Below are 45132 nucleotides of genomic sequence, written 5' to 3'. Positions count from 1 at the left end.
CGGGGCTTTAACTTACGCTTAACCTCCCCCCGCATGCGCGGACGCGCCCCGCTAAGTCTTTCGGTTATGGGTTGGGGGGGGCGCCCCCCCACACCCCGAGGTATTTTGATCAAGAAAAAGGGTGCCTTTGGGTGCCCTTTTTTATTTGGGTTTGTCGACGTGTTGGTCGATGAGGATTTTATTGCCGTCAGGATCCGTGACCGTGATGCTGGCAGGGCCTGTGCCGAGTGGATCAGTTGGCACTTCGATAAAAAGGCCTGCGGCTTTTAGGCGATCTTGGAGGTCACGTACGTCTTCGAAGGTTTCTTGGGGTTGGGCGTTTTGGTCCCAGCCGGGATTAAAGGTGAGGAGATTGCCCTCGAACATGCCTTGGAACAGGCCAATGACGGCATCGCCGTTTTTCAGGATGGCAAAGCCGTGTTCGGACATGTCGTGGTGGGATTGAAATCCAAGGGTTTTGTAGAACGCGATGGATTGAGCGAGGTCTTTGACCGAGAGGCTGACGGAAAAGGCTCCGATGGGCATGGGGTGTCCTTTCGAAATACAGGCCCAGCATGGCGTATTTCAGGGGCAGCTGGCAATAACGGGTTCAACGGGGGGTATCGTTGAATGGATCTGCGACGACCTGAAGTTTATCTTCATACAAAATGAAGCCAACGTGATCGGTCGTCAGGACGTCTATGCCGTAGCCCCAAATTTTGAGAAATTCGATTAATTCCCATGACTTAGAGATGTGTTCATGTGCATCGTGCTTGTACCAACTAAGGCCACGCGTCGTTTGCTTTTGCCGATGCGCTTGTTTTGACCGGGAGAATTTCTTGGGGATTGTCAGATTTTCACGAAACCACGATAATTGTGCTTCTAGATAGTCTGCGGACAATTCATCGAGGCGATCCGAATAACGCAGTTCGTAGGCTGCATCAAAAAATCCAGCTCTGGCATCCATACCCGAAATTGGGTTTGCACATACAAATCGAATAAACAAATGGGGTCCTTTGGCTAGTCTGATACCTCAATAATGGTCAGGCTGCGGGTTGAGGCGCCGTCTGCAAATGTGACGGCCTCTTGGTAGGCTGGGCTGCTATAGCAAGCCTGTGCGGTGGCGAGATCGGGGAACTTTACGATCGTGTGGCGTTGCCATTCTGTGCCCTCGAGCGTGGCGAATTCGGCACCTCGGGCGATGAAAGTGCCGCCCCCGTTTTCAATCACGGGAACGGCGCGTTTTGCGTATTCGGCGTAGGCCTCTGGATCAGAGACGTCGACGTGGCTGATCCAGAGCGCTGGCATTTACGCCTCTAGCACTTTTTCAGCGGCTGCGATTGCGGCATCCGCGTTTTCGGTGGACTTGGCGCCACCTTGGGCCATGTCAGGACGACCACCGCCGCCTTTGCCGCCGAGTTCTACGACCGCTGCGCGAACCAGATCGGGGGCTTTGACTTTGTCGATGAGGTCTTTGGTGACGCCAGCTGCGACGGCGGCTTTGCCGTCTGCATCAGCGATCAACAGCACCGCGCCGCTTTCGATGCGGGATTTATGCTCATCAATCAGCGCTGGAAGATCGCGGCCAGAGACGCCAGAGAGAACTTGAGCTACGAACTTTACACCGTTGATTTCTTTGGCTTCTGCGCCGCCACCTTGGCCTGCACCGCCAGACATCGCGAGTTCGCGGCGTAGTTGCGCGACCTCGTTTTGTAGGGCTTTGCGTTCGTCCATCAGGCCTTTGACACGGTCAACCACATCGGTTGGCTGCGCTTTGAGCAAGGCCAGAACATCGCCAAGGCGTGCTGCTTCGGCGGCTGTGTGCGCCTCGGCTGCGGCCCCTGTTAGGGCCTCGATCCGGCGCACGCCAGAGGAGGATGCGCTATCGCCCAGTAGGACGAAAGAGCCGATGTCACCAGTTTGTTTGACATGCGTACCGCCGCAGAGTTCAAGCGAGTAAGTGTCGCCATCCAAGCCCTTGCCGGTGTCGGCGCGGCCCATGGAAACGACGCGTACTTCGTCACCGTATTTTTCGCCAAACAAGGCCTGCGCGCCAATGGCGCGGGCGTCGTCTGGGGTCATAATGCGGGTTTCGACCGGGGTGTTTTGACGGATGTATTCGTTTACCTCGCTTGACACCTGCGCCAGTTCTTCGGCGGTGAGGCCTTTGGCATGGCTGAAGTCAAAGCGAAGACGATCCTCTGCATTCAAGGAACCACGCTGTGCGACGTGATCGCCAAGCGCGTTGCGCAGGGCTTCGTGCAGCAGGTGGGTTGCAGAGTGATTGGCGCGGATCGCAGAGCGGCGCGCGTTTGACACAGTTAGTTGTGCGCCCTGCCCTTTGGTGATTTCACCCTCGGTGATTTCAGCGATGTGAATGAACACGCCTTGGGCTTTTTTGGTGTCGGTGATCTTGGCTGTGCCAGTGTCGGTTTTGATCTCGCCAGTATCGCCAACCTGACCGCCGGATTCCGCATAGAACGGGGTTTGGTTCAGGATGATCTGAACCTTGCCGGTGGCTTTGTCAGTTTGTTCGCCCTCTGCGACGAGGGCCACGATCTGGCCTTCGGCAGTTTCGGTGTCATAGCCGAGGAAGTCGGTTGTGCCGTGTTCGTCAACGATGTCGAACCAGATGGTGCTGTCGGCGGCTTCGCCGGAACCGGACCATGCGGCGCGGGCTTTGGCTTTTTGTTCGGCCATAGCGGAGTCAAATCCGTCTGTGTCCACCTCTAGGCCCTTTTCACGCAGCGCGTCTTGGGTCAGGTCGAGTGGGAAGCCGTATGTGTCATAGAGTTTGAAGGCCGCGGCACCTGGAAGTGGTGCGCCTTCGGCGAGGCCGGTGACTTCGTCGTCCAGCAGTTTTAGGCCGCGATCAAGGGTTTGCTTGAAACGGGTTTCTTCGAGTTTCAGCGTTTCTTCGATCAAGGATTGTGCTTGGCCGAGTTCTGGATATGCGGCGCCCATTTGGCCAACGAGTGCTGGAACCAATTGGTGCATGACCGGGTCTTTCGCGCCCAAGAGGTGCGCGTGACGCATGGCGCGGCGCATGATGCGGCGCAGAACGTAGCCGCGGCCGTCGTTGGATGGCATGACGCCGTCAGCAATTAGGAAGGATGTCGAGCGCAGGTGATCGGCGATGACGCGGTGGTGCACGTTTTTATCGCCATATGGATCAACGGATGTGGCATGTGCGGAGGCTTCGATGAGCGATTTCATCAAGTCGGTGTCGTAGTTGTCGTGGCTGCCCTGCAGCAACGCGCCGATGCGCTCTAGGCCCATGCCGGTGTCGATGGACTGCATGTCCAGATCGATCATGGAGCCGTCTTCGAACTTTTCGTTTTGCATGAAAACGAGGTTCCAGATTTCGATGAAACGATCGCCGTCTTCTTCTGGGGAACCTGGAGGGCCGCCCCAGATGTGTTCGCCGTGGTCATAGAAGATTTCGGTGCATGGACCACATGGGCCGGTTGGGCCCATTTGCCAGAAGTTATCTGATGTCGCGATGCGGATGATCCGCTCTTCTGGAACGCCGATTTTCTTCCAGATGTCATAGGCTTCGTCATCGGTGTGATAGACGGTGACGTAGAGCTTTTCTTTTGGAATGCCGAATTCTTTGGTGATCAGCTCCCATGCGAATGGGATTGCTTGGTGTTTGAAGTAATCCCCAAAAGAGAAGTTGCCGAGCATTTCGAAAAATGTGTGGTGGCGGGCTGTGTAGCCGACGTTGTCCAGATCGTTGTGCTTGCCGCCGGCACGGACGCATTTTTGCGAGCTTGTGGCGCGGACGTAGTCGCGGGTTTCAACGCCGGTGAAGGCGTTTTTGAACTGAACCATGCCTGAGTTTGTGAACATCAACGTGGGATCGTTGCGTGGCACAAGAGGGCTAGAGGGCACAATTGTGTGGCCCTGTTTTTCAAAGTAGTTCAGGAAGGTCGACCGGATGTCGTTTAAGCTTGGCATACAACGGGCTTTCTGGCGGAATTTAACGTTTCCTGAACGGTTTAGCCCTGTCCTGCAAAGGTGTCCACTGTTGCTGTTAGGTAGATGTGACAAAGGCCGCGCTTTCCGGCACGGCCTTTGTTCAAAATTTCGCTAAACTTAGCTTTCGACGAGCGCGTCGTTGTCGTCTTCGCCTTTGGGCATTTCGAAATCTAGACCGTGGGCGCCGCGGATTTTATCCTCGATTTCAAGTGCCATGCGGGTGTTTTCGCGCAAGAAGGTTTTGGCGTTTTCACGGCCCTGCCCGATGCGTTCGTCCCCATAGCTGAACCAGCTGCCGGATTTATCGACGATGCCAGCTTTGACACCGAGATCGAGCAATTCACCCATCTTAGAGATGCCTTCGCCATACATGATGTCGAATTCAACTTGTTTGAACGGCGGTGCGACTTTGTTTTTCACGACTTTCACGCGGGTGGCGTTGCCGACCACTTCGTCGCGGTCTTTCAACGCGCCGATGCGGCGGATGTCGAGGCGTACAGAACTGTAGAATTTCAGCGCGTTACCACCGGTTGTGGTTTCTGGTGAGCCGAACATAACGCCGATTTTCATCCGGATTTGGTTGATGAAGATTACCATACAGTTTGAGCGGCTGATCGAACCGGTCAATTTCCGCATGGCTTGGCTCATCAAGCGGGCCTGAACGCCAACGTTGCTGTCGCCCATGTCGCCTTCGAGTTCGGATTTTGGTGTTAGAGCCGCAACTGAGTCAACGACAACCATGTTTACCGCGCCGGAACGCACCAAGGTATCAACGATTTCAAGCGCTTGCTCGCCGGTGTCAGGCTGCGAAATCAGCAGCTCGTCCAGATCAACGCCAAGTTTCTTTGCGTATTGTGGGTCAAGCGCGTGCTCGGCATCCACAAAGGCGCAAACGCCGCCTTTTTTCTGCTCTTCTGCAACGCAGTGCAGGGTCAGCGTGGTTTTACCGGAGCTTTCCGGGCCGTAGATTTCAATGATCCGCCCCTTTGGAAGACCACCGATTCCCAATGCGATATCAAGGCCGAGGGAGCCTGTTGAGGTCGCTTCAATCTCTGTGATCGCGCCGTCACCCAGCTTCATAATAGAGCCCTTACCGAACTGACGCTCGATCTGGGCCAAAGCGCTGTCTAGCGCTTTTTGTTTATCTGCGGACGCTTTGCTGCTTTTGCTGCTCATGTTTAATAAATCTGCCGTTGCCATTAGGTTGCCCTCCTTATTCCACACCCGCACGGATGCGGCAATGAGTGGCTTTGTTCTGGTCTTGTTCTTTTTCTTATGAGATCAAAACAAGAACATTTCAAGAATTTTCTTTCACACCCTACTTTTTCGGACATTGGTTAAACGTTAGTTTAGGTTGGCGAATAATACGAAAAATGTGATTGAGGCGCGTAAATGCTTGTTTTCTGGAAACAAAAACTGGTGATTTTGGCTGTTCCAAAAACCGGAACAACCGCTTTGGCTGAGGTTTTGGGGCCACAGGCCGATATTGTGGTGAATGATCCACCCGAGCTGAAACATGCGCCTTTGTTCCGCTATAACCGTTTTTTTCGGCCTATGTTCGAAAAAGCCTGCAAAGAAGACGGTATGGAAACCATGGCGATCATGCGTGAACCGGTGTCTTGGTTAAGCAGTTGGTATCGGTATCGCCGCCGGGATTTCATTAAGGGTAAGCGCACCTCTACCGAACATGTCAGTTTTGATGAGTTTTTGATGGAATATTGCAAAGAGGACCGCAAACCCTTTGCGAATGTGGGCAGTCAGGCCAAGTTTCTGGAGCCTCGGCCAAATGGCACCAAGGTTAATCACCTGTTTCGCTATGAAGATCAGGAGTCGATTCTTGGATTTTTAGAGGACCGGTTGGATCGCAAGATCGCATTAGAGCGTCGGAATGTGTCGCCCAAGATGGAACTTGCGCCCTCTGCTGAGGTTCTGGCCCATTTGCATGACGTTCGGCGGGACGAGTTCGAGCTATACCAAAGCATCCCGTGATTGCGCGATTTGCTGTTCGACTGCTGTTGAAAGCTCTGCCAGTGAAAATGGTTTGGGTAGGAACATAGAGTTATCCAAAGTGCCGTTGATTTCGGCAAAGCTTTCTTCGGCGTAGCCAGACATAAAGATGACCCGTGTATCAGGCCGGATTTCGCGGGCCTGTTTGACCCAGGTTGGGCCATCCATGCCAGGCATGATCACGTCTGACACGAATAGGTCGATGTTGAGTGACGGATCTTCGAGCATGGTTAACGCGTTTTCGGCGCAGTCGGCCTCTAGCACGGTGAGGCCTTTGAGACGCAGGGCGCGAGAGGCAAAGGCGCGTACTGGTGCTTCGTCCTCTACCAGTAAAACGACGCCCTCTTGGGGTGGCGTGGCTTCTTTGATGGGTTTTGGGGCGTTTTGTGTGGCCTCTGCTTTGCTGTCGCTGGCTGGGAAGTAAAGCCTGAACGTTGTGCCTTGATCGACGACGCTGTCTAAAAAGATGAAACCACCGGATTGTTTGACGATTCCATAGGCTGTGGAGAGGCCAAGACCGGTGCCCTCGCCCGTGCGTTTGGTGGTGTAGAAGGGTTCAAAGACTTTGCTTTTCTTATCGTCCGAAATGCCGGTGCCATGATCAATGACGCACACGCTGACGTAATCGCCACAGGGCACGACGGCGTTATCGCGACTTAGAGGGGCAGAAAGGCAAAGGTTTTCGGATGTGATTTCAATGTCACCGCCATCTGGCATCGCATCGCGGGCGTTCACCACAAGGTTCATCATGACCTGTTCGAACTGCTGGCGATCCACATTGATGGGTTTTAGGTTTGGCTCATGCTGGACTTTGAGGCGGATTCTCTCGCCCACCAGCCGATTGAGTAACCGACTGAGATTAGAGAGAGAGTCGCGCAAATCGAGCGTGACAGGCCGGAGTGTTTGCTTGCGTGAATAGGCCAGAAGTTGACCCACCAGCGCTGCGGCGCGGTTGGCGTTTTGATAGATTTGCGTGAGGTCGGCATAATCTGGGTCGTCTTCGTCATGGCGCAGTAGCAACAAATCGCAGTGGCCAGAGATGGCGGTTAATAGGTTGTTGAAATCATGTGCCACACCGCCGGCAAGTTGGCCGATAGCCTGCATCTTTTGGCTTTGGACAAACTGCGCCTCTAGCGTTTTTAGCTCTGTTGCGTCGTTGATGACGGCAAAGAGCGCGGTTTCCTGACCGTCGGATAAACGGCCAAGGGTGACCTGCATATAGGCTTCGCGATCGTCGCGTTTGAGGCGTAGGAATTCGGTTAGGCTTTGGGCGCGGCCTGCGGCGGCTTCGGTGAGCCAGTCGCGCAAGGGGCGGCCCAAACCCTCCATCACGTCAGAGAGGTGATGGGCCTGTGCTAGTGTTTCACCCAATAAATGACGAGCGAGGCTGTTTACCATTAAGATGTCACCATTCACGTTTGTCTTTAGAATGGGCACTGGCAGGTCTTCGAATGAAAGGCCCGTGTTGGGGATTTCATGATCTTGGGCGGGCACGATATAGATTTCACGCCGCCCCCCGCTCAGGGCTTTTTCCATTATAAAGCAGTTGGATATGCCCGTGCTCGTATGCACCACATTCATATCAGAAGCGTTTAGAATGTCCTTTTGAAAGACATCTGATAGCTTGGTTTTACGCTCGCCCAGAAAGGTACGGGCGGCGGCGTTCATGAAGAGGATTGTACCGCTGGACGCGGCTGTGAGCATGGGAATGATGGGGCCGGATTCGGAGTGTGAATCGGTGCCATTGCGCGGGGTGATCGACCAAAGGAAAAGCCCCTGCTCTAGTTGGGCGACGTCTAGAACGAATGAGCCAAGGCGCGTGAGGATGCGTTCGGAAATATGGCCATCAAAACCTGCGGCCTCTTGCAGGCGATTGATCAAATTCTCGCTGTCCAGCATCTGGCCGTTCATCACTTCGGTGATGGTTTCGCCAAGCATCATGGCATCATAGGCTGCGGGGTTCTTGTGCAGGATCGCGCCGGTGCTGCTTGCGATTAGACGCGGGGATTTATCATGTGCGATGGCCAGTGCTACCGTTTCAGTCGCGCGTTGTGTCGCGGATTTTCGAAAGACTTTAAGCGATGCGGTTATGGCCATTGCAACAACAATGCCGCCAGCTGCCCAAATCGGTGTTGCGGGATCTTTGGAAAAAAGCAGAGCGAGTTGGTAGCTGAGAAATACGATGAGTGCAGAGAACAACCCGAGCGCTAAGCGTTTGGGAATGCTGCGTTGATGTTTAGGTACGAATAATTGCGATCCGGGCGCCGTCACAAGGACAATTCCTTTCCGACTAGTAAGCCGAGGCAAAGGTTTCAAAAATATATTAACAATTCCCAAAGAGGATAATTCCCCTTTAGGTTGAAAATCAACAATCTATTTTCGAAAATTAGGCGAGTGGCGCTTGTAGCAATGCGGTGAAGAAACCATCGCAGCCATCCAAAGGTGTCCAGCTTTTGCGATATTGCTGGGTCCAACCGCTATTTTGCGCGAGGAAGGCATCAATTTGCTCTGCGTTTTCCTGATTTAGAAACGAACAGGTCGCATAAGCGAGATAGCCGCCCGGGCGCACATGGGCTGCGGCTTCTTGTAGGATGTCTTGTTGGAGGGCGACAACTTCGTCCAGATCAGATTGGGTCAGTGCCCATTTAGCGGCGGGATCGCGTCGCCATGTGCCGCTGCCAGAGCATGGGACATCGCAGAAAATAAGGTCAAATGGGGCTGCGTCGCTAATTTCGGCGGTCTTAAGAATTTTTGCTTTGATGCCAGCGCGATAGGTGCGGTCTGTAAGGTCCTTTAGGCGGCTTTCAATGGCGTCATGTGCGAAGAATTCAGCATGGCTTCGGCCCGCCATAGCAAGCAGTTTGCCACCGCCACCGGCGCAATAATCCAGAACGCGCATGTCGTCAGTCAGTGGCAATAATTCAATTGCGGCTTGGCTGGCGGCGTCTTGCAGTTCGACAAGGCCGTCTTTGTAGGAGTCGCTGTTTTTGATCCGGCGCGGGTTTTCTGTGATTTCAATGGCGCTTTCGCTGGCTGGGTGTGGAATGCCTATGATGGCTTCTTCTTTCAGCTCTTCGATGGCGGTTGCGCAGTCGTTCTTGCGCAGGTTTGCACGCACGATGACCGGCGCACGGTTGCGCATGAGCTGTTCGACTTGCGCAAAGTCATCCCCCAAGGCCGCAGTCAAATGCGGAACAAGCCAGTCGGCCTGATCGACAACATCAGTTGCGTCGCCTGCTGTTTGTTCATCATCCGTTAGCGGGTCTGCAGCATAGGGTGGACCGGTGAATAAATCTGCGGGATCAACGCCTTGTTTGCGTAAAAGGCCGATCATCAGGGAACGACCGCCCTGCCCGTTACCTAGAGCGGCACAGGTGTTTTTCTGGCGTAATACGTCAAAGACATGATCGCGGATGGCGGCGCGATCTTTGGAACCCGCAAATCGAGAGCTGCGGGCCCAATTGGTTAGGGTGCGTTCTGCTGGCGCGCCTTCAATGATTTTATCGAGCAGCTCAATAGCTGTCTGAACGCGCGCCGCAGGTGTCATTTAGCCAACCCTATAGTTTGGAGATTCACGTGTGATTTGCACATCGTGAACGTGGCTTTCTTTCAAGCCGGCACCGGTGATTTTAACGAAGTTGCAGTTCTTGCGCATGTCTTCGACAGTTGCATTACCTGTGTAGCCCATCGCTGCGCGCAGACCGCCCACCAGTTGGTGGATCACGTTGCCGGCTGAACCTTTGTAGGCCACCTGACCTTCGATGCCTTCTGGGACCAGTTTGTCGCTGGCGGCGTCTTTTTGGAAATAGCGATCGGCTGACCCGCGTGCCATGGCACCCAAAGAGCCCATGCCGCGATAGGATTTATAGGAACGGCCGTTGTACAGGATCACCTCGCCCGGAGATTCATCGGTGCCCGCGATCATGCTGCCAACCATAGCGCAAGATGCGCCCGCGGCGATGGCCTTGGCGAAGTCGCCAGAGAACTTGATACCGCCATCCGCGATGACAGGAACGTCGCCGGCTGCCTTTGCGCAATCCATGATTGCGGTCAGCTGTGGCACGCCAACACCGGCCACCATACGAGTGGTGCAAATGGAGCCCGGGCCGATGCCGACTTTTACGGCGTCAGCACCCGCTTCGATCAATGCTTTGGTTGCGGCGCCTGTTGCGACGTTGCCTGCAATGATCTGCACGCCAGAGTTCAACGCCTTTACACGTTTCACAGCGTCGATCACGCCTGCAGAGTGGCCGTGAGCCGTGTCGATCACGACAATGTCTACACCCGCATCAATCAGGGCCTCTGTGCGGGCAAAGCCGCTGTCGCCCACGGATGTCGCTGCGGCAACGCGGAGGCGTCCGAGGTCATCTTTGCAGGCTGTTGGATTAAGAACCGCCTGTTCGGTGTCTTTCAACGTCAGCAAGCCGGTCAGTTTGCCATCGCCATCCACGATCAGCAGCTTTTCGATACGGCGAACACGCATCAGGCTTTTGGCCTCTTCCAGATCCGCAGGCTCTTGCAGCATGGCGAGGTTATCGGTTGTCATCATGACAGACACTGGTGTGTCGTCAGATTCAGCAAAACGCATGTCGCGGTTTGTGACGATGCCCTGAACGCGGCCTTCGTCGTCCACAACCGGGAAACCGGTGACACGGTAGCGTTCCTGTAGATCTTTGGCGTCTGCCAAGGTTTGGTCCGCTTTCAGCGTGATCGGGTTGTAAACGATGCCGCTTTCAAAGCGTTTGACGCGGCGCACTTGATCGGCCTGCTCTGCGGCGGTCAAGTTTTTGTGGATCACGCCAATGCCGCCAGCCTGTGCAATGGCGATTGCCATGCGGGCCTCGGTTACGGTGTCCATCGCCGAGCTGAGCAAGGGGATATTCATCGATATGGATTTGGTCACGCGGGTACGTGTATCCGCTGTGCTTGGCAGCACATCTGAAGCGCCGGGAACCAGTAAAACATCGTCGAAGGTAAGAGCCTCACGAATCTCCATCACACATCTCCTTGGTGGGGTCGTTTGGCGCTTCGCTATTGCATGTTTGTCTAAGATGGGAAACCCCCAAAGTCGGAATTCTTGCCGGGAATTGAATGCAAAATGCCGCGGGATGCCTTTCCAATTTCAACAAAGCCCCTATTGTCGCGCGATAACGACAGAATGACAGGTGCTTCACATGAGCCGCGATCCTTTGGTTATCTTTACGCCCTCTGGCAAACGAGGGAATTTCCCGGTTGGCACGCCGATCTTAACGGCGGCCAGACAATTGGGCGTAGATTTGGATTCCGTCTGTGGCGGACGCGGCATTTGTTCGAAATGTCAGATCACCCCTTCTGCCGGTGAATTCCCAAAGCACGGGGTGACCGTGTCGGAGAATGCGTTGAGCGAATGGAATTCGGTTGAGCAGCGATATCAGGACAAACGTGGCCTGAAGGCAGGCCGCCGGTTGGGCTGTCAGGCGACGGTGCAAAGCGATGTCGTGATTGACGTTCCACCAGAGAGCCAAGTGCATCGTCAAGTTGTGCGTAAGCGTGCGGAAGCGCGGGACATTGTGATGAACCCCTCTGTGCGGATGTATTATGTCGAGGTCGAAGAGCCTGACATGCACAAGCCATCCGGTGATTTGGAACGGTTGAAGGCCGCGTTGGCGGATCAATGGGACTTGTCAGACGTTAAGGCCGATTTTTCTATTTTGCCGGGTATGCAGCCCATTTTGCGTAAAGGGGATTGGAAGGTCACCGTTGCCGTGCACGATGGCAATGACGGTCTGGCGCCTCGGATCATGCATCTGTGGCCGGGTTTCTATGATGGGACCGTCTATGGTCTTGCCGTTGATTTGGGGTCGACCACCATTGCCGCGCATCTGTGTGATTTGAAAACTGGCGAGGTTGTCGCCTCTAGCGGGATCATGAACCCGCAAATCCGGTTTGGCGAAGACCTGATGAGCCGCGTAAGTTACGGCATGATGAACAAAGGTGGCGCGGCCGAGATGACGGCGGCTGTGCGTGAAGGCATGAATGCCTTGTTTGATCAGATCACGACGGATGCGTCGATTGACAAGACCTTGGTCATGGATGCGGTGTTTGTCTGTAATCCAGTGATGCATCACCTGTTTCTTGGAGTTGATCCGTTTGAATTGGGACAGGCCCCTTTTGCCTTGGCAACAAGTGATGCTTTGTCGTTGAATGCCAAAGACTTGCAGCTTGAACTTCACCCATCGGCTCGGGTTTATCTGTTGCCCTGCATTGCCGGACATGTGGGTGCGGATGCGGCGGCTGTGGCGCTGTCTGAGGCTCCGAATAAATCCGAAGACTTAGTCTTGGTTGTTGATGTGGGCACCAATGCCGAAATCCTTTTAGGTAATACATCCAAGGTCTTGGCCTGCTCTTCTCCTACTGGTCCAGCCTTTGAAGGGGCGCAGATTAGCTCGGGGCAACGTGCAGCCCCTGGAGCGATTGAACGGGTCGAGATTGACCCGGTGACCAAGGAGCCCCGGTTCCGCGTTATTGGGTCTGACATTTGGTCCGATGAGCCGGGATTTGATCAGGCGATTGCGACCACTGGCATTGGCGGTATCTGCGGTAGCGGGATCATTGAAGTGATTGCCGAGATGCGGATGGCGGGCATTCTGGATGCCTCTGGCTTGATTGGCTCGGCGGAGCAAACGGGCACCGCGCGTTGCATTCAGGACGGACGGACCCATGCCTATATGCTGTGGGATGGATCAGCGGATGATGGTCCGGTGATTACAGTGACCAACCCAGATATTCGCGCGATTCAGATGGCGAAGGCCGCGCTGTATTCCGGAGCGCGGTTGTTGATGGATAAATTTGGCGCGGCGACTGTGGATCGTGTGGTGCTGGCCGGTGCCTTTGGGGCGCATATCTCTGCCAAACACGCGATGGTTTTGGGAATGATCCCTGATTGCGAGCTGGATAAGGTCACAAGTGCGGGTAACGCAGCCGGAACTGGGGCGCGGATTGCGTTGCTGAATACAGAGGCGCGGCGCGAGATTGAGCAGACCGTGCGTGAGATCGAAAAGATCGAAACCGCCGTTGAGCCACGCTTTCAAGAGCATTTTGTGAATGCTTCAGCAATGCCGAATTCGGCAGAACCTTTTCCGATTTTGGAAAGCATTGTCACCCTACCCAATGTGAGCTTTAACACAGGTGGTGAAGGTGGTGGTGGCTCTGGTCGCCGCAGACGGCGCCGGGGTTGATAGCCCACCAATATAGGACATTGCGCCGTTTATGATTGTGATGGGCTTGCGCATCCAGTTTAGGCGAGGTAATCGAAATTTGTGCGGGTATGGTGAAAAGGTATCACGGCAGCTTCCCAAGCTTTAGTTACGGGTTCGATTCCCGTTACCCGCTCCAGTTTTCTGTTTTTGATGGAAAGACCCCGCCCTATGGCGAGGTCTAAAGCAGTAAAATGCTTACTTACACTTACGTGCCAAAATCTTGCGATCTAGTTCGTTGATGCGACCCTTTGCAATTGCGATGGTCGCTTCTTTGTCGTTACCGCTCATGCTGGAAACTGGGAGGCCAAGCAGGAATACACCGAGCACATCACCGTTTGCTGCCTTTTTCTGATCAGCAGAAGCCGCTTCGAGGTTTTGCGATACTTTCAAGTGTTCTGCTTTGAGTTGACTGCAAGAGAAGCCTCTATATGGGTCGCCAGCTACATCAACTGCGGAAATTCGATCTGGTTGTTGTGCGCAACCTGCGGCAACTAAGGCCGCTAAAACAAGAAATTTTTTCACTGTCATGTCCAATTATTTTTTGCGTACAATACTAATCAGATAACAATTTAGTTATGTCAATGATACATCCACGACGGGAAAAGCCGGGCTGAAAGCCCGGCCTACGGTATCTGTGGCTTTAACCTAGTGCGTAGCCTGCGCCGCGGACGGTGCGGAGGGGGTCTTGGCCTCCTTTGGCGCAGAGGGCTTTGCGGAGGCGGCCTACGTGAACGTCGACCGTGCGGCTGTCGACGTAGATGTCCCTGCCCCAGACCCGATCTAGCAGTTGTTCACGGCTCCAGACGCGGCCTGGTTTTTCCATGAATGTGGATAGCAAGCGGAACTCGGTTGGGCCGAGTTTCAATGGCTCGCTTCCGCGTGTCACGCGGTGGGTTTCTGCGTCTAGCATGATGTCTTCGTATTCAAGCTGTTGGCCAACGGATGCTGGGCGCACGCGGCGCAGTTGGGCGCGTACGCGGGCCATCAATTCAAGAACCGAATAAGGTTTGACGACATAATCGTCGGCACCAGTTTCCAAGCCGCGCACACGGTCTACTTCTTCGGAACGGGCCGACAGCATGAGAACCGGGATTGCGCGGGTTTGGGATTTGGATTTTAGACGACGGCAAATTTCGATACCGGAAATGCCGGGCAGCATCCAATCAAGGACGATGATGTCAGGCACTTCTTCGTCCACTAGCAACATGGCCTCGTCGCCGTCAGCGGCTGTGACCACGTCGAACCCTTCGGCTTGAAGGTTGTAGGACAACACTTCGCGCTGTGCGGGTTCATCTTCGACAAGTAGAACTTTGGGGTGATCAGTCGACATTGTTTTCGTCTCTTACTGCGGAGCAGACATTTCAGGATCGCGTGAGGTCGTGTCGCCTTTTGGGCGGGCATCGTCTGGCATGGAGCCGGTTACGAGGTAGATCACCTGTTCTGCGATGGCGGTCACGTGGTCGCCCATGCGTTCTGTGTTTTTGGCAATGAAATGCAGGTGCATACAGGGTGTGATGTGACGCGGATCTTCCATCATGAAGGTCAAAAATTCGCGGAACAGGGCGTTGTACATTTGATCAATGTCGCGGTCGCGTTCAAGGATTTCATAGGCCAGTTCGACATCGCGTTGGATGTATGCATCTAACGCGTCCTTGAGCATCAGCTGCACTTCGCGGGCCATACGGCCGAGCGCTGCGCGGGAGCCTTCGACTGGTGTCATCTGAACCAAAACGGTGTTCCGCTTGGCCATGTTTTTCGCGTAGTCGCCGATGCGTTCCAAGTTGCCCGCGATTTTCATCACGGACAGGATGACGCGTAGGTCAACGGCGGTGGGTGCGCGCAAGGCGATGATACGAGAGGCTTCTTCGTTGATCACCTCTTCGAGGGCGTCGATGGCTTTGTCGGCCTGACGCACTTTTTCAGAGAGTTCTTCGTCACGTTCACGCAGGGCTTTTGACGCCTCTAGAATGGCTTCTTCGACGAGACCACCCATTTTCATGATGTGTGCCTGCACGCTTTCTAGGTCGCGGTCAAAGCCTGTAACAATATGAGAATCAACCATAATAAATGTCCTTACCCGATCCGGCCTGTGATGTAGCTTTCTGTGCGCTCATCGGTTGGGTTGGTGAAAATCTTGGAGGTGTCATCGTATTCTACGAGGTTCCCAAGGTGGAAGAATGCGGTTTTCTGGCTGACGCGTGCGGCCTGCTGCATCGAGTGGGTCACGATGACAACGGAGTAGTTGGTGCGCAGCTCATCGATCAGCTCTTCGACCTGTGCGGTCGCAATGGGGTCAAGGGCTGAGCACGGCTCGTCCATCAGCAGCACCTCTGGTTCTGTGGCAACGGCGCGTGCGATGCACAGGCGCTGTTGCTGACCACCGGATAGGCCTGTGCCTGGTTCGTGCAGGCGGTCTTTGACCTCGTTCCAAATCGCGCCACGACGCAGGGATTTTTCGACGATCACGTCGAGATCCGCTTTGGAGTTCGCAAGGCCGTGGATGCGTGGGCCGTAGGCGATGTTGTCATAGATCGACTTTGGGAATGGGTTTGGCTTTTGGAACACCATGCCCACTTTGGCGCGCAGTTGAACTGGGTCCACTTTGGAGTCGTAGATGTCTTCGCCATCTAGCAGGATTTGGCCTGTCACGCGGCAGATGTCGATTGTGTCGTTCATACGGTTCAATGTCCGCAGGAACGTCGACTTACCGCAGCCAGATGGGCCGATGAAGGCGGTGACTGTTTTGTCTTGGATCTGGACGGAGACGTCTTTGATCGCGTGGGTGTCGCCGTAGTGGACCTGAACGTTGTCCGCAGCGATCTTAATGTCTTTCTGGCTCACGTCGTTCTCCAGAGTTGCGTCATACATGGGTTTCAACCTTTTACCAGATTACCAGCGGCGTTCGAAGCGGCGGCGCAGGATGACTGCGATTGTGTTCATTGTGATGAGGAAAACGAGCAGGATAATAATGCCGCCCCAAGCGCGTTCATAGAATGCAGGGTCGGCGCGTTTGGCCCATTCGTAGATTTGTGCAGGCATGGCCGAGTTTGGCGACAAGAGGCCTTCGGTGATGCCGGATGGTGCGTTTGATGCAATGAAGCCGATCATGCCGATCAAGAGTAGCGGAGCTGTTTCACCAAGTGCCTGTGCAAGACCGATGATGGTGCCGGTCAGGATGCCGGGTGCTGCGAGGGGCAGCACGTGGTGGAAGACCGATTGCATCTTGGAGGCACCCAGACCCAGTGCCGCGTCGCGGATGGATGGTGGCACGGCCTTGAGCGAGGCGCGGGTTGAGATAATGATCGTTGGCAATGTCATCAGCGTTAACACAAGGCCACCGACCAAAGGTGCGGATTGTGGCAGGTGCATGTAGTTGATGAACACGGCGAGGCCCAAGATACCAAAGACGATGGACGGCACCGCTGCGAGGTTTGAGATATTGACCTCGATCACGTCAGTGATCCAGTTCTTTGGCGCGAATTCTTCAAGGTAGATAGATGCCGCCACACCGATTGGCAGCGCTAGGGCGAGAACCACCATCATCATAAAGAACGAACCGGCCATTGCGACACCGATGCCCGCAGCTTCGGGGCGTTGGTCAGAGGCATCTGCACCGATAATGAAGTCGATGTTAAAGCGCTTTTCGATCACGCCTGCTTCAAGCAGCGCATCTACGAAATCAAGTTGCTCAACTGAGATATTCTTATCGTTGGCAATGCTTTCACGGGTGACGCGGCCTTTTAGGTAGCCATCAACACGGCTGTTCGCGAGGAATGTGAATTCCACGGTTTTACCGATTTGTTCGACATCAGCGATCACAAAGTTACGTAGGTCTGCGGCCGCGGATTTTGACAGGATGCCTGCCATTTTCTTGGACTTTAGCGATGTTTCCAGACCGATCTCTTCGATCTTTTTGGTAAAGGCCTCTTTCATCAAAGGCGCATAGCCAAAGGTTGAAACCTTTTTGATGTCGTCCAAGTTGCGATTGCCTTTTTTGTCGAGTTTGCTTTCCAGCAGTTCAACATCAAGTGTCACAAAGGTTTGCGTGAATGCGCCGCGGCCGTTGCCGATGATTGTGACCAAAAGAACGGCCAAGATCATAAGACCGGCGGCGATGGCTGCAATGCCGTAAGCTTTGAAGCGGGTCTCTGCAGCGTTGCGCTTTTTGGTACGCGCGTCGATCTCGTGGATTGAGGTCTTGGGCGCGGATTTTGGGATGGATGCGTCGGTCATTCGTACTGCTCCCGGTATTTGCGTACGATGTAGAGGGCGAGAATATTCAAGCCCAGCGTAAGGACGAAGAGAGATAGACCCAGAGCGAAGGCCACGAGCGTTTCAGGGGACGAGAAGTCTCCGTCACCGGTAAGCTGGCTGACAATACGGGTCGTGATGGTTGTTAACGCATCGAGCGGATTGACAGAAAGCCGAGCGATGGCCCCTGCCCCCATGACCACAATCATGGTCTCGCCGATGGCGCGGGATGCGGCCAACAAGATTGCGCCGACGATGCCCGGCAACGCGGCTGGCAAGACGACTTGTTTGATGGTTTCGGATTTGGTTGCGCCCAAACCGTAAGAGCCGTCGCGCATGGATTGTGGAACAGAGTTGATGATGTCGTCAGAAAGCGAGCTGACGAATGGGATCAACATGACACCCATGACGATGCCGGCTGTGGCAACGGCGCGTGCATCAGACATCCAATCAACACCAAGTGCCCCGCCGTCCCCGAATATCTTTAGCAAGAACGGGCCGAAGGTGATGAGGGCAAAGAGACCGTAAACGATTGTTGGGATGCCAGCGAGAATTTCGAGAAGTGGTTTCGCGAAAGAGCGCACCGAACGTGATGCGTATTCGGCGAGGTAAATCGCCGCGAATAGACCAACTGGAACGGCAACGATCAAAGCCACGAGAGAGATATAGAGCGTGCCCCATAGCAGTGGCAGGATCGACAGCTCTGAGTCACCGCGGAAGTTTGGTGCCCAGGTTGAGCCGAAGAAGAAGTCCGTCCAGCTGTGAAGGCCAAAGAAGTTCTTTGTTTCAAACACCATCGACAGCACGATGCCAATTGTCGTTAGGATCGCAATAGAGGCTGACGCCATAAGCAGGACAAGAATGCCCTTTTCTACCACATTGCGGGCTCGATAATCTTTGTCAGTTTTGCCATAGGATAGTGCGAAACCCGTCACGACCAGAAGCAACACAATGCTTGTCATGATCAAGTTGCCTGTCGCTGTTTTTGCGCGATATGCGTTGGCGGCGGTCAAGACGGCTGGTTGAATTTCAGCCCCCAGTGCAACACCCACTTCGCCAAGGCGACTGCGCAGGTCTGTAAGATCAATGCGATCATTCGCAACCTGCTCTGCGGAGATAACGCCCTGTTTGATGGCAACACCAAGTCCATCTGCCACACGGCGCACATCAGACATCACCAGATCAAGAGATGCGCCTTCGGCGATGGTCTCTTGTGGGATCAGGGACTCAACCGCGTTTCCGATCAGTGTTGGTTGAAACAAGGACCAAAGGGCCACAACCAAGAGCGATGGGACAAGTACGGAAAAGGCGACATTCGTTCCGTAATAGGACGGCAAGGAATGTAGATTGCGGCTGTCTCCGCCAGCGGAAGACAACGCGCGTGCTCTTCCTAGGAAGAAGCCAACCGTTGACACAGCTAGGATTATCAACACGAGCCAAAGGACAGGCATGGGGGCTCCATAAGTTTTGGAATTATTCGGGTCGTCCAAAAACAAAAAATGAGGGACGGCGCAAGCCGCCATCCCTCTGAAATAAGCCGAAGCTTACATGTTTGCGCCCAAGACGATTTCGTCGGAAACCGCTTCTTGAGTTTTCACCAGCTCTGGATCTGCAACCAGACCGTATTCTGCCAATGGGCCGTCAGAACCTGCGATTTCGTCAGCGACGAAGAACTCAGCATATTCTTTCAGACCTGGGATGACGCCGATGTGTGCTTTTTTCACGTAGAAGAACAGCGGACGGGACACAGGGTATTCGCCAGTTGCGATGGACTCTGTTGTTGGAACGATGCCGGACATTGTTGCAACTTGCAGCTTGTCGGTGTTGTTCTCGAAGAATGCCAGACCGAAGACGCCGATGCCGTCTTTGTTGGATTCGATGGATGCCAGAGTTTCTGTGTAGTCACCGTCGATGTCGACTGACACGCCGTCTGTGCGCAGAGCGATACATGCTTTTTCAGCCGCTTTGTGCTTGGCTTTGTCTGTGTCGCCTTCGGCGCCTGCGAGAAGCACGTCAAATGCGCCAGTTTCTTCGCAGCCGGCCAAGATCACTTTGTCTTCGAAGACTTCGCGTGTGCCGTGCTTTGTGCCAGGGATATAGGCTGCCAAAGGCTGTGCTGGGAATGCTGCGTTTACGTCAGCCCAAGTTTTGTTTGGGTTGGCTACCAATTTGCCGTCCACCAGCACTTTGTCAGACAAAGCGTTGAACCAATCAACTGGTGTGAATTCAAAACCGTTGCCGTTGATGTCGGATGCAAAAACGATGCCATCATAACCGATGCGAACTTCGATGATGTCAGTCACGCCGTTTTCGGCACAAGCTTTGATCTCTTTGTCTTTGATCGCGCGGGATGCGTTTGCGATGTCGATTGTGTTTTCACCAACGCCTTCGCAGAAGCGCTTTAGGCCAGCAGAAGAACCGCCTGATTCAACAACTGGTGTTGGGAAATCGAAGTTTTCGCCGAAAGCTTCAGCAACGATCGAAGCGTAAGGCAGAACAGTGGAAGAACCGGCAACTTGCACTTGGTCGCGTGCAGCAGCAGAGGTGGCAGCAACGGCAGCGATCGCCAGTGCGGAAGCAGTCAGTTTTACAGACATTAGAATAACTCCTGAGTGTTCGTGCCGCAGTTTGTTGCGGCCTCGTTGCCGGAACTACGGTGTTCGCACTAAGCTTTTGTGACACGAACGTAACAGTTTCATGACACAAGGCATCAGAAGGCAATTTTCTTAGGTTTTAGGTAAAATAACCGAAAATCTGCTACCAACTCCAAGATCGCTTTGGATTTTCATTCGGCCACGATGGCGGGCCACGATGTGTTTTACAATGGCAAGCCCTAAACCAGTGCCCCCCATCTCACGCGATCTGTGTGAGTCGATGCGGTAAAACCGTTCTGTTAGACGTGGGATATGTTCGGGCGCTATACCCGGCCCGGTATCCTGAATTGCGACGACGACTGTCGGTTTACGAAGCTTGGGGTCACGTTCTACGTTTTGCATTGAAACCGTCACCATGCCGTCCCGGTCGCCATACTTCAGGGCGTTTTCCACGAGGTTTGTAAAGACTTGCAACAATTGATCGCGGTCGGCGGGTACGGTCATTGGCTGGTCTGGCAATTGAAAGTCCAGCGTGGCGCCGCGATCTTTGATCACCTCGCCTAGGTTCCGACGCACGGTTGATAGTATGTCCCGCAGATCAATCGTTTCCTTTGGACGCATGCGCGCGTCTTCTTCAACCCGGCTTAGTGACAATAGGTCACCAACAAGGCGGTTCATGCGATTGGCCTCGGATGCCATGATACCCAGAAAGCGTTCTCGTGCGCTGGCGTCATTCTTTGCTGGGCCGCGTAGGGTTTCGATGAAACCAAGCAATGCGGTTAAAGGGGTTTTTAGCTCGTGGCTGACGTTTGCAACAAATTCACGCCGGATTTCGCCGGCCTGTTCCAGTTGGGTGATGTCTTGAAAGCAGGCCATCACGCCAATGGTGTCGCCCATTTTTACAAAAGAACAACTTACCTGAAATTTAGTTTCATGGCCGCCATCTGCGTGACTGTAAAATGCACGCTGCGTTTCCTTGGTTTTTAGACATTTTTCGATAGCTGCGTTTAGACCGGGCTGTCGAAAGACCAGAATAAAGGTGCGACGTTCGGCTGCGATGGGTTGCAAGGCAATGGCCTGTGGATTTGCACCTTGGATGCGGAGATTGGCATCAATGAAAACCGCGGGCAACGGAATTGCATTTAAAATCGAGGAAATCATTTGCGTGCCTTTTGTGCATTGTCACGTTAGGCGCAGACTTGTTTAAGATGTCGAAAAAGTAAAGCGCACCTTTGGGGTGCGCAGTGAACTTCATAAAACTGAAACAAGCCCTGCCCTAAATCTGCGCATGTTCTTTTGATAATTGATGGCGCTTTTTCGAAGGCCTTCGATTGCGGCTTCGTCTAATTGACGAACCACTTTACCGGGCGCGCCCATGACCAAAGAGCCATCTGGGATTTCTTTGCCCTCTGTGATCAGCGCATTGGCACCGATGAGGCAATTCTTACCAATTTTGGCACCATTCAAAACGGTGGCACCCATACCGATCAGAGAATTCTCGCCAATTGTGCAGCCGTGTAGCATGGCTTTGTGACCAATTGTGCAACCGGCCCCGATGACCAACGGATAGCCCATGTCTGTGTGCAGAACACAGTTTTCCTGCACGTTAGAGCCTGTTCCAATGCGAATTTCTTCGTTGTCGCCGCGCAAGGTGCAACCAAACCAGACCGAAGCGCCCTCTTCCACCACAATCTTTCCAATCAGATTTGCATCTGGTGCAATCCAACTGTCTTGGGCGATGTCTGGGGCAATTCCATCTAGGGCGTATAGCGTCATTGTCCGTCCTCGAACTCTTGCTGCAGACTGCGCACGTGGTCTACCAAATGCGGCTGTTGAATACGGCGCAGGCGCGTGGCGGTTACGATGTCTTTGAGGTCTTGTTCAGTTTGGTCGAGGTCATCGTTGATCAAGACATGATCGTAACTGCCCCAATGGCTGATCTCGTCCCAACTTTTCTGCATGCGTTTGCCGATGGTATCGGCGCTGTCTTGGTTGCGAGTTTCTAACCGGCGACGCAATTCTTTGATGCTGGGCGGTAGGATAAAGATGGAGAGCGTGTGTTGGCCAAGGGCCGAGTTGCGGATTTGCTGGGCACCCTGCCAATCAATGTCAAACAACACGTCGCGACCGCCATCAATGGCCTTTTGAACGGGGCCACGTGGTGAGCCGTAGAAGTTCCCGAAAACGTGGGCGTGCTCTAGCATGCCTTCGCTTGCGACATCGCGGCGAAAGTCTTCTTGGGTCATGAAATGGTAATCTTCGCCGTCCACCTCGCCCGGGCGCGGGTTGCGTGTGGTGGCGGATACAGAGAATTCAATCGACGGATCCCAATTGCGCAAGCGTTTGGAAAGCGTCGATTTTCCGGCACCGGATGGAGACGAAAGGATGATTAGAAGACCACGACGGTTTTGCATGATTTATTCCACGTTCTGAACTTGTTCGCGCATTTGATCAATCACGGCTTTAAGGTCTAGGCCGACGCGGGTCAAATCCACACTTTGCGCTTTGGAGCATAGCGTGTTGGCCTCGCGGTTGAATTCTTGCATCAAGAAATCAAGTTTGCGCCCCACTGGGCTGCCTTTAGCTAGGAGGTCGCGCGCGGCTGCGACATGGGCCTTTAGGCGATCTAGCTCTTCGGTGACGTCGGTTTTTACAGCGATCATCGCTAGCTCTTGTGCGACGCGGGCTGGATCGGCCCCTTCGGAGTTTTCCAATACGCGCGCAAGGTTATCGCGCAGGTTTTGCGCCATTTCCGCTTTGCGTTGTTCCGCAATTTCTGCGGATTGTGCCGTTAGTGTTTCAATTTCAGTCAGTTGATTTTGCATCACTGACATTAATGCTGCGCCTTCGGTTTGGCGCATTTCGGTAAAGGCTTTCAGCAAATCCGGCACTTCGGACATCAGTTTTTTACGCAAGGCGTCCATGTCGCCCTCGCTGCTGGCTGTGTCTAGTACGCCGCGCAACGCTAGGATTTCAGCAGGATTGGCAGGTGACAGTGATAGACCACGATCCATGGCTTGGGATTCGACTTCGCTTAGGGCGTTTAGCACGGTGTCGAGCGTGACCGTGTTTAGCGCCAAAGATGCGGTTTCTTCGGTTCGCGAAATGCGCAGGCCAAGAGATACTGAACCGCGCCCTAGCGCTTTGGACAATGCGGCGCGAAGTTGTGGTTCTAGTCCTTCAATCCAGTCTGGCACCCGCAGGCGTAAATCCAGTCCCTTGGAGTTCACACTGCGCAGCTCCCAGGCCCAGCTATAGCCCTCGGCTTCTCCTTTGGCCGATGCAAAGCCTGTCATAGATTGCAACATGAACCGCTCTCCTCATTTTTAATATCTTATCACCTAAAGCGAACCAACCGTTTAGGGCAATGGTGCAATTAGGGAAACCGTAGAACATTAACCAACCCTTTCAGAATTTCACAAAGTTTCGTTCAAATCGGGCATATTAAGGGAGTGGTAACTTTTTGGCAGCGCTGGCAATCGCACCGACGAAATGCAGATCGCGACTTTGGGTGACTGAGAGAATTTGGGTGAAAGACATGATACGATTAAGCCGTGGCCGAAAGGGAATGAGCGCATCGCGATTTGCGGCGATCAAAGAGGTTGAGGCCTATTGGCACGGATTGCGCGGCGATAACGACATACCAGAGCGGAGCAAGATTGATCCGCGTGGTATTCAGAACGCTTTGCCATATTCCTTTATTTTAGAATGCGTTGCACCACGCGTTGCCCGGTTGCGTATTGCAGGATCAAAGGTTTCTGATGTGCTTGGCTTGGACGTGCGCGGGATGCCTGCGACCTGCTTGATTGCCCCACGCCGCAGGGCTTTGTTTGGGGACATATTAGAAGATGTCTTTGAAATGCCTGCCAAAGCGACGATCAATATGACTTGGGACAAAGCGCGATCTTCGACGGTTCAGGCGCAGATGATTTTGTTGCCGCTGCAAGATCACGAGGGAAAAACCACCCGCGTTTTGGGATGTTTGCAATACGATGTGCTGCCGAGGTCCGGGGCGCAAACGTTAATGCCATTGGGGTCTGTTGTGAAACCAATCGTACACTTCGGACAATTCAGCAGCCCAAACGTACAATCACAGGGTTTGACCGTTGTGGCAGGAAATCCGGCGGTTTCTTCGATCAAGCAGGGTCGGGAAACAGAGACCGCGGCACCCCGATTAACTTTGGTACAGAACGACTGATCAAACGGCCCACGAAAAAGGGCGCCCCAAATTGGAGCGCCCTTGGTTTACTAAATAGTCAGCTCTTAAACGGCCTGAGCTTCTGGTGCCGAGTTGCGCAAGGCTGACAGTTCCTCGGCTACGAGGAAGGCCAGTTCTAGCGATTGGCTCGCGTTTAGGCGAGGATCGCAAGCGGTGTGGTAACGATCGGACAAGTCTTCGTCCTTTACGTCGCGAACACCGCCGGTGCATTCGGTCACATCTTGGCCGGTCATCTCGAAATGAACGCCGCCAGGGATTGTGCCCTCGGCTTTGTGCACTGCAAAGAATTCCTGAACTTCGCGCAGAACACTTTCGAATGGGCGGGTTTTGTAACCGGTTGCCGATTTGATTGTGTTGCCGTGCATCGCGTCACAGGTCCAAAGAACGTTTGCGCCTTCTTCTTTCACGGCTTTGATCAAGCGAGGCAGGTGGTCACCCACCGTGCCCGCACCAAAGCGTGCAATCAGTGTTAGACGGCCGTCTTCGTTTTCTGGGTTCAGCTTTTGCATCAGAACCTTCAGGTCTTCGGCAGTGGTTGTTGGACCACATTTCAAACCGATCGGGTTTTGAACGCCACGCAGGAATTCGACATGCGCGCCGTCTGGTTGACGGGTACGGTCGCCAATCCAAAGCATGTGGCCAGAACCAGCCAACCATTTGCCAGATGTTGAATCAAGACGTGTGAGCGCCTCTTCATATTCCAGCAGAAGGCTTTCGTGACTGGTGTAGAAATCAACGGTGTGCAGCGCGTGTGACAGGTTGCTGTTCACACCTGCCGCTGACATGAAGTCCAACGCATCACTGATGCTATTGGCCATTTCGCGGTATTTCGCGGCTTTTTCACCCTCGGTGAAGCCCAGAGTCCATGCGTGGACCTGATGCACGTCAGCATAGCCCCCGGTGCTAAAGGCTCGTAGAAGGTTCAGCGTTGCTGCGGCCTGTGTGTAGGCTTGCAGCATTTTGCTTGGATCAGGGATCCGTGCGCCAGAATTGAAATCAAGCTCGTTGATGATGTCGCCACGGTAGCTTGGCAGCTCTACGCCATCTACGGTTTCCGTCGGTGCGGACCGTGGTTTCGCGAATTGGCCAGCCATACGGCCAACTTTGACCACGGGCACTTTGGCGCCGAACGTCAGAACCATCGCCATCTGCAACATCACCTTAAAGGTGTCGCGGATACCATCAGCACTGAATTGCGAAAAGGATTCCGCGCAGTCGCCGCCTTGCAGCAAAAAGGCCTCGCCGCGAGACGCAGCTCCGAGTTTTGTTTTCAAGCTGCGCGCTTCGCCAGCAAAGACCAAGGGCGGATAGCTTGCGAGCTTGGCTTCGACAGCCTCAAGCGCGTTTGCATCCGTATAGTCAGGCATCTGAACCCTGGGCTTGTTGCGCCAGTCAGATTTTTGCCATTCTGCCATTGTCTTTACTCCGGTTAACATTGGTACGAGAATGCGTCGTGCACTCTACGGAAGTGAACCATATGCAATTTGACAGAAGTGACCATAGGCAAAATAAGGTTCTTGACGGAATGGTCGCAAATTATTCATGTGGATCATCTGTTTCACCTTAAACGAGTGAGTCGTTCCCTCTTTGACAAATGACATAAACCCATTTGCGATAGCAAAAGATACTAAGCCAAAGCGTTTTGTATTCTTTTTAATGAATGAATTTACGCTGTTATGCTTTGCGGCAGCCATAGAAAGCCTGCGGTTGGCTAACCGAATGGCTGGCAAAGAGCTGTATCAATGGGTGACTGCGGGTGCGGATGGAGAGCCGGTGACATGTTCTGTCGGGACCAGTTTTTCAGTCGATATTGGTTTTGAAGACATCTTTCGAGATGATGTATTGGTCGTTTGTGGTGGCACCAATGTGAAATCTGCGACCACACCTAAACTGTTGAACTGGCTACGACGCGAATCGCGACGTGGGGTTTTGGTGGGTGGATTGTGTACAGCTGCCCACACTTTGGCCAAAGCGGGCCTATTGGATGGGCGCCGGGCGACCATTCACTGGGAAAACCAAGATGGCTTTATTGAAGATTTCGAAGACATTGAGCTGACTCGTTCTGTTTTCGTAATTGATAACAACCGGTTCACGACCGCCGGTGGGACAGCATCGATTGATTTGATGTTGAAATTCATTGGCCAAGATCATGGGGCTGAACTGGCCAATGCGGTGGCGGATCAGTTGATTTATTCATCCATTCGAACGGATCAGGACGCGCAGCGCTTGTCTGTGCCGACGCGCATTGGCGTGCGGCATCCGAAGTTGAGCCAAGTGATCCATATGATGGAAGCCAATATCGAAGAGCCGATTAGCCCGTCGGCCTTGGCAGAAAATGTCGGTATGTCGACACGCCAGCTAGAACGGTTGTTCCGCCGGTATTTGGATCGCTCGCCAAAGCGGTACTATATGGAATTGCGGTTACAAAAGGCGCGTAACCTTTTGATGCAGACGGATATGAGCGTGATCAACGTTGCACTGGCTTGCGGGTTTGCATCGCCCAGCCATTTCTCCAAATGCTATCGTTCGCATTACGAAACCACTCCCTATCGTGAGCGTGGTACGCAAGGGCCATCTGCCTAGGTTAGCGTGACATGCGGTAGATCGCACCGCGGTCATCGGAGATGAACCAAATGCTGCCATCTGCCGCTTGGCGGATGTCGCGGACACGTTTGGTGTTTGGTGATTTTAGCGCTTCTGTTTCTGTTAGGTTTGCGCCTGAAAGCCTTGAAATATAATCAAATTTCAGGCTTCCAACAAAGATATCACCGCGCCAATCCGGGAACATGTCGCCGGTATAGATCATCATGCCGGATGGGGCGATGGAAGGGTCCCAATAGTACGCAGGTTGTTCCATTCCCTGTTTCTGCGTGCCTTCGCCGATTTTTTGCCCTGAGTAATGGCGACCATAAGCGATGACGGGCCAACCGTAGTTTGCGCCTTTGCGGATGCGGTTCACTTCATCACCCCCACGGGCCCCATGTTCGACAGCCCAAAGCACCCCCTTTGCATCAAAGGCCATGCCTTGCGGATTGCGGTGGCCATAGCTCCAGATTTCGGGTTCTGCGTTGGCTTGGTCTAGGAATGGATTGCCTGTGGCTGCTGCGCCGCTGCGGGTGATTTTTACGATGCTACCATTGTGGCGCGATAGGTCTTGGGCAGATGGGCGATCTCCACGTTCGCCGATAGTGACGAAAAGAGAGCCATCCCGCGCCTCTACGATACGGCTGCCGAAGTGGCGGTCGCCTTGGGAACCGGGCGTCATTTCAAATATGATGCGTTGATTGGTGAGTGTCGCTTTCGCCAGGTCAAGTTTTGCGATGGCAACAGCGGTGCCGCTGCCATTTGGCTGTGCCTTGGCGAGGGTCATGATGATTTCGCCAGATTGCTGGAAATTACGCGGGACAAGAACATCCAGCAAACCACCCTGCCCGTTTGCCGCCACTTTGGGCACGCCTTTGATCGCGGTTTTCTTTCCGGACAGTTCAACGTGATACAGACGGCCCCGCCGTTCGGTCACGAGATAACTACCGTCTGGAAGGAACCCTAGCGCCCAAGGTGTTTTGAAACCCGAGGACATGCGCGTGACTTGGATGTTGCCGGATTGGGTCTCTAGCGCGGTCGCTGGGCTGGAAAGGTTCAGCCCTACGAGAAGAACAAGTGCCAAGAATTTGCGCATTAAAGCTCCTTTTGATCGAAATGCGGTCGTTACCGACGCGGTTATTAACCATCTTATACCGGCAAAAAGTCTGACAGCTCATCACAATGCCGATGTGACTATCCTGCATTTGAGAACAATAAATTTAAAATTCGGCACATTGTTGCCCGAATCGCATTTTAGCCTATCCAAACGTCCCACTGATTATCCGCTGTGGGCGCACCAAGAAACGGTGGTTTTGGGCAGGATATTCCCAAGATCGCTAAACCCCGAAACGGGGACAACATAAGGAGCACGAGCATGCCTATTTCTATGCAGAAAGACCCACAGCAGACCTCTGCGTCTACACGTCCCACACCACCGGTTAAACAAACTGCGTCTGCACCTGAACCTAAGAAACAAGTTTTTACTGATTGGGCGATGATCTAAGACCACTTCAGGGTGACACCCTTATTGAGAATGATAGATTGCGTCCATGACGCCTGTATCCTCAATCAAAAACCTTGGCCCGGCCTATGAAGAGGCCTGTGCCCGTGCTGGAATTCATTCCGCCGAAGAACTACGCGCATTGGGTGCTGATGACGCCTATGCCAAACTGTTGAAAACAGGATCAAAACCACACTTTATTGGCTATTACGTTTTGGTCATGGCCTTGCAAGGTCGTCCTTGGAACGATTGCAAAGGTAAAGAAAAAGAAGCGCTACGCGTTCGGTTTGACGCGATCAAAGCCAGTTCACATGACACTGGTTTGTCAAAGCTTGAAACCATTTTAAATGAAATTGGCGTTATCCCCCGCAAGGCCGGATAACAAAAAAAGCCGCCTTGGATTGCTCCAAAGCGGCTCTGATGTCTTTTGGTAGAAAAGGCGGATTAGCCGACCAGTTCTAGACCAGAGAAGAAATACGCGATTTCAACTGCTGCTGTTTCAGGAGCGTCGGAACCGTGTACAGAGTTTTCACCTACAGATTCAGCGAACTCTGCACGGATTGTGCCAGGTGCTGCGTCTGCTGGGTTTGTTGCGCCCATAACTTCGCGGTTTTTCGCGATTGCGCCTTCGCCTTCTAGAACTTGGCAAACGATTGGCGCAGATGCCATGAATTCGCACAGTTCGTCGTAGAATGGACGCTCTGCGTGTACTTCGTAGAATTTACCTGCTTGTGCTTTTGTCAGGTGAATACGCTTTTGCGCAACAACGCGCAGACCAGCTTCTTCGAATTTCGCGTTGATTGCGCCTGTCAGGTTACGACGAGTTGCATCAGGTTTGATGATAGAGAACGTGCGTTCCAGAGCCATGGTTATACCTCAAAGATCAAAGTTGAATTTGCGCGGGCACTACCATGTGAATTTTGTTTTGCAAAGCCCTTTGGAACTTGGTTTGAAACTTAGCAATACGGATTGACAAGTTTGCCCGTCTCATAGACTGCTCGCAGCCATGTTAAAGATCTCAGATATCTCGTATAACGTCGAAGGCCGTCCTTTGTTCGAAGGCGCATCCGCGACGATCCCAACAGGCCACAAAGTTGGCCTGATTGGACGCAATGGCGCCGGCAAAACCACGCTGTTCCGATTGATCCGTGGCGAGCTTTCGCTAGAAGGTGGCTCTATCACCCTGCCCGACCGTGCCAAGATTGGCGGCGTCGCACAGGAAGTGCCCAGCAACGAGGTCTCTTTGATTGATACGGTGTTGGCATCTGACACCGAGCGTACGGAATTGTTGGCCGAGGCTGAAACCGCAACTGATCCGGGACGCATTGCAGATATTCAAACCCGCCTAAGCGATATTGATGCCTGGAGCGCGGAAGCGCGCGCTGGCTCTATCCTAAGAGGTTTGGGTTTTGATCACGAAGATCAGCTAAAGCCCTGCTCTGCCTATTCTGGTGGTTGGCGCATGCGCGTCGCCCTTGCAGCGGTGTTGTTTTCACAACCTGACTATTTGCTGTTGGACGAACCGACCAACTACCTTGACCTTGAAGGCGCGCTTTGGCTTGAGGCTTATCTGGTAAAGTACCCGCATACAGTCTTGATCATTTCGCACGACCGCGAATTGTTGAACCGTTCCGTGAACGCGATCCTGCATTTGGATGAACGAAAGCTGACCTATTACACAGGTCCATATGATTCCTTTGCCAAACAAAGGGCCGCGCAACGCGCTGTTCAGGCGGCAGCGGCTAAGAAGCAAGATTTGCAGCGCGCGCATTTGCAGAGCTTTGTGGACCGGTTTAAAGCCAAGGCATCTAAAGCAAAGCAGGCGCAGAGCCGCGTGAAAATGCTAGAGAAGATGACACCAATCACAGCGCCCGAAGATGCGGCGCGCGTGGTGTTTACCTTCCCTGCCCCCGAAGAGCTTTCGCCGCCGATTATTGCAACGGAAAGCACATCGGTTGGCTATGGCGATACCATCGTTCTGAAAAACCTAAACCTGCGTATCGACCAAGATGATCGAATTGCACTGCTGGGTAAGAACGGTCAGGGTAAATCGACCTTGGCCAAACTATTGTCTGGTCGGCTAGAGCGGAAATCCGGCAAGTTCACTATCTCTAACAAGCTGCGTATCGGCTTTTTTGCCCAGCATCAGGTTGATGAGCTGTATGTCGATGAGACACCCATTCAACATTTGATGCGGTTGCGCAGCCATGAAGGCCAAGCCAAAATTCGTGCGCGCTTGGCCAGCTTTGGTCTAGGTGCTGCACAGGCGGAAACAGTTGTTGGACGCCTGTCCGGTGGTCAAAAGGCGCGTTTGTCGCTGTTGTTGGCAACATTAGATGCGCCGCATCTGCTGATCCTCGATGAACCGACCAACCACTTGGATATTGAAAGCCGCGAAGCGCTGGTCGAGGCGTTGACCGCCTATCGTGGAGCTGTGATCCTGGTCAGCCACGATATGCATTTGCTTTCCTTGGTCGCGGATCGCCTTTGGTTGGTGAAAGATGGCTCTGTAAAGCCATATGAAGATGATCTTGAAAGCTATCGCAAGTTGCTGCTGTCTAGCGATAAGCCTGCTGCTAAGGAAAAAGCAAAGGCTGCCGCGCCAAAGAAACCAACACGCGAAAACGTGGCGGCCCTGCGCGCGGATGTTAAGAAATGCGAAGAGCGCGTGAATAAGCTGAACGAGATGAGCGAGAAGTTGGCGAAAAAGCTAGCGGACCCAGCGCTTTACGAGGCTGAAAAGCTTGGTGAAATGGAAGTTTGGCAAAAGAAATACGGTGAAGTCATGGAAGCGCAGGATCGCGCCGAAGCCATGTGGATGACTGCGCTTGAAAAGCTTGAAAAAGCAAACGCTTAACGCATAGAGTTCAGATATGGATACCGCTTTTCTTATCACGGCCTTTGCTACTCTGTTTGTTATCATCGATCCAATCGGGTTGATGCCGATCTTTATTGCGCTGACGCCCGGTATGACTGCGCAGCAACGTCGATCGATTGCAATGCGGGCATGTTTGATTGGGTTCTTCATTCTTTCGCTGTTTGCCTTCTTTGGCGAAGCTGTGTTGGGCTTTATCGGGATTTCGATGCCGGCGTTCCGCATCGCGGGTGGTGCACTTTTGTTTCTAACAGCTTTGGACATGTTGTTTGAGCGGCGCGCAGAGCGGCGTGAAGGGCAGATTGAAGAGATGAATGATCCGTCAGTCTTTCCTTTGGCTATTCCGTTGATTGCTGGTCCGGGATCAATCGCAACGGTCATCCTACTGAGTGGGCAAATGCAGGGTATTCAAGGCACCTTTCTTGTGCTGGGTGTTGCATTGGTCGTGATGTTCGCTGTGTTGACATTCTTTCTGGCGGGCGGTCTCTTGGAACGCGCATTGGGTAAGATTGGTATCAATGTTGTCACCCGACTTTTGGGTATGCTTTTGGCGGCTTTGTCGGTTCAATTTATTCTCGACGGCCTCAAGGCATTCGGCTTTGCCTCGTAAAGCATTGCAATTTCTCCTATATTAAGGAGAAGGAGCTTTTGTGTGAGTGAATTTGAAATCGGAAACTTGGCCTATTTGTCAGTGCTCGGCGTTGCTGTTGTGCTGTGGTTTGTGTCCGACCTTCGCCAATCCTTTGGAAAGACAGTGCAGCAAGCTTTGGCTTGGGGGTTGATCTTTTTGGGTGTCATTGCAGCGGTTGGAATGTGGGAAGATATTCGCACAGCGGCACGTCCTGCGCATTCAGTCTTTGCCGATCAGGGACGCATTGAAATCCCAGTGTCAGCCGATGGGCATTATTACCTAACCGCAGAGGTCAATGGGACAGAGATTAACTTTGTCGTAGATACGGGCGCCACGGATTTGGTCTTATCGCAAGAGGATGCAACCCGAGCCGGATTAAACACCGATACATTGCGGTTCCTAGGACGCGCGATGACAGCAAATGGCGAAGTCCGTACTGCAATTGTTCGTTTGGACGAGGTGCAAGTCGGGGATTACACCGACGAGGACATCGCAGCCCGCGTGACACAGGGTGATATGGATATATCCTTGTTGGGAATGAGTTACCTAAACCGGTACGAACAGATCACGATCACCAAAGGCAAGCTTGTCTTAACTCGGTGATTTAATCCCGCATGTTAAGCTGCTGCTTTTTCTGCCTTTTTCTCCCATCGGCCACTTTCTTCTGACCAGTATTGTGCGGCACATCCGGCGTCTGTCAGTGCTTTCCATTGGGCACGCGCGTGCGACAATGCTTCGGGGTCATGGCCATCGAATAGAATACAAACTCGGTCTGCTGCCTGCACTTCTTCAGCAGAGATTTGCGCACCATCGACCGACATGATGCAGGACGCCCCATTCGCAAGCGACGCGTCGATCGTTAATAAGATCGGTTGCAATGCATCATGTTCACCACCAGCTTGGCCGTGTGGTAAAAAGCTATCCTCAGCTCCTTGCCACAAACGTTGATCTAGCCAATCCATACGCGCCGCCTCGACACCTCGCACCGCGATCTTCCACCCAGCACCCGTCGCCTTTTCAAGCAACAGGGGCAAAGTATCTTCGAGCGGGTTTTGTGTGAGATGATAGAAAAAAGCGGCGCCCATTTAGGTCATTCCTCTTCGACGACTTCAAAGCGCTCTTGAACCAAGCGGCTGAGTGCCAGCACGCCCCAGCCTGTGGCCCCTTTTGGCGCATAGGTCGTGTCAGATTTCACATGGGCAACACCGGCGATGTCGAGGTGAATCCACGGTGTGCCGTCCTGGACAAACCGATGTAGGAATTCCGCAGCGGTGATGGAACCTGCTGGGCGACCGCCTACGTTTTTCACATCAGCGATGCGTGATTTCAGCTGATCCGCGTAGGATTTACCTAGCGGCAGACGCCATGCGCCCTCGCCTTCGTTTTCAGCGGCGCGTAGGAACCCGTTGCAGAGGTGGTCGTCGTTAGAGAATACACCTGCGTTGTCGTGGCCTAAGCCAATGATAACCGCACCTGTGAGGGTCGCGAGATCAATCATGGCTGATGGTTTAAACGTTTCTTGAGCGTAGTGCATCACGTCACACAGCACCAAGCGGCCTTCGGCGTCTGTGTTGATGACTTCGATCGTGTCACCTTTCATAGAAGTCACCACGTCACCCGGACGGGTCGCATTGCCGGAAGGCATGTTTTCCACCAAGCCGACAAGGCCGATAACATTGGCTTTGGCTTTGCGAAGTGCCAGTGCGCGCATAGTGCCCGCAACTACGCCCGCGCCGCCCATATCCATGGTCATATCTTCCATACCACCGGCAGGTTTCAAGGAAATGCCACCAGTGTCAAAGACCACGCCTTTGCCAACCAGCGCGAGTGGCGCGCGATCATCACCTGCGCCCATCCATTTCATAACGACGACCTTAGAGGGGCTAACACTGCCCTGCCCGACGCTGAGCAAAGCGCCCATGCCAAGCTCTGCCAGCTTGTCTTCCTCAAGCACTTCGACCTGTAGACCAAGATCACCCATAGCGACCAGACGATCTGCGAAGTCAGTTGTGGTCAATACGTTGGCCGGCTCGTTCACCAAATCCCGGGTAAAGAACGCGCCTTCTGCAACGGCAAGCAGTGGCAGCGCGTTGGCTTCGATCACTTCGTGCTTTGAAGACATGACAGTGACAGTACGCACATCGTCTTGTTCCGCATCCGTTTTATGCGCGTCAAAGCGATAATCCCGCAGAGCGAGACCTAGAACGATCTGTGCCGCTTTGTTGTTATTGCCGACGCAAACCAGCAAGGGCGCCTTGCCACGTGTTTTGGCCAAAGCAACGCCCGCTGCACGGTTTTCTTCGATAGAGGCGCGGCGATCTAGGCAGATCACGTCGACAGCTTCGGCAGCCATTCCAACGGGATAAGCAAGAACACGCGCATCACCAGCCTTAAGATTATCCTCTGCAAGGCGTGCAACCGCGCCCTTTGTCAGGCGGTTCACACGGCGCGCGGCCGGATCAAGGCTGCCTTCAGGCGTTACAAACACCGCAACACGGCCTGCAAATGTTGAGATTTCGTCGATATTGGTTTCTTCGAAAGTGAATTCTACTGGTTTAACCAAGGCACTGCTCCCTATCTGTTGAAACAAGACCTACCTAATCTACCAGATATTGACCAGATAGCAGTTTTCCCTGACCAGCATTTGTTCTAATGTTCTGCCAAACTTTTAATTGCTTGGGGGGCAAGCAGTGAACAGATTCGACCGCTATATGCTGTCGCAACTAATGATGCTGTTTGGCTTCTTTGCGCTGGTCCTTGTGTCCATCTATTGGGTCAATCGTGCGGTTGTGTTGTTTGACCGTCTGATTGCAGACGGGCAATCCATTGGTGTATTCGTCGAATTCACCGTTCTGAGCTTACCTGCGGTTATCAAACTGATCCTCCCAATCGCGGCCTTTGCTGCGGCCACATACGTGACCAACCGGTTGTCCAGCGAGAGCGAATTGGTTGTGATGCAATCGACAGGCTTCAGCCCATGGCGGTTGGCACGGCCGATTTTGAACTTTGGACTACTGACAGGGCTGATGATGGCCGCACTGTCGCTTTATCTTGTGCCGGCGAGCATGACGCAGTTGGACCAACGCGAACGTGAAATTGCAGAAAACGCAACGGCGCGGCTGCTCACCGAAGGCACGTTTTTGCATCCGTCTGCAAATGTGACGTTCTACATTGGCAACATCAATGCGCAGGGTGTTCTGAACGATGTGTTTTTGTCAGATCATTCGGACCCAGAACAATCCGTGACTTATACGGCTAACGAAGCCTATCTGATCAAAGACGACACTGGGCCGAAACTGATTATGGTGGATGGCTTAGCACAGGTTGAAAATAAGTCCGACGGACGGCTGTTCACAACCAACTTCGCGGACTTCACCTATGACATTAGCGCGTTTTTGCGACATTCAACCAATCAACGCAAAGCGCTAGAGCGGACGCCAACACGGGAATTGGTTCTTTCGCCCGAGGACGTTTCGTTTCAACTAAACCTAGAGCCAGGCTGGATTGCAGCTGAGCTGCACGGGCGCGTTGCGCATATCTTGATCTGCATCGTCGCCGCATTGGTTGGGTTCTCCACCTTGTTGCTGGGTGGCTTTAGCCGCTTTGGTGTCTGGCAACAGATTGTCTTGGCCTTCATCATTCTTGTGATTTTAGAAGCCATGCGAAATGGCGTGACCAATCCGGTTCGAAACGATGCGGATAGTTGGTATTTGATGTATGTTCCGTCATTGGTCGGATTTGCGGTTGTTTGGCTGATGTTGGCAAGCCGCGCCTATCCACATGCATTACGTCGGCGGAGCAAAGCATGACCCTTTATTACTACTTTGCACGCAAATTCCTGTGGTTATTTTTTGCCTTAACAGGCGTCTTTCTGGTGCTTTTGTTGCTGTTCGATCTTGTTGAACATCTGCGAAAGTTTGAGGTTTCAGAAATTGGGTTCTTAAAGTTGTTTCAGCTTATGCTGTTAAACGCGCCCAAGGAGATCTATCAGATTTTACCGCTGATCATGATTTTATCATCGCTCACTCTGTTCCTAAGCTTAGCGCGCAGCAGTGAGCTTGTGGTCACACGGGCAAGTGGTCGGTCTGCGCTTACCTCTCTGTTATCTCCGGTTGGCGTGGCTTTGATGATCGGCCTTTTCGCCGTGTCGACGTTCAATCCGATCGTGGCGGCAACTACGAAAAAATATGACGAACTGTCCACATTATACCGGCAAGGTGGCAATAGTGTTCTGTCGGTTTCTCGTGATGGGATATGGCTACGACAAGGCAGCGCAACTGGGCAGACGGTGATTTTTGCGGAGCGTTCCAACCACGACGCAACGGTACTGCGTGACGTCACCATGGTAAGCTACGCCGCTGAAGGCGGTCCAATTCGACGCATTCAAGCCGGTTCTGCTGAATTGGTTGAAGCAGCGTGGAACATGGAAAATGTAAAGCTTTGGCCTTTGGGGCGTGGCTTAAATGCCGAAGCGTCCTCTCAGGTTCATGCAACGTACCAGCTTCCAACGACGCTCACCCGTGATCAAATCAGAGACAGCTTTGGCAAACCAAGAGCGGTTTCAATCTGGGAGTTGCCGCGTTTGATTTCCCAGCTAGAAGATGCTGGATTCTCGGCAAGACGGCATACCATGTGGCTCCATATGGAAGCGGCACAGCCATTGTTTTTGGTCGCCATGGTTCTGATTTCAGCGGCCTTCACGATGCGACACACGCGATTTGGACGAACGGGCCTTGCATCGCTCGCAGCAACAATGTCGGGTTTTGGTCTTTACTACATTCGAAATTTTGCGCAAATCCTCGGGGAAAATGGTCAAATCCCAATTGAACTGGCCGCCTGGACGCCGCCCATCGCAAGCGTGATGTTGGCACTGGGCTTATTGTTACATATGGAAGACGGATGATGCGTTTTACTCTTATTGCAAAATCCTTGTGTGTTGCGGCCCTACTGGCAAGCACCCCACTTTCAGCGCTCGCGCAAAGCGCCGAGCAAGAGGACGTTATCCTGATTGCGGACTCCGTCTTTTTGCAGGGCAATAATACGCTGACAGCGCGTGGTAATGTAGAAGCCGTGCAAGGCGATACGCGTTTAACAGCCACCGCCATCGTCTATGACAGCGTTAAAGATCAAATCACAATCGAAGGCCCCATCAAAATTCGAGATGGCGAAGCGGTGGAAATCTTCGCCGATTTCGCAGAGCTTGATACTTCGATGCAAAACGGGCTTTTGACTAGCGCGCGGCTTGTGTTGAACGAGCAAGTCACAATCGACGCAGCTCAAGCACGCCGCGAAGAAGGCAAACGCACAAAGCTAGACAAGGTCGCTGCGACCTCATGCCTTACATGTTTAAATGGTGCGCCGCTTTGGCAAATCAGGGCCAAACGCGTGACCCATGATCAAGAAAAACAGCAGCTTTTCTTTGATAACGCCCAATTCCGCATCATGGATGTGCCGGTCTTTTACCTCCCGCGGCTACGCCTGCCCGACCCCACTTTGGAACGTGCAACGGGGTTCTTGATCCCGCAGGTACGCTCTAGGTCCCGGTTTGGTCTGGGCGTGAAAGTCCCGTATTTCATCCGATTGGGTGACCACAAAGATCTGACACTAACACCCTATCTTTCGCCAAACACCAGAACGCTTGAATGGCGTTACCGTCAGGCGTTTACCAAAGGTGAAATCGAATTCTTAGGCGCCTTTTCCAAGGATGATTTCAGCGGCGTTGATTCTCGTGCTTACCTCTTTGGGACCGGCACGTTTGAGATGCCGCGCGATTACACGCTAAGCTTTGACATTAAATCTACGTCAGACAACGCGTATTTGGTCGACTACGATTATTCAAATTTGGATCGTTTAAACAGCGAAGTGGCCTTGGCGCGGACCAATAGGTTAGAAAACACAAAGCTTGCACTATCGTTTTTTGAATCGCTGAGGGCATCAGAAGACAATAACACGCTGCCATCTGTGGTCGTCTCGGCGCGGACAGAGCAACGTTTGTTTCCGCGTGCTCTGGGTGGCGAACTATTTTGGCAGCTTGAAGCACACAGCCATTACCGTAAGTCAGATGCCTCAACGGACGTTGATCTGGACGGTATCGTAGACGGACGCGATGTATCGCGCGTGAATGCAGAGCTAGAGTGGCGGCGAACTTGGCTGACAAATGTGGGCTTGGAGTTTGGCACAACCGCGTCATTGGCGTTGGATGCGGTGCATACTGCGCAAGATGCCACGTTGGCGGACGATAACTATGCACAGATCACGCCCACGGTCGCCGCCCACCTACGTTATCCGTTGATCAAAACCACAGCGACCGGTGTCACGCATATTGTTGAACCCATCGGACAAATTGCGTGGTCAGGTGGCAATATTCGCGCGGGCACTCCGCCTATCATCGCAAACGATGAAAGCACGCGCGTCGAGTTTGACGAGGGTAATCTATTGTCCCTTTCCCGTTTCCCATCCGATGACCGCAGAGAGCGCGGATTGGTTGGAGCATTGGGCATGAACTGGTCGCGGTTTGGCCCAAAATGGGAAACACATTTGACCGTTGGTCAGGTCATTCGCCAAGATGTGCATGATGACTTTTCCCTAAGCTCTGGCCTGGCTGGGACAGAGTCGGACTTTTTGGTTGCTACACAGCTCAAAAGCCAAAGCGGGATCGATCTGACCTTACGTACATTGATTGATGGCGTGAACGGACTAAACAAAGCCGAAGCACGGGGCGCTTGGAACAATGACCGGCTTGATCTGGGTGCGTCCTATGTATGGCTGGGCGCCGATGCCGACGAAGACCGCGCGTCTGTTTTGTCAGAATGGAATCTAGACAGTTCCTATCGGCTCAACCGTCATTGGACCGGCTTGGCGAATTGGCGCTATGACGTGGCAAGTGACACAACAGCCGAAGCCGGGATTGGCCTTGAATACCGCAATGAATGTGTAAATGCGCGCTTTTCAGTATCGCGTCGCTTTACGTCTTCTACTACTGTAAGACCAGCAACGGATTTGAGCTTTACCGTTCAAATCCTTGGCTTTTCGGCAGCAACGACTGATAAGAGCTATGCAAGAACATGCAGCAAGACGGCAGGATGATACAAAGATGACCCTAAAACATTTGATTTGTGGCGCATTGACTGCTGGTTTCCTCGTCGCAGGAACCCCTGAAAGCCACGCGCAGAACCTGTTTAGCCCTGCTGCCACAGTGAACGAACGGGCGGTAACCTATTACGAAGTTGATCAGCGCGCGAAGTTCTACAAAGCCATTCGGCGCTTTGGCGATCTAAAGCGTATTGCCAAGGACGAGCTGATTGCGGATCGGCTGAAACTTGAAGCCGGTGCCGCTCTGGGAGTTGAGATTTCTGATGAGGCACTAGCCGATGGCATGGCAGAGTTCGCAAAGCGCGGCAACTTGGAAACCAGCCAGTTCTTGAAAGCCCTCGCCGCCGAAGGCGTCGATCCACAAACATTCCGTGACTTTGTCAGGACTGGTCTGGTTTGGCGCGAAGTCGTCGCGGCGCGTTTCCGTGGTCGTGTACAAATTTCAGAAGCAGAAATTGATGCGGCATTGGGATCAGCAGGCCAATCCGGTTTGCGCGTTTTGCTTTCCGAAATCATCATTCCGGTCACACCAGAGACCGAAGAACAAGTGCTCGACGTTGCCAATCAGATCAGCGAAATCAGATCTTTCGCGCGTTTCTCCGAGGCAGCGCAACAAGTCTCTGCATCCGGAACACGTGACAACGGCGGACGTTTGGAATGGCTTCCTCTGAACCGCCTGCCCGCTCCGTTTCAACCGGTTATTTTAGAATTAAAGCCCGGCGAAGTGACACCTCCACTGGAACTTGAACAGGCTGTTGCGATTTTTCAAATGCGTGCCATCGAAGAAATGCCAGTACCTGCCGTGAAATTCGCGGCAATCGAATATGGCGTGTTGCGCATTCCCGGCGGGCGTTCACCCGAAGCATTGGCCCGCGCTACCGAGGTCCGCAATAGCATTGATACCTGTGATGATCTTTACGGTGTAAACTACGGTGGCCCAGAGGCAGCTCTTACAATCGAAGCCAAAGCACCTGCAGACATTCCACGCGACATCGCATTGGAATTGGCCAAGCTTGATCGCCATGAGATCTCGACAGCCTTGACCAGTTCTAACGGCAGCGAGCTGCTTCTGGTTATGATGTGTGGTCGGACGGCTGCTGTGAACGAGCAAGCCTCACGTGCTGATGTGACAAATGCACTGCGTAACCGTCGCCTGTCTGCCTATGCTGATGGGTATCTAGATCAACTTCGCGCAGAAGCTTTGATCGTCGAAAAATGAGCGCGGCCCCAATTGCCTTAACCTGCGGCGAGCCGGCCGGAGTTGGCCCAGAGTTGGCCGAAAAGGCATGGGACGCCCTTAAGAATGAGCAGACGTTTTTTCTGATTGGTGATCCTGATCACCTGCCGGGTTCCATGCCACATCAGATCATTTCTGATCCAGCAGAGGCCATTGACGTTATGCCCAATGCCCTGCCCGTCTTAGCGCATCGCTTTGCCGGGAAATCTATGGCGGGGCAGCCTGTTGGGGCAAACGCTCAGGGTGTGATTGATGTCATTGCAAAAGCTGTTGATTTGACCATGTCGGGTCAGGCATCCGCAGTGTGCACAGCCCCCATTCACAAAAAAGCATTGAAAGACGGCGCGGGTTTCTCCTTTCCGGGGCATACAGAATATCTGGCTCATCTGGCGGGCGTTGATCAGGTTGTCATGATGTTAGCCAGCGACGAACTGCGTGTTGTACCAGCGACCATTCACATTGCTTTGAAAGATGTGCCGCAGGCCCTAACACCTGCCTCTTTGCGCAAAACCATTGAAATCACGCATGACGACCTTCAATCCAAGTTTGGTATTGCCAAGCCAAGGCTTGCGGTCGCCGGATTGAACCCCCACGCAGGCGAAGGCGGCACCATGGGCACCGAGGATCGCGATGTGATTGCACCGGTGCTGGACACGCTGCGCGATCAAGGCATGGATATTCGCGGCCCAATGTCGGCAGATACCATGTTTCACGCCAAAGCGCGCCAAGCCTATGATGCCGCGATTTGCATGTATCACGACCAAGCGCTGATCCCGATCAAGACGCTCGACTTTGACCGCGGTGTAAATGTGACCTTAGGCTTACCTTTTATTCGCACGTCCCCCGATCATGGCACGGCATTTGACATTGCAGGCCAAAATCAGGCAAACCCAACCAGCACTATCGAGGCCTTGCGCCTTGCTGCCAAAATGGCGGCCGCACAGCAGGGCGTGGCATCTGCCTAAGGGTAGATCAATCAAAGAAGACTTATGGCAGCTATTGACCAACTCCCCCCTCTTCGTGATGTGATCGCGACGCATGAGCTTTCAGCGCGCAAATCGCTGGGACAGAACTTTTTGCTAGATCTCAACCTAACCGCCAAGATTGCACGTCAGGCCGGTGATCTAACTGGATGTGATGTTCTAGAAATTGGCCCAGGCCCCGGTGGTTTAACCCGCGGATTGCTATCCGAAGGTGCGCGCAAAGTCTTGGCGATTGAGAAAGACATGCGCTGCATGCCGGCCCTCGCCGAAATCGAAGAGGCCTATCCGGGACGACTACAGGTCATAAACGGCGATGCGCTAGAGGTTAATCCTCTGACGCATTTAACTCCGCCCATCCGTGTTGCAGCCAACCTGCCCTATAACGTCGGCACTGAATTGTTGGTGCGCTGGCTGACGCCAAAGAAATGGCCGCCGTTTTGGCAGAGCCTGACGTTGATGTTTCAAAAAGAAGTGGCGGAACGCATTGTCGCGACACCGGGTAGTAAAGCCTATGGCCGGCTAGCAATCTTGGCACAGTGGCGGGCGGATGCGCGTATAGTTCTGCATTTGCCTCCGGGTGCTTTTACGCCGCCACCAAAGGTTAGCAGCGCAGTGGTGCATCTGGATGCATTAGAAACACCACGTTTTGAGGCAGATGCAGGCACGCTAAGCCGCGTCGTCGCAACGGCGTTCAACCAACGACGCAAAATGTTGCGATCCTCACTGAAAAGCATCTCGCCCGATATTGAGGATCGGTTGGTCGCTGCGGGCATCAAACCCACAGATCGCGCAGAGGTCATTTCGCTCGAAGCCTTTTGCGCCCTCGCCCGCGAAGTCGCCAAGACCTAAAGAAAAAGCCCGGACAATTGTCCGGGCTTTCTTTTATTCAGCAGCCTTAGGGCCTTCGGTCTCTGCCGGTGGTTTCCGGCGGCGACGCGGTTTTGGCGCTTCTGTACCATCAGCACTTTGTGACTGTTCGCCAGCCGAGTCATCTGTCCGCTTTGGACGACGTGCGCGTGGCTTTGGTTTTGGCTTGTTAGCAGGTTCGCTCGCCTCTGGCGTTTCAACCAAGCCGGCATCGCCATTACCGTCTCCGATAACATCCATCACAACATCAGGCTGTGGTGCCTCTGCTGGATCAGCGATTGTTTCTGCAGGCGCTGCCGCAGGTGCAGGCTGATTGGATTCACGCTCTTGACGCTCATTACGTTGCGCGCGCTCACGGTCACGCTCTGCTTGGCGTTCGCGGTTCTGGCGCTCTTGCTCTTCGCGACGGGTGTCCATCTCACGCTGAGCTTCTGAAAGCATACGCAGGTAATGTTCCGCGTGTTGCTGGAAGTTCTCCGTCGCAACACGGTCACCGGCCAGCTGTGCGTCGCGCGCGAGCTGATTGTACTTGTCGATAATCTGCTGCGGCGTACCACGCACCTTGCCTTCCGGACCATTGCTGTCAAACACACGGTTGACGATGTTACCGGAAGGACGGTTGTTGTTACGGTTATTTTTTGACCGCGAACGGGATTTCGAAGATCTCATGATTGTTCAGTCCAGCCTTGGAATCACTGCTTTTTATGACCGCGCTAGTGCCATCATGGCAAAAGCTGTGGATCACAACATTTTTGGCTTGGTGTCCAGTGGGACCGCGTTTGAGGCATCCACCAACTAGACCCCTTCTGAGTACCCTTCTGAGCGTGTGCTTACAAGGGGGTCCTGACTATTTTCCTACGAAAATGCACGGAATTCGCAAATTTTTGCTTAACGCGTGGGTTTCACACCACAAACGACACGATCACGCCCATCTAGATCGGGCAAAACACGTATACTTTTGAGACCAGCCTGCGCGAATATTTGGGCAACATCCTTGCCCTGCTTCCAGCCGATCTCAACCATAATGCGCCCATTCGGCGACAGATGCGTCATCGCACCCGATGCCAACACCCGATACGGCGCCAAACCATCCCCACCCGGCGTCAGCGCCAAATGCGGATCATGCAATGCCACATCAGGGTCCAGCAAGGCCATTTCGTCTTCGGTGATGTATGGCGGATTAGAAACGATCAGATCGAATTGATCGCTGACATTCGCAAACCAATCCGACTGAACCACCGTCAACCGATCATGGACCTCATGTGTCTCAGCGTTGCGCCCTGTCACTTGCAAACACGGCGCGCTGACATCAGAGGCCGTGCCATAAGTATCCGCCCATTCCGCCAATAACGTCACCGCAATGATGCCACTACCACAGCCCAGATCAATCAAACGATCCGGAACCGGACCATCCAATGCCGCTGCGATCAAGCTTTCAGTTTCTGGACGTGGATCAAGAACATCAGGCGTCACCTCAAAAGTACGCCCCCAAAACAGACGGCGGCGCAGAATCCGAGACACAGGCTCGCGCGCAGCACGTCTGGCCAGCATGCCATGAAACTGATCAAATTGAACCTCAGAGATGGGTAAATCAGGCTCCAGCGTCATACGGCTGACCGACAACCCAACCACTTCTGCTAATAACAAGCGCGCATCGCGCTCCGGGCCTTCGATGCCGGCATCGCGCAACGCACGCGTGCCTTCTAACAAGACCTGTCGCAGGATCATGACTGCATCTCAGCCAATTGCGTGGCTTGATCATCCGCCGTCAACGCATCAACCGTTTCATCCAAATCACCCTGCATGATCTGATCAAGCTTATAGAGCGTTAAGTTGATACGGTGGTCCGTCATGCGACCTTGTGGGAAGTTATACGTCCGAATGCGCTCAGAACGATCCCCAGATCCAACCTGCGACTTACGGTTTGCAGAACGCTCACTATCAATGCGCTGACGCTCCAAATCATAAAGCCGCGTTTTCAAAACCTGCATTGCAATTTCGCGGTTTCGATGCTGTGACTTTTCGCTGGATGTCACAACAAGCCCCGTTGGCAAGTGTGTAATACGCACGGCGGAATCGGTTGTGTTCACGTGCTGACCGCCGGCACCAGAACTGCGCATCGTATCAATACGCAAGTCATTGGCATCAATGTTAATATCCACATCATCCGCTTCGGGCAGAACAGCGACTGTCGCAGCAGATGTGTGAATACGACCACCGCTTTCAGTTGTCGGAACCCGCTGCACACGATGCACACCGCTTTCATATTTCAACCGCGCAAAAACGTTCTCGCCTTTGATATGGGCGACAACTTCTTTCACGCCGCCAAGTTCGGTCACGGCTTCTTCGATGATCTCAAACTTCCAGCCACGCGCTTCAGAATAGCGTTGGTACATACGCACCAAATCACCTGCAAATAACGCAGCCTCATCGCCACCCGTGCCCGGACGAATTTCAATCATGGCTGGCCGCGCATCGGCCGCATCTTTGGGCAACAGTGCCACTTGCAAAGCTTGCTCTGCCTCTGGGAACTGCGCCTTAAGAACGGGCAGTTCTTCTTCAGCCAATTCACGCATGTCTGGATCGTCCAGCATGGCTTCGGCCTCTTCTAGATCCGATACCAGTTGCCGATATGCGGTAATCTGATCCACCAAAGGCTTCAGATCGGAATACTCTTTGGCCAGCGCTGCAATATCTGCACCGGCTGCACCCTCTGCCATCTGCGCTTCGAGATACTCGAACCGGCTGGCAATTTGTTCTAAACGCTCAAAAGGAACCATGTCGCTACCTTCCCTATCCCAAAGATTTGGTCAAGAGGCGATCCTGTGATAAGATTTACCTATGCGTAAACTGATCTTATTTCTTTGGCTTTCAGCACTAGCACTTCCCGCATTTGCTGACGTCACCGCGCCTAATGGCCGGACGATTGATTGCTTTTGCACAGACAAGTCCGGCAGTCGTATTGAACTAGGGGAATTCATTTGCCTGCAAGTGGATGGCCGTATGTTCATGGCACAATGTCAAATGTCGCTGAACGTCCCCATGTGGCGAGAAATTTCACCAGGCTGTTTAAGCTCGCAATTGGAACTGCCAA

The 45132-nt window shown here is 53.3% G+C and carries 43 protein-coding genes and 1 tRNA gene (1 of these 44 running past the window's edge); 17 read left to right on the top strand and 27 right to left on the bottom strand.

What is annotated here, in order from left to right; genetic code table 11:
• Nucleotides 1-141 precede the first annotated feature (141 nt).
• The 5 genes from Q4544_RS11095 to recA form a co-directional block, all read right to left on the bottom strand.
• Nucleotides 142-525, bottom strand: coding sequence for a VOC family protein (locus Q4544_RS11095; protein ID WP_303506242.1), 384 nt, complete (start codon nt 523-525; stop codon nt 142-144).
• 64 nt (nt 526-589) lie between these two features.
• Complete coding sequence (locus Q4544_RS11090) at nt 590-985, bottom strand: hypothetical protein (protein ID WP_303506240.1); 396 nt, start codon at nt 983-985, stop codon at nt 590-592.
• A gap of 14 nt (nt 986-999) precedes the next feature.
• Nucleotides 1000-1287, bottom strand: a complete 288-nt coding sequence (locus tag Q4544_RS11085) for a DUF1330 domain-containing protein (RefSeq protein ID WP_303506238.1) — start codon at nt 1285-1287, stop codon at nt 1000-1002.
• Nucleotides 1288-3939 (bottom strand): alanine--tRNA ligase, encoded by a 2652-nt coding sequence (gene alaS, locus Q4544_RS11080; protein WP_303506236.1) that lies wholly within the window; start codon nt 3937-3939, stop codon nt 1288-1290.
• A gap of 138 nt (nt 3940-4077) precedes the next feature.
• Complete coding sequence (gene recA, locus Q4544_RS11075; protein ID WP_303506234.1) at nt 4078-5160, bottom strand: recombinase RecA; 1083 nt, start codon at nt 5158-5160, stop codon at nt 4078-4080.
• A 192-nt stretch (nt 5161-5352) separates the two neighbouring features.
• Between recA and Q4544_RS11070 the strand changes: the two genes are divergently transcribed.
• Entirely contained in the window at nt 5353-5949 is a 597-nt protein-coding gene (locus Q4544_RS11070; RefSeq protein ID WP_303506232.1) for a gamma-glutamyl kinase, read from the top strand.
• Here the strand turns inward: Q4544_RS11070 and Q4544_RS11065 are convergent.
• The 3 genes from Q4544_RS11065 to guaB form a co-directional block, all read right to left on the bottom strand.
• Nucleotides 5929-8238, bottom strand: coding sequence for an ATP-binding protein (locus tag Q4544_RS11065; RefSeq protein ID WP_303506230.1), 2310 nt, complete (start codon nt 8236-8238; stop codon nt 5929-5931). The two genes, Q4544_RS11070 and Q4544_RS11065, sit on opposite strands and share 21 nt — an antisense overlap.
• A gap of 115 nt (nt 8239-8353) precedes the next feature.
• Nucleotides 8354-9514, bottom strand: a complete 1161-nt coding sequence (locus tag Q4544_RS11060) for an RsmB/NOP family class I SAM-dependent RNA methyltransferase (RefSeq protein WP_303506228.1) — start codon at nt 9512-9514, stop codon at nt 8354-8356.
• A complete protein-coding gene (gene guaB / locus Q4544_RS11055; RefSeq protein WP_303506226.1) occupies nt 9515-10963 on the bottom strand; it encodes an IMP dehydrogenase in 1449 nt (482 codons plus the stop codon). It abuts the gene before it with no gap.
• A 178-nt stretch (nt 10964-11141) separates the two neighbouring features.
• On the opposite strand from guaB, the gene Q4544_RS11050 reads away from it, so the two are divergent.
• Nucleotides 11142-13184 carry an ASKHA domain-containing protein gene (locus tag Q4544_RS11050; protein ID WP_303506224.1) on the top strand — a complete coding sequence of 681 codons (2043 nt, stop codon included), beginning with the start codon at nt 11142-11144 and terminating at the stop codon, nt 13182-13184.
• 83 nt (nt 13185-13267) lie between these two features.
• Nucleotides 13268-13341 (top strand) — tRNA-Gly (locus Q4544_RS11045).
• A 59-nt stretch (nt 13342-13400) separates the two neighbouring features.
• Here the strand turns inward: Q4544_RS11045 and Q4544_RS11040 are convergent.
• The 11 genes from Q4544_RS11040 to Q4544_RS10990 all read right to left on the bottom strand — a co-directional run bounded on the left by Q4544_RS11040 (nt 13401) and on the right by Q4544_RS10990 (nt 23358).
• A complete protein-coding gene (locus Q4544_RS11040; protein WP_407063041.1) occupies nt 13401-13727 on the bottom strand; it encodes a hypothetical protein in 327 nt (108 codons plus the stop codon).
• Between the two features lie 118 nt (nt 13728-13845).
• A complete protein-coding gene (gene phoB / locus Q4544_RS11035; RefSeq protein ID WP_303506220.1) occupies nt 13846-14535 on the bottom strand; it encodes a phosphate regulon transcriptional regulator PhoB in 690 nt (229 codons plus the stop codon).
• Nucleotides 14536-14547: 12 nt separating this feature from the next.
• Complete coding sequence (gene phoU / locus Q4544_RS11030) at nt 14548-15267, bottom strand: phosphate signaling complex protein PhoU (RefSeq protein WP_303506218.1); 720 nt, start codon at nt 15265-15267, stop codon at nt 14548-14550.
• Nucleotides 15268-15278: 11 nt separating this feature from the next.
• Entirely contained in the window at nt 15279-16073 is a 795-nt protein-coding gene (pstB, locus tag Q4544_RS11025; protein ID WP_303506216.1) for a phosphate ABC transporter ATP-binding protein PstB, read from the bottom strand.
• 21 nt (nt 16074-16094) lie between these two features.
• On the bottom strand, nt 16095-17438 hold the full coding sequence (gene pstA / locus Q4544_RS11020; RefSeq protein ID WP_303506214.1) for a phosphate ABC transporter permease PstA: 1344 nt from the start codon (nt 17436-17438) through the stop codon (nt 16095-16097).
• A complete protein-coding gene (pstC, locus tag Q4544_RS11015) occupies nt 17435-18907 on the bottom strand; it encodes a phosphate ABC transporter permease subunit PstC (RefSeq protein ID WP_303506213.1) in 1473 nt (490 codons plus the stop codon). The genes pstA and pstC overlap by 4 nt, the downstream gene beginning before the upstream one ends.
• A 93-nt stretch (nt 18908-19000) precedes the next feature.
• A complete protein-coding gene (locus Q4544_RS11010) occupies nt 19001-20053 on the bottom strand; it encodes a substrate-binding domain-containing protein (protein ID WP_303506211.1) in 1053 nt (350 codons plus the stop codon).
• A 129-nt stretch (nt 20054-20182) separates the two neighbouring features.
• The gene (locus Q4544_RS11005) at nt 20183-21211 is read right to left on the bottom strand and encodes an ATP-binding protein (RefSeq protein ID WP_303506209.1); all 1029 of its coding nucleotides are present in this window, start codon (nt 21209-21211) and stop codon (nt 20183-20185) included.
• 90 nt (nt 21212-21301) lie between these two features.
• Nucleotides 21302-21826 carry a gamma carbonic anhydrase family protein gene (locus Q4544_RS11000; RefSeq protein WP_303506207.1) on the bottom strand — a complete coding sequence of 175 codons (525 nt, stop codon included), beginning with the start codon at nt 21824-21826 and terminating at the stop codon, nt 21302-21304.
• Nucleotides 21823-22464: a guanylate kinase gene (gene gmk / locus Q4544_RS10995; RefSeq protein WP_303506205.1), complete on the bottom strand. Its 642-nt coding sequence runs from the start codon at nt 22462-22464 to the stop codon at nt 21823-21825. Before gmk ends, Q4544_RS11000 begins: the two co-directional genes overlap by 4 nt.
• A gap of 3 nt (nt 22465-22467) precedes the next feature.
• Nucleotides 22468-23358 (bottom strand): YicC/YloC family endoribonuclease, encoded by an 891-nt coding sequence (locus Q4544_RS10990; protein WP_303506203.1) that lies wholly within the window; start codon nt 23356-23358, stop codon nt 22468-22470.
• 230 nt (nt 23359-23588) lie between these two features.
• On the opposite strand from Q4544_RS10990, the gene Q4544_RS10985 reads away from it, so the two are divergent.
• On the top strand, nt 23589-24248 hold the full coding sequence (locus Q4544_RS10985) for a PAS domain-containing protein (protein ID WP_303506201.1): 660 nt from the start codon (nt 23589-23591) through the stop codon (nt 24246-24248).
• A 65-nt stretch (nt 24249-24313) separates the two neighbouring features.
• Here the strand turns inward: Q4544_RS10985 and Q4544_RS10980 are convergent, their stop codons facing one another.
• The gene (locus tag Q4544_RS10980; RefSeq protein WP_303506199.1) at nt 24314-25684 is read right to left on the bottom strand and encodes a class II 3-deoxy-7-phosphoheptulonate synthase; all 1371 of its coding nucleotides are present in this window, start codon (nt 25682-25684) and stop codon (nt 24314-24316) included.
• Nucleotides 25685-25925: 241 nt separating this feature from the next.
• Here Q4544_RS10980 and Q4544_RS10975 point away from each other — a divergent pair, with 241 nt between their 5' ends.
• Complete coding sequence (locus Q4544_RS10975; protein ID WP_303506197.1) at nt 25926-26852, top strand: GlxA family transcriptional regulator; 927 nt, start codon at nt 25926-25928, stop codon at nt 26850-26852.
• Nucleotide 26853: 1 nt separating this feature from the next.
• On the opposite strand, the gene Q4544_RS10970 is transcribed toward Q4544_RS10975, so the two are convergent.
• Nucleotides 26854-27948 carry a PQQ-dependent sugar dehydrogenase gene (locus Q4544_RS10970; RefSeq protein ID WP_303506195.1) on the bottom strand — a complete coding sequence of 365 codons (1095 nt, stop codon included), beginning with the start codon at nt 27946-27948 and terminating at the stop codon, nt 26854-26856.
• Nucleotides 27949-28227: 279 nt separating this feature from the next.
• Between Q4544_RS10970 and Q4544_RS10965 the strand changes: the two genes are divergently transcribed.
• Together Q4544_RS10965 and Q4544_RS10960 are read left to right on the top strand one after the other, a co-directional pair.
• A complete protein-coding gene (locus Q4544_RS10965; RefSeq protein WP_303506193.1) occupies nt 28228-28356 on the top strand; it encodes a hypothetical protein in 129 nt (42 codons plus the stop codon).
• Nucleotides 28357-28402: 46 nt separating this feature from the next.
• Nucleotides 28403-28735, top strand: coding sequence for a TfoX/Sxy family protein (locus Q4544_RS10960; protein ID WP_303506191.1), 333 nt, complete (start codon nt 28403-28405; stop codon nt 28733-28735).
• A 62-nt stretch (nt 28736-28797) separates the two neighbouring features.
• On the opposite strand, the gene ndk is transcribed toward Q4544_RS10960, so the two are convergent.
• Complete coding sequence (gene ndk, locus Q4544_RS10955) at nt 28798-29220, bottom strand: nucleoside-diphosphate kinase (protein WP_303506189.1); 423 nt, start codon at nt 29218-29220, stop codon at nt 28798-28800.
• A gap of 139 nt (nt 29221-29359) precedes the next feature.
• On the opposite strand from ndk, the gene Q4544_RS10950 reads away from it, so the two are divergent.
• From Q4544_RS10950 to Q4544_RS10940, 3 genes are read left to right on the top strand one after another with little or no spacing between them, the layout of a single operon-like run.
• Nucleotides 29360-31210, top strand: a complete 1851-nt coding sequence (locus tag Q4544_RS10950; protein WP_303506187.1) for an ATP-binding cassette domain-containing protein — start codon at nt 29360-29362, stop codon at nt 31208-31210.
• A gap of 16 nt (nt 31211-31226) precedes the next feature.
• Entirely contained in the window at nt 31227-31838 is a 612-nt protein-coding gene (locus tag Q4544_RS10945; protein ID WP_303506181.1) for a MarC family protein, read from the top strand.
• A 42-nt stretch (nt 31839-31880) separates the two neighbouring features.
• The gene (locus Q4544_RS10940) at nt 31881-32462 is read left to right on the top strand and encodes a TIGR02281 family clan AA aspartic protease (protein WP_303506179.1); all 582 of its coding nucleotides are present in this window, start codon (nt 31881-31883) and stop codon (nt 32460-32462) included.
• Nucleotides 32463-32476: 14 nt separating this feature from the next.
• On the opposite strand, the gene Q4544_RS10935 is transcribed toward Q4544_RS10940, so the two are convergent.
• Nucleotides 32477-32944: a DNA polymerase III subunit chi gene (locus Q4544_RS10935; protein WP_303506177.1), complete on the bottom strand. Its 468-nt coding sequence runs from the start codon at nt 32942-32944 to the stop codon at nt 32477-32479.
• 5 nt (nt 32945-32949) lie between these two features.
• Nucleotides 32950-34422, bottom strand: a complete 1473-nt coding sequence (locus Q4544_RS10930) for a leucyl aminopeptidase (protein ID WP_303506175.1) — start codon at nt 34420-34422, stop codon at nt 32950-32952.
• Between the two features lie 127 nt (nt 34423-34549).
• Between Q4544_RS10930 and lptF the strand changes: the two genes are divergently transcribed.
• Genes lptF through rsmA form a run of 6 tightly spaced genes read left to right on the top strand, consistent with a single transcriptional unit; the run spans nt 34550 to nt 42020 of the window.
• The gene (lptF, locus tag Q4544_RS10925; RefSeq protein ID WP_303506172.1) at nt 34550-35668 is read left to right on the top strand and encodes an LPS export ABC transporter permease LptF; all 1119 of its coding nucleotides are present in this window, start codon (nt 34550-34552) and stop codon (nt 35666-35668) included.
• A complete protein-coding gene (lptG, locus tag Q4544_RS10920) occupies nt 35665-36762 on the top strand; it encodes an LPS export ABC transporter permease LptG (protein ID WP_303506171.1) in 1098 nt (365 codons plus the stop codon). Before lptF ends, lptG begins: the two co-directional genes overlap by 4 nt.
• Nucleotides 36762-38945 carry an LPS-assembly protein LptD gene (locus Q4544_RS10915; protein ID WP_303506170.1) on the top strand — a complete coding sequence of 728 codons (2184 nt, stop codon included), beginning with the start codon at nt 36762-36764 and terminating at the stop codon, nt 38943-38945. Before lptG ends, Q4544_RS10915 begins: the two co-directional genes overlap by 1 nt.
• Before the next feature lie 7 nt (nt 38946-38952).
• Nucleotides 38953-40170 (top strand): peptidylprolyl isomerase, encoded by a 1218-nt coding sequence (locus Q4544_RS10910; protein ID WP_303506168.1) that lies wholly within the window; start codon nt 38953-38955, stop codon nt 40168-40170.
• Nucleotides 40167-41153, top strand: coding sequence for a 4-hydroxythreonine-4-phosphate dehydrogenase PdxA (gene pdxA / locus Q4544_RS10905; RefSeq protein WP_303506166.1), 987 nt, complete (start codon nt 40167-40169; stop codon nt 41151-41153). The genes Q4544_RS10910 and pdxA overlap by 4 nt, the downstream gene beginning before the upstream one ends.
• 24 nt (nt 41154-41177) lie before the next feature.
• A complete protein-coding gene (rsmA, locus tag Q4544_RS10900; protein WP_303506164.1) occupies nt 41178-42020 on the top strand; it encodes a 16S rRNA (adenine(1518)-N(6)/adenine(1519)-N(6))-dimethyltransferase RsmA in 843 nt (280 codons plus the stop codon).
• 33 nt (nt 42021-42053) lie between these two features.
• Here rsmA and Q4544_RS10895 read toward each other — a convergent pair whose 3' ends face one another.
• The 3 genes from Q4544_RS10895 to prfA form a co-directional block, all read right to left on the bottom strand.
• Nucleotides 42054-42707 carry a DUF4167 domain-containing protein gene (locus tag Q4544_RS10895; protein WP_303506162.1) on the bottom strand — a complete coding sequence of 218 codons (654 nt, stop codon included), beginning with the start codon at nt 42705-42707 and terminating at the stop codon, nt 42054-42056.
• A gap of 219 nt (nt 42708-42926) precedes the next feature.
• Nucleotides 42927-43766, bottom strand: a complete 840-nt coding sequence (prmC, locus tag Q4544_RS10890) for a peptide chain release factor N(5)-glutamine methyltransferase (RefSeq protein ID WP_303506161.1) — start codon at nt 43764-43766, stop codon at nt 42927-42929.
• Nucleotides 43763-44818, bottom strand: a complete 1056-nt coding sequence (gene prfA, locus Q4544_RS10885) for a peptide chain release factor 1 (protein ID WP_303506160.1) — start codon at nt 44816-44818, stop codon at nt 43763-43765. The genes prmC and prfA overlap by 4 nt, the downstream gene beginning before the upstream one ends.
• Nucleotides 44819-44879: 61 nt before the next feature.
• Between prfA and Q4544_RS10880 the strand changes: the two genes are divergently transcribed.
• A protein-coding gene (locus Q4544_RS10880) for a hypothetical protein (protein WP_303506159.1) crosses the window boundary here: on the top strand, nt 44880-45132 show its 5' portion. Its footprint extends 47 nt past the window's final position; 253 of the gene's 300 nt are visible here — the first part of the coding sequence; the start codon lies at nt 44880-44882; its stop codon lies off the right edge, out of view.

Source organism: Cognatishimia sp. 1_MG-2023 (genome assembly GCF_030548175.1).
Taxonomy (GTDB): Bacteria; Pseudomonadota; Alphaproteobacteria; order Rhodobacterales; family Rhodobacteraceae; genus Cognatishimia.
This window is presented reverse-complemented; position numbering and strand designations above follow the sequence as displayed.

Excerpts from the sequence above, each read along its gene's own strand:
- Q4544_RS11095 (WP_303506242.1), bottom strand. The coding sequence starts at position 525 with ATGCCCATCGGAGCCTTTTCCGTCAGCCTCTCGGTCAAAGACCTCGCT.
- Q4544_RS11085 (WP_303506238.1), bottom strand. The coding sequence starts at position 1,287 with ATGCCAGCGCTCTGGATCAGCCACGTCGACGTCTCTGATCCAGAGGCC.
- alaS (WP_303506236.1), bottom strand. The coding sequence starts at position 3,939 with ATGCCAAGCTTAAACGACATCCGGTCGACCTTCCTGAACTACTTTGAA.
- recA (WP_303506234.1), bottom strand. The coding sequence starts at position 5,160 with ATGGCAACGGCAGATTTATTAAACATGAGCAGCAAAAGCAGCAAAGCG.
- Q4544_RS11070 (WP_303506232.1), top strand. The coding sequence starts at position 5,353 with ATGCTTGTTTTCTGGAAACAAAAACTGGTGATTTTGGCTGTTCCAAAA.
- Q4544_RS11060 (WP_303506228.1), bottom strand. The coding sequence starts at position 9,514 with ATGACACCTGCGGCGCGCGTTCAGACAGCTATTGAGCTGCTCGATAAA.
- guaB (WP_303506226.1), bottom strand. The coding sequence starts at position 10,963 with ATGGAGATTCGTGAGGCTCTTACCTTCGACGATGTTTTACTGGTTCCC.
- Q4544_RS11050 (WP_303506224.1), top strand. The coding sequence starts at position 11,142 with ATGAGCCGCGATCCTTTGGTTATCTTTACGCCCTCTGGCAAACGAGGG.
- phoB (WP_303506220.1), bottom strand. The coding sequence starts at position 14,535 with ATGTCGACTGATCACCCCAAAGTTCTACTTGTCGAAGATGAACCCGCA.
- phoU (WP_303506218.1), bottom strand. The coding sequence starts at position 15,267 with ATGGTTGATTCTCATATTGTTACAGGCTTTGACCGCGACCTAGAAAGC.
- pstB (WP_303506216.1), bottom strand. The coding sequence starts at position 16,073 with ATGTATGACGCAACTCTGGAGAACGACGTGAGCCAGAAAGACATTAAG.
- pstA (WP_303506214.1), bottom strand. The coding sequence starts at position 17,438 with ATGACCGACGCATCCATCCCAAAATCCGCGCCCAAGACCTCAATCCAC.
- pstC (WP_303506213.1), bottom strand. The coding sequence starts at position 18,907 with ATGCCTGTCCTTTGGCTCGTGTTGATAATCCTAGCTGTGTCAACGGTT.
- Q4544_RS11010 (WP_303506211.1), bottom strand. The coding sequence starts at position 20,053 with ATGTCTGTAAAACTGACTGCTTCCGCACTGGCGATCGCTGCCGTTGCT.
- Q4544_RS11005 (WP_303506209.1), bottom strand. The coding sequence starts at position 21,211 with ATGATTTCCTCGATTTTAAATGCAATTCCGTTGCCCGCGGTTTTCATT.
- Q4544_RS11000 (WP_303506207.1), bottom strand. The coding sequence starts at position 21,826 with ATGACGCTATACGCCCTAGATGGAATTGCCCCAGACATCGCCCAAGAC.
- gmk (WP_303506205.1), bottom strand. The coding sequence starts at position 22,464 with ATGCAAAACCGTCGTGGTCTTCTAATCATCCTTTCGTCTCCATCCGGT.
- Q4544_RS10990 (WP_303506203.1), bottom strand. The coding sequence starts at position 23,358 with ATGTTGCAATCTATGACAGGCTTTGCATCGGCCAAAGGAGAAGCCGAG.
- Q4544_RS10985 (WP_303506201.1), top strand. The coding sequence starts at position 23,589 with ATGATACGATTAAGCCGTGGCCGAAAGGGAATGAGCGCATCGCGATTT.
- Q4544_RS10980 (WP_303506199.1), bottom strand. The coding sequence starts at position 25,684 with ATGGCAGAATGGCAAAAATCTGACTGGCGCAACAAGCCCAGGGTTCAG.
- Q4544_RS10975 (WP_303506197.1), top strand. The coding sequence starts at position 25,926 with ATGAATGAATTTACGCTGTTATGCTTTGCGGCAGCCATAGAAAGCCTG.
- Q4544_RS10970 (WP_303506195.1), bottom strand. The coding sequence starts at position 27,948 with ATGCGCAAATTCTTGGCACTTGTTCTTCTCGTAGGGCTGAACCTTTCC.
- Q4544_RS10965 (WP_303506193.1), top strand. The coding sequence starts at position 28,228 with ATGCCTATTTCTATGCAGAAAGACCCACAGCAGACCTCTGCGTCTACA.
- Q4544_RS10960 (WP_303506191.1), top strand. The coding sequence starts at position 28,403 with ATGACGCCTGTATCCTCAATCAAAAACCTTGGCCCGGCCTATGAAGAG.
- ndk (WP_303506189.1), bottom strand. The coding sequence starts at position 29,220 with ATGGCTCTGGAACGCACGTTCTCTATCATCAAACCTGATGCAACTCGT.
- Q4544_RS10950 (WP_303506187.1), top strand. The coding sequence starts at position 29,360 with ATGTTAAAGATCTCAGATATCTCGTATAACGTCGAAGGCCGTCCTTTG.
- Q4544_RS10945 (WP_303506181.1), top strand. The coding sequence starts at position 31,227 with ATGGATACCGCTTTTCTTATCACGGCCTTTGCTACTCTGTTTGTTATC.
- Q4544_RS10935 (WP_303506177.1), bottom strand. The coding sequence starts at position 32,944 with ATGGGCGCCGCTTTTTTCTATCATCTCACACAAAACCCGCTCGAAGAT.
- lptG (WP_303506171.1), top strand. The coding sequence starts at position 35,665 with ATGACCCTTTATTACTACTTTGCACGCAAATTCCTGTGGTTATTTTTT.
- Q4544_RS10915 (WP_303506170.1), top strand. The coding sequence starts at position 36,762 with ATGCGTTTTACTCTTATTGCAAAATCCTTGTGTGTTGCGGCCCTACTG.
- Q4544_RS10910 (WP_303506168.1), top strand. The coding sequence starts at position 38,953 with ATGACCCTAAAACATTTGATTTGTGGCGCATTGACTGCTGGTTTCCTC.
- pdxA (WP_303506166.1), top strand. The coding sequence starts at position 40,167 with ATGAGCGCGGCCCCAATTGCCTTAACCTGCGGCGAGCCGGCCGGAGTT.
- rsmA (WP_303506164.1), top strand. The coding sequence starts at position 41,178 with ATGGCAGCTATTGACCAACTCCCCCCTCTTCGTGATGTGATCGCGACG.
- Q4544_RS10895 (WP_303506162.1), bottom strand. The coding sequence starts at position 42,707 with ATGAGATCTTCGAAATCCCGTTCGCGGTCAAAAAATAACCGTAACAAC.
- prmC (WP_303506161.1), bottom strand. The coding sequence starts at position 43,766 with ATGATCCTGCGACAGGTCTTGTTAGAAGGCACGCGTGCGTTGCGCGAT.
- prfA (WP_303506160.1), bottom strand. The coding sequence starts at position 44,818 with ATGGTTCCTTTTGAGCGTTTAGAACAAATTGCCAGCCGGTTCGAGTAT.